This is a genomic window from Bradyrhizobium canariense, assembly GCF_018130465.1.
Taxonomy (GTDB): Bacteria; Pseudomonadota; Alphaproteobacteria; order Rhizobiales; family Xanthobacteraceae; genus Bradyrhizobium; species Bradyrhizobium canariense_C.
Map to the genome: position 1 here is coordinate 169533 of NZ_JAFCKJ010000012.1, position 43978 is coordinate 213510.

At 64.5% G+C, this 43978-nt stretch carries 44 protein-coding genes, 1 tRNA gene, 1 other RNA gene and 2 pseudogenes (1 of these 48 running past the window's edge); 25 read left to right on the plus strand and 23 right to left on the minus strand.

Features of this window, described 5'->3' with window-relative positions; genetic code table 11:
* From JQ591_RS27230 to JQ591_RS27260, 7 genes are all read right to left on the minus strand, one after another.
* Positions 1–1353 carry the start of a DNA methyltransferase gene (locus JQ591_RS27230; protein ID WP_211399089.1) on the minus strand. The gene continues 1374 nt to the left of window position 1, outside the view, so only the first 1353 of its 2727 coding nucleotides appear in the window; its start codon is at positions 1351–1353; its stop codon lies off the left edge, out of view.
* A gap of 63 nt (positions 1354–1416) precedes the next feature.
* Entirely contained in the window at positions 1417–2460 is a 1044-nt protein-coding gene (locus tag JQ591_RS27235) for a tyrosine-type recombinase/integrase (RefSeq protein ID WP_211399090.1), read from the minus strand.
* Positions 2457–2942 (minus strand): helix-turn-helix domain-containing protein, encoded by a 486-nt coding sequence (locus tag JQ591_RS27240; RefSeq protein ID WP_211399091.1) that lies wholly within the window; start codon positions 2940–2942, stop codon positions 2457–2459. The genes JQ591_RS27235 and JQ591_RS27240 overlap by 4 nt, the downstream gene beginning before the upstream one ends.
* A 3-nt stretch (positions 2943–2945) precedes the next feature.
* The gene (locus JQ591_RS27245; protein WP_211399092.1) at positions 2946–3191 is read right to left on the minus strand and encodes a helix-turn-helix transcriptional regulator; all 246 of its coding nucleotides are present in this window, start codon (positions 3189–3191) and stop codon (positions 2946–2948) included.
* Between the two features lie 100 nt (positions 3192–3291).
* Positions 3292–4092 (minus strand): hypothetical protein, encoded by an 801-nt coding sequence (locus JQ591_RS27250; protein ID WP_211399093.1) that lies wholly within the window; start codon positions 4090–4092, stop codon positions 3292–3294.
* Positions 4093–4296: 204 nt separating this feature from the next.
* Positions 4297–4373, minus strand: a tRNA-Arg gene (locus tag JQ591_RS27255).
* A gap of 166 nt (positions 4374–4539) precedes the next feature.
* A complete protein-coding gene (locus tag JQ591_RS27260) occupies positions 4540–6039 on the minus strand; it encodes an ATP-binding protein (RefSeq protein WP_211399094.1) in 1500 nt (499 codons plus the stop codon).
* Positions 6040–6421: 382 nt separating this feature from the next.
* Between JQ591_RS27260 and rpmH the strand changes: the two genes are divergently transcribed.
* The 11 genes and pseudogenes from rpmH (at position 6422) to dapE (ending at position 16248) form a co-directional block, all read left to right on the plus strand.
* Positions 6422–6556, plus strand: a complete 135-nt coding sequence (rpmH, locus tag JQ591_RS27265; protein WP_008542748.1) for a 50S ribosomal protein L34 — start codon at positions 6422–6424, stop codon at positions 6554–6556.
* A gap of 27 nt (positions 6557–6583) precedes the next feature.
* Positions 6584–7030 (plus strand): ribonuclease P protein component, encoded by a 447-nt coding sequence (gene rnpA, locus JQ591_RS27270; RefSeq protein WP_211399095.1) that lies wholly within the window; start codon positions 6584–6586, stop codon positions 7028–7030.
* Positions 7031–7043: 13 nt separating this feature from the next.
* The gene (gene yidC, locus JQ591_RS27275; RefSeq protein WP_211399132.1) at positions 7044–8888 is read left to right on the plus strand and encodes a membrane protein insertase YidC; all 1845 of its coding nucleotides are present in this window, start codon (positions 7044–7046) and stop codon (positions 8886–8888) included.
* A 113-nt stretch (positions 8889–9001) separates the two neighbouring features.
* Entirely contained in the window at positions 9002–9655 is a 654-nt protein-coding gene (gene yihA / locus JQ591_RS27280; RefSeq protein WP_211399096.1) for a ribosome biogenesis GTP-binding protein YihA/YsxC, read from the plus strand.
* Complete coding sequence (locus JQ591_RS27285) at positions 9655–10014, plus strand: DUF423 domain-containing protein (RefSeq protein WP_211399097.1); 360 nt, start codon at positions 9655–9657, stop codon at positions 10012–10014. The genes yihA and JQ591_RS27285 overlap by 1 nt, the downstream gene beginning before the upstream one ends.
* A gap of 262 nt (positions 10015–10276) precedes the next feature.
* Positions 10277–11164, plus strand: coding sequence for an acetylglutamate kinase (gene argB, locus JQ591_RS27290; protein ID WP_211399098.1), 888 nt, complete (start codon positions 10277–10279; stop codon positions 11162–11164).
* An 86-nt stretch (positions 11165–11250) separates the two neighbouring features.
* Positions 11251–12237, plus strand: coding sequence for a DUF1036 domain-containing protein (locus JQ591_RS27295; protein ID WP_211399133.1), 987 nt, complete (start codon positions 11251–11253; stop codon positions 12235–12237).
* A 206-nt stretch (positions 12238–12443) separates the two neighbouring features.
* A pseudogene (locus tag JQ591_RS27300) lies at positions 12444–13169 on the plus strand (pyrimidine 5'-nucleotidase).
* 182 nt (positions 13170–13351) lie between these two features.
* A complete protein-coding gene (dapD, locus tag JQ591_RS27305; RefSeq protein ID WP_211399099.1) occupies positions 13352–14197 on the plus strand; it encodes a 2,3,4,5-tetrahydropyridine-2,6-dicarboxylate N-succinyltransferase in 846 nt (281 codons plus the stop codon).
* 222 nt (positions 14198–14419) lie between these two features.
* Positions 14420–15073 (plus strand): DUF805 domain-containing protein, encoded by a 654-nt coding sequence (locus tag JQ591_RS27310; protein ID WP_211399100.1) that lies wholly within the window; start codon positions 14420–14422, stop codon positions 15071–15073.
* A complete protein-coding gene (gene dapE, locus JQ591_RS27315; protein WP_211399101.1) occupies positions 15070–16248 on the plus strand; it encodes a succinyl-diaminopimelate desuccinylase in 1179 nt (392 codons plus the stop codon). The genes JQ591_RS27310 and dapE overlap by 4 nt, the downstream gene beginning before the upstream one ends.
* A gap of 138 nt (positions 16249–16386) precedes the next feature.
* On the opposite strand, the gene JQ591_RS27320 is transcribed toward dapE, so the two are convergent.
* The 4 genes from JQ591_RS27320 to def all read right to left on the minus strand — a co-directional run bounded on the left by JQ591_RS27320 (position 16387) and on the right by def (position 19343).
* A complete protein-coding gene (locus JQ591_RS27320) occupies positions 16387–16722 on the minus strand; it encodes a GIY-YIG nuclease family protein (RefSeq protein ID WP_211399102.1) in 336 nt (111 codons plus the stop codon).
* A gap of 29 nt (positions 16723–16751) precedes the next feature.
* On the minus strand, positions 16752–17489 hold the full coding sequence (gene truA / locus JQ591_RS27325; protein WP_211399134.1) for a tRNA pseudouridine(38-40) synthase TruA: 738 nt from the start codon (positions 17487–17489) through the stop codon (positions 16752–16754).
* 120 nt (positions 17490–17609) lie between these two features.
* On the minus strand, positions 17610–18545 hold the full coding sequence (gene fmt, locus JQ591_RS27330; RefSeq protein ID WP_211399103.1) for a methionyl-tRNA formyltransferase: 936 nt from the start codon (positions 18543–18545) through the stop codon (positions 17610–17612).
* A 273-nt stretch (positions 18546–18818) separates the two neighbouring features.
* Positions 18819–19343 carry a peptide deformylase gene (gene def, locus JQ591_RS27335; protein ID WP_211399104.1) on the minus strand — a complete coding sequence of 175 codons (525 nt, stop codon included), beginning with the start codon at positions 19341–19343 and terminating at the stop codon, positions 18819–18821.
* Positions 19344–19514: 171 nt separating this feature from the next.
* Here def and JQ591_RS27340 point away from each other — a divergent pair, with 171 nt between their 5' ends.
* Together JQ591_RS27340 and JQ591_RS27345 are read left to right on the plus strand one after the other, a co-directional pair.
* Positions 19515–20714, plus strand: a complete 1200-nt coding sequence (locus tag JQ591_RS27340) for a DNA recombination protein RmuC (RefSeq protein ID WP_211399105.1) — start codon at positions 19515–19517, stop codon at positions 20712–20714.
* Positions 20715–20855: 141 nt separating this feature from the next.
* The gene (locus JQ591_RS27345) at positions 20856–22220 is read left to right on the plus strand and encodes an AmpG family muropeptide MFS transporter (RefSeq protein WP_211399106.1); all 1365 of its coding nucleotides are present in this window, start codon (positions 20856–20858) and stop codon (positions 22218–22220) included.
* 177 nt (positions 22221–22397) lie between these two features.
* On the opposite strand, the gene JQ591_RS27350 is transcribed toward JQ591_RS27345, so the two are convergent.
* The 5 genes from JQ591_RS27350 to ffs all read right to left on the minus strand — a co-directional run bounded on the left by JQ591_RS27350 (position 22398) and on the right by ffs (position 25908).
* A complete protein-coding gene (locus JQ591_RS27350) occupies positions 22398–22835 on the minus strand; it encodes a hypothetical protein (RefSeq protein WP_211399107.1) in 438 nt (145 codons plus the stop codon).
* A 26-nt stretch (positions 22836–22861) separates the two neighbouring features.
* Complete coding sequence (gene recR, locus JQ591_RS27355; RefSeq protein WP_007604678.1) at positions 22862–23464, minus strand: recombination mediator RecR; 603 nt, start codon at positions 23462–23464, stop codon at positions 22862–22864.
* A 1-nt stretch (position 23465) separates the two neighbouring features.
* A complete protein-coding gene (locus JQ591_RS27360; RefSeq protein ID WP_211399108.1) occupies positions 23466–23795 on the minus strand; it encodes a YbaB/EbfC family nucleoid-associated protein in 330 nt (109 codons plus the stop codon).
* Between the two features lie 104 nt (positions 23796–23899).
* Complete coding sequence (locus JQ591_RS27365; protein ID WP_211399109.1) at positions 23900–25717, minus strand: DNA polymerase III subunit gamma/tau; 1818 nt, start codon at positions 25715–25717, stop codon at positions 23900–23902.
* A gap of 94 nt (positions 25718–25811) precedes the next feature.
* Positions 25812–25908: signal recognition particle sRNA small type (gene ffs / locus JQ591_RS27370), an RNA gene on the minus strand.
* Between the two features lie 192 nt (positions 25909–26100).
* Between ffs and JQ591_RS27375 the strand changes: the two genes are divergently transcribed.
* The 9 genes from JQ591_RS27375 (at position 26101) to JQ591_RS27415 (ending at position 33590) form a co-directional block, all read left to right on the plus strand.
* Entirely contained in the window at positions 26101–26955 is an 855-nt protein-coding gene (locus tag JQ591_RS27375) for a transporter substrate-binding domain-containing protein (RefSeq protein WP_211399110.1), read from the plus strand.
* A 122-nt stretch (positions 26956–27077) separates the two neighbouring features.
* Positions 27078–27740: an amino acid ABC transporter permease gene (locus JQ591_RS27380; RefSeq protein ID WP_211399111.1), complete on the plus strand. Its 663-nt coding sequence runs from the start codon at positions 27078–27080 to the stop codon at positions 27738–27740.
* Entirely contained in the window at positions 27737–28531 is a 795-nt protein-coding gene (locus JQ591_RS27385; RefSeq protein WP_211399112.1) for an amino acid ABC transporter ATP-binding protein, read from the plus strand. The genes JQ591_RS27380 and JQ591_RS27385 overlap by 4 nt, the downstream gene beginning before the upstream one ends.
* Positions 28531–29286, plus strand: coding sequence for an SDR family NAD(P)-dependent oxidoreductase (locus JQ591_RS27390; RefSeq protein ID WP_211399113.1), 756 nt, complete (start codon positions 28531–28533; stop codon positions 29284–29286). The genes JQ591_RS27385 and JQ591_RS27390 overlap by 1 nt, the downstream gene beginning before the upstream one ends.
* Positions 29283–30410, plus strand: a complete 1128-nt coding sequence (locus JQ591_RS27395) for a muconate cycloisomerase family protein (RefSeq protein WP_211399114.1) — start codon at positions 29283–29285, stop codon at positions 30408–30410. Before JQ591_RS27390 ends, JQ591_RS27395 begins: the two co-directional genes overlap by 4 nt.
* Positions 30411–30681: 271 nt before the next feature.
* A complete protein-coding gene (locus JQ591_RS27400) occupies positions 30682–31101 on the plus strand; it encodes an HIT domain-containing protein (RefSeq protein WP_211399115.1) in 420 nt (139 codons plus the stop codon).
* Between the two features lie 11 nt (positions 31102–31112).
* Entirely contained in the window at positions 31113–32051 is a 939-nt protein-coding gene (gene nudC / locus JQ591_RS27405; RefSeq protein ID WP_211399116.1) for an NAD(+) diphosphatase, read from the plus strand.
* 8 nt (positions 32052–32059) lie between these two features.
* Complete coding sequence (locus tag JQ591_RS27410) at positions 32060–33013, plus strand: sugar kinase (RefSeq protein ID WP_211399117.1); 954 nt, start codon at positions 32060–32062, stop codon at positions 33011–33013.
* Positions 33014–33080: 67 nt separating this feature from the next.
* A complete protein-coding gene (locus tag JQ591_RS27415; protein ID WP_211399118.1) occupies positions 33081–33590 on the plus strand; it encodes an Lrp/AsnC family transcriptional regulator in 510 nt (169 codons plus the stop codon).
* Positions 33591–33655: 65 nt separating this feature from the next.
* Here JQ591_RS27415 and JQ591_RS27420 read toward each other — a convergent pair whose 3' ends face one another.
* Positions 33656–35005 (minus strand): sensor histidine kinase, encoded by a 1350-nt coding sequence (locus JQ591_RS27420; protein ID WP_211399119.1) that lies wholly within the window; start codon positions 35003–35005, stop codon positions 33656–33658.
* Entirely contained in the window at positions 35005–35727 is a 723-nt protein-coding gene (locus tag JQ591_RS27425; RefSeq protein WP_211399120.1) for a response regulator, read from the minus strand. Before JQ591_RS27425 ends, JQ591_RS27420 begins: the two co-directional genes overlap by 1 nt.
* A gap of 184 nt (positions 35728–35911) precedes the next feature.
* Here JQ591_RS27425 and JQ591_RS27430 point away from each other — a divergent pair, with 184 nt between their 5' ends.
* The 3 genes from JQ591_RS27430 (at position 35912) to JQ591_RS27440 (ending at position 37377) form a co-directional block, all read left to right on the plus strand.
* Positions 35912–36133, plus strand: coding sequence for a hypothetical protein (locus tag JQ591_RS27430; protein WP_211399121.1), 222 nt, complete (start codon positions 35912–35914; stop codon positions 36131–36133).
* Between the two features lie 71 nt (positions 36134–36204).
* Entirely contained in the window at positions 36205–36528 is a 324-nt protein-coding gene (locus JQ591_RS35455) for a cysteine rich repeat-containing protein (RefSeq protein ID WP_249137745.1), read from the plus strand.
* Positions 36529–36537: 9 nt separating this feature from the next.
* Positions 36538–37377: a sterol desaturase family protein gene (locus tag JQ591_RS27440; RefSeq protein ID WP_211399122.1), complete on the plus strand. Its 840-nt coding sequence runs from the start codon at positions 36538–36540 to the stop codon at positions 37375–37377.
* Positions 37378–37390: 13 nt separating this feature from the next.
* Here the strand turns inward: JQ591_RS27440 and JQ591_RS27445 are convergent, their stop codons facing one another.
* From JQ591_RS27445 to JQ591_RS35460, 5 genes and pseudogenes are all read right to left on the minus strand, one after another.
* Complete coding sequence (locus JQ591_RS27445) at positions 37391–38890, minus strand: phosphomannomutase/phosphoglucomutase (protein ID WP_211399123.1); 1500 nt, start codon at positions 38888–38890, stop codon at positions 37391–37393.
* Between the two features lie 193 nt (positions 38891–39083).
* On the minus strand, positions 39084–39593 hold the full coding sequence (locus JQ591_RS27450) for a TIGR02281 family clan AA aspartic protease (RefSeq protein ID WP_211399124.1): 510 nt from the start codon (positions 39591–39593) through the stop codon (positions 39084–39086).
* Between the two features lie 164 nt (positions 39594–39757).
* Positions 39758–42235 (minus strand): ATP-dependent helicase HrpB, encoded by a 2478-nt coding sequence (hrpB, locus tag JQ591_RS27455; RefSeq protein ID WP_211399125.1) that lies wholly within the window; start codon positions 42233–42235, stop codon positions 39758–39760.
* A 139-nt stretch (positions 42236–42374) separates the two neighbouring features.
* A complete protein-coding gene (locus tag JQ591_RS27460; RefSeq protein ID WP_211399126.1) occupies positions 42375–43691 on the minus strand; it encodes a UDP-glucose dehydrogenase family protein in 1317 nt (438 codons plus the stop codon).
* A 175-nt stretch (positions 43692–43866) separates the two neighbouring features.
* Positions 43867–43978, minus strand: a pseudogene (locus tag JQ591_RS35460) (GDP-L-fucose synthase); the annotation flags it as partial.

The following is a 43978-nucleotide window of genomic DNA, read 5'->3' on the forward strand; positions in this document are numbered from 1 at the left end:
GTATCTTAGTGTATTTCCAACAAGCATTAGGCGCTTCGCATCGGCAAGCCGCTGCATTCCTCCCGATTTCACCCCGGGTTTCCAATGCGTATTTGGCGGACAGCGAAAATCCCGGCCTTTCCAACTGAAAACCTCATCAGCAGGGTCGGAAGGAGAGCCTTGGGAATAGAGCGTGTCGTGCGAGAGAACACGCCAACCGTTCGGGATTGGCTCGGTCCCTTCCAATTCTTCAGCACTCATGCGACGCGGGTCGGCGGAGAAATCGGCTGGTTCAACCAGCACATATTGACCGGATGCGCCGCCACTGCCACCCTTCGGTGTCGTAGGATTGCTGAAACGAGCATTCGGCTTATCTTTCGCAAACCAAATCAGGAAGTCAGTCGATGATGAAAGCAGAGATGCACTCTGACCGCCGGTTGTGCGAAAAGCTATAAGTCCGCAAGAATTTTGTTCACCGAAAACCTCGACCATAACCTCGCGAACGTGGTGGAGATTGTCGTCAGAAATCTGCACGAAGATTGATCCCGACGGTGTAAGCAACTCTTTTGCGAGCATGAGCCGGTCACGTAGATACGTGAGATAAGAATGAAGACCCAGCTCCCACGTATCACGATAGGCCTTCACCATTTCCGGCTCGCGGATCATCTCGTCGTCTGATCCATGCTTGACGCTGTTTTTGCGAACGAAAGGCTGAAAGTTCGATCCGAATTTCACGCCGTAGGGTGGATCAAAATAGATCATCTGCACCTGACCGCCCATGCCCTCGTACTCAAGCAGGGAGTTCATGACCTGCATTGAATCACCGAGGATCAGCCGATTTGTCCACGGTCCCGTGTGCTCGTAAGCGTCAAGCTTGTCGGCAATGTCGAGGTTGGTATCACCAAAGAAGTCGAGGTTGGTGCCGAGAGCCTTATGTGATTTCAAGGTTTCCAAGATCGCCTGTGTGGAATGGCGCTCGTGAACGAACAACGGCAGCGTCGGTACGGTAACTTGCTGGCGCTCAGCCTTACCCGTCCAATTTAAGAACGGCTTCGTCAAGCTTTTGAGGCGAGCCGCGCATTGCGATAGCGACGCGAATCTCTCGCCGGTGCCTTGCCAAATCAACGGCTCTGCAAAGATTACAGCTTCACCCTTCTCGGACGCTTGTGAGAACTGCTCTAATAGCCATTCGGCAAACGCGCGGTCGGCGCTCTCGTCCCAAGATAGTTCGGGAGCAAGGCTGGAATCGTATCGGTATGACTTGGGTGGCTTCTTGTTAGAAAATTGTGCCTCAACGCCAACATCCGGTCGCTGCACGGATTTCTGCCCGTGCCTGTAAACCGATGTGCTGCCCGACCGATTGTCGACCGCCATTCCTCGCCCCCTCTAACGATAGCAATCCTACACACGAATCACCGTGAGTAGTACTAACTGATGCTATATTGAGACAGCCATGCCTGGGCTAGCAAATGAGCGTAGGATCTCTGATTGCCTGCTACCGCTCACATCGCCGTAGCTGGTAAAGGTGGTTAGGACATGATCGTGACCTAGATTCTGAGACCAAGCTTTGAATTGCTCGGGCGTCTGACAGAGTTTCTCACCCAGCAAGGCTAGCGTTTTTCGGAAGCTGTGGGGGTTGAAATAGGGCAGCCCTGCCGCCTGGAACGCCTCCTTGAATGTCCTGCGGATGGGCCCGGCATTACTCCAGTGCCTGCGTTCCAGGCCAACCGCACCGAACTGCAGATTGTCGCCAACAGCAACTTTGGTTGCCGGAAACAGCGGGTCGTTCAGTCCCCAGAGCTTTTCTGTCTTCAGGTACACCACCCAATTGACGACCACCTCGCGGATATCGTCACCGACTGGAAAGAAAGTGGTGACGAACGACTTTGAGAATTTTGAATTCACCTGACGGGCGTCGTGATCGATCTGGTCTAATTCGATATCAATGTGCTGAAGCTTGAATGACGCAATCGCTCCGTCTCGGGCTCCGGTCAAGATCGTGAAAGCTACAAGGGCCCGATCGCGCCGATCGATGTCGGTGGCATTGGGCATCGATCGGATCACATGCCGAATTTGCTCCAAGGTCGGCACTCGGAAGGGGCGGCTTGCCTTGGCGATCCGAGTTTCCTTAGTGGAGAGGTTGAAGTACTCGGCATCGGAATAAGATATGCGGGACTTGTAGCCGGGTTGCCCGGCGAGCCAAACGAAGAAGCGCTTCAAGGCGGTCAGGGTCGCGTACAGCGTGGCTTTGCTCAGGGGGTCCCCACTGCGATGGCCGCGCTGGTCAGCGAGACTGTACTTGAACCCTTTCGCCTGCTCGATATGAAACTTTTTGAAGTCCTTCCATTTGGTGTACTCTTCAAACCGAGCGATCGCCTTCGCTACCGCGTCAATCGTCTGCTCGCTGTGACCTAGCGCTTCGACAAGATACGCGAAGTACTGGCGCTTGATCCGTTCGTTTGCGGCGTTGTAGCTGGTCATTGTTGGTCGCCTTGGCCGGAGTCACAGTTCACGCTGGGCTCTGTTGTATCTACTATGCGCGGTCCCAGTTGGGTGAACGTGACGTCCAGGTCGCCGCGAACTGTTCCTATCTTCTGTGGATTCACTCGGCGGTAGATCATACGGCCGCAGTCGGGACAGATCCCCTGCAGAAAACCCGTAGTGTCGCTGGTCACGATACATTCTGCCATCTTCAGGGCAGGCACCTGCGGCGTGCGGCACGGTAGGCAGTAGATGCGGCCAGAACCGGACGGGCGCTTGGCCTGAGCGCGGCGCTCGGAAAGGAACTCTCGGATGGCGTCGCCGCGAGCCATGGTCGGGCGCTTACCGTCGATCGCCTTGAGTCCCTGCCGGAACCAAGCCCGCACTGTGTTCTTGTGAACCCTGAATAGACGCCCGATCTCTTCCACAGAATAGGTGCGGTGGATTTTAGCGGATTTGGGATTGGGGTGGCGCGTCCCCATGGCTCAGCGCGTATGCGCGATGGTTAGGGCCTTTAGGAAGCGTGCGTCGGCGTCGGAGGTGTCGCGTGCGGTGCGAGACTCTAGCCACTGCTCCAGGTCAGCCGGGCGGTACACCACCCGCCGCCCCAGCTTGCAATAAACCGGTCCGTTGCCGTTCAGCCGGAGCTTAGCAAGTGTACTTTCTGACAGGCCAACCATTCGCGCTGCATCTCGCGATGGTAGGACGGTGGAGGTTTTGTCGCTCTTCATAGTCGCCTCGTTGTGAAAGCGCAGGGCCCCCCCTGCATCACGAGGCAAATTGGTCTATCGCAGTTGGAAATTCACATTGGATTTTCCGGAAGTTGGAAAATCATACCGAATTTCCCTGAGCATCCGAGTTCTTACGGAGGACTCTGAGATGCTTTACAATAGCTTCAGTCCCCAGATAGGTCCCGTCTCTTTTTCGCAGCGCATCTAGCTTGAGTTGCGCGATCTGTTGAGCGGCTCTCGCGTCGTTGCGCCTCATCGACGGGTCAGCGCAGTACAATTTTTCCGCTGCAAGGCGAACGGCATTTCGAGATTTCTTCCCTTGCCTAACCCGAGCTGCAAGCGCCAGCGGGCGACCGCTCTCTCGCCCCTCGATGTGAGCATATCCTTCGATGACAGCATCCTCGTGCAGTCTCAGCCACTGCAGTTCGGTCGCTATGCATCCAAGAATAAAGGCCGACGCTACATCATGATCGAGGTCGTTGTGACGAGCGACAATCTCGTCCATCAGTCCCTTTTTCGAGAGCCGACTAGTAATCAGCCTTGCCTTGTCAATCAGGCCGACTCGGAAAGGGCTCATTCCTTCGGCTTCGAAGAATCCGCGGGAGTTAAGCTCCCCGATGGTTTCCCTCAGATTGGTGAGCTTGGTCTCCACATCCACCGCAAGAACCGAATGCAATTCGGCCACGTATTCTTCGAGGTTCTCACTATCGGCCGGGGAGATTTCGTAGACTGAAAATGAGGCTCCGTTGCAGCGCATGACCCTGTAACGGATTTCGTCGCAGCAAGGGCACGGACCGACGTACAAATCGTAGGTCGTGTCATCCAGCTTGATCGTTCTAACTAGCCTGGTCTCGCTCGGAGATACGACATCCGATTCTGCGAAAGAAGCGCCTGTCTCCATGGTTCAGCTCCCGGCTGCGACTCATGGATCTATTGTAGCGTCGCATCGCGCATGTCAGGCTGATTCATGCGGTTATCCGGAATTTCCCGGGCACGTCAAAACAGCGATTTTGTAGCTGGTGCTGCCCCGGTGCATCCCCAAAAGAGGCGAGTGTCAAGCCCCCAGAAATTGCGCAACAATTACTGTTGCGAGACAATGGGTTAGTGGCGCGCCCGGAACGATTCGAACGTCCGACCCTCAGATTCGTAGTCTGATGCTCTATCCAGCTGAGCTACGGGCGCGTTTTTCGCAAACAGCGATGCGGGCTGGCCCGCAAGCAGCCTCCGGACAACGCCGGAGGGGGTGCGAAAGAGCGCTCTGACTAACCGCTCTTGCCCCGATTGGCAAGGTCCGGGTTGGAGAGATTTTGCAGGGAAATGACGGTTTCCCGGGTCGGCCAGCGGCCGACTACGCCCGCGCCCGTTCGTTGCGGATGGAGAGCAGTTCCACGGGGCGGTCGGGGATGACGATCCGGAAGGTGGCGCCGATGGTGCCTTCGACCAGATGGATGTCGCCGCCATGGGCGCGGACCAGCTCGGCGGCGATCGCAAGGCCGAGGCCGCTGCCGCCGGGGCGGCCGGAGGTCTGGAACGCCTCGAACAGATGGTCCCGGGTCCTCTGGGGCACGCCGGGGCCGGTGTCGGAAACCTCCAGGATGGCGACCGCGCCCTCGCGTTTCCCCGTGATCCGGATCTGCTGCGCGCCGCCCTCGGCCGACGCATGGCTTTCCAGCGCCTGGGCGGCGTTGCGGACGAGGTTGAGCAGCACGCGGAACAGCTGGTCGGGATCGGCGTCGACCGCGAGGCCGCGCTCGATCGCAGCGACCCAGACGATCGCGGCATCGGAGGCAAGGCCCGCGGTCTCGCGCACCTCCAGCACCACCGGCTCGATCAGGATCATGCGCCGGTCGGGCGCGGCTTCCTGGGCGCGGCCATAGGACAATGTCGACTGGCAGAAGGCGATGGCGCGCTCGAGCGAGCGCACCAGCTTCGGCGCAAAGCGCTGCACCCGCGGATCCGGCACGCTGGCGAGCTGGTCCGACAAAAGCTGCGCCGAGGCCAGCAGATTGCGCAGATCGTGATTGATCTTGGAGACGGCGAGGCCGAGGGCGGCGAGCCGACTCTTCTGATGCAGCATCGACATCAGGTCGCGCTGCATGTCCGACAATTCGCGCTCGGCGACGCCAATCTCGTCGCTGCGCTGGCTCGGCACGATGATCCCCGCCGAACTCTCGGGATTTTCGTGGAAGCCGACCAGGCTCGCGGTGAGCCGGCGCATCGGGCGCACGAACAGATAATGCATGGCGAGATAGACGAGGCCCGCGGTCAGCACCGCGATGATCAGCGCGACCACCACGACGTTGCGGGAGAAGCGGTACATCGACTGCCGCAGCGGCAACTCGTCGGTGACGATCTCCATGAACTGGGCGTTGCCGACGCCCGGCCCGACGATCCGGATGGCCTGGTTGCCGGTCTCCAGCATCATCCGGAACGAGCCGGTGATCGCCTCCCACGCCGTCATGTCGCGCAGGTCGATATCGTGCTCGATGGCGGCCGGCAGATTGTCGCTGGCGAGCAGACGGCGCTGCTGACCCATCTTGATGGCGACGGCGCGGGCATTGATGCTTTTCAGGATCTGGCGCGACAGCGAATCGGGGACCATGCCGAGCGGCGCGGCATCGAGCACCAGCGCCGCCGTGTTGGCCGCCGCGACGCGGTCGTTGAGCCGGTTGACCCAGAAGTTGGCGATGGCGGGCACGTAGAGCAGGATGGCCGCGATCATCACCAGGGGAACGGTGAGCAGCAGCAGCTTGCCCGACAGCCCAAGCCCGCGCGTCCCCCGAGGCCGCGCCGCCGGCGGGTCCCGCTGATCCTGATCCTGGACCGGCTGGAGGTCTGTCGCTGCCACGAAATTCGCCCTCGCTGCCTTGCCGGGTTAAGAGAATTGGGCCGGGTTAAGGGGTTGGGGGTATGAAGATGCGGCCCGCCCCCAGCCCGGTCAAATTACGGATCGTCAATCTGCCAAGGTGGGATGTAAGCGCAGATCTGGCGAGTCGCCACCTCAAGGGTTAAAAACCCCGCACAAACAGCGATATTCGCCGGAATTGAGCCGTTGTGCGGCGTTGACGAAAAGAAGGCGCTCGCTTATAAGCCGCGCAACTGTCCGCGATGACCCGGTGTGACGCCGGGAGCGGCTCTCTTGGGGCCGAAAAAGGCCCATTTTGGGCAGCATCTTCCGGACTTTACCATCAATTCTACAGGCAAATTGCCCGGTCAGCGGAGAAAAACCCGTGAAGCGGACTTATCAACCCAGCAAACTGGTGCGCAAGCGCCGTCACGGTTTCCGTGCCCGTCTCGCCACGGCCGGCGGCCGCAAGGTGCTCGCCGCCCGCCGCGCCCGCGGCCGCAAGCGTCTGAGCGCCTGAGCCGGACCCCCTTTTTGGGATTTCATCATGGATCGGCTGAGGCAGCGAGCGGATTTCCTCGCCGTTGCCAATGGCGCGCGGGTGAATAGTCCCGCGTTCGTCCTGCAAAGCCTTGACCGCCAAAGCCTTGACCGCCAAAACCTTGGCCGAGACGACAGCGGCCCGATCCGGATCGGCTTTACCGTTACCAAAAAGAACGGCAACGCCCCCCAGCGCAATCGCATCCGGCGCCGGCTTCGCGAATTGGTGAAGCGGCTCGATCCGGTATCGATGCAGCCCCATCATGATTATGTGCTGGTCGGCCGAAGGGACGCGCTCTCGCGCGGCTTCGCCACCATGCTCGACGATCTGCGCATAGCGTTCGCGAAGCCCGCGCGGCATACGCACAAGGGACGCGGTCCGAAAACCGACGGCCAAAGAACCGACGGCTTAAAGCCCGGCCCCGCTCCTGCGACCAGCCGCAAACCGGATTGATGACGAGAGAATGATGACCGACAACCGCAACACCATCCTCGCCGTCATCCTGTCGGGGCTCGTGCTGATCGCCTGGCAATATTTCTACAACATGCCGGCGATGGAAAAGCAGCGCGCCCAGCAACAGGCGCAGGCCGAGATGCAGAAGACCACGCCGCAGCCGACGGCGTCCGCGACGCCAGGCGCTGCGCCGCAGCCCGGCAGCGCGGCCCAGCCGTCGACGCCGAGCGCGAACCAGCAAGCCCAGCCGGTCCAAAGCCGTGACAGCGCGATTGCGGCCAGCCCGCGCGTGAAGATCGACACGCCGCGGCTTGCCGGCAGCGTCGCGCTGAAGGGCGGCCGCATCGACGACCTCGCGCTGGTGCAATACCGCGAAACGGTCGACCCGAAGTCGCCGCCGATCATCCTCTATTCGCCCTCGGGCACCGCGGAGCCTTATTACGCCGAGTTCGGCTGGGTGCCTGCGACGGGCGTGACGGCGAAACTGCCGGACGCGCAGACCGTCTGGCAGCAAGACGGCAGCGGCAGCCTGACGCCGACGACGCCGGCGGTGCTGAAATGGGACAATGGCGAGGGCCTCACCTTCCGCCGCACCATCGCGGTCGACGACCACTATCTCTTCACCGTCAAGGACGAGGTGAGCAATGTCGGCAACGCGCCGGTCACGCTCTACCCGTTCGCGCTGATCTCGCGCCATGGCACGCCGCAGGTTTCCGGCTACTACATCCTGCATGAAGGCCTGATCGGCTATCTCGATGGCTTGCAGGAATACGCCTACAAGAAGATCGACGAATCCAAGACGGTGAACTTCAAGGCCACCAATGGCTGGCTCGGCATGACCGACAAGTACTGGGCCTCGGCGCTGCTGCCGGACACCAGTGCGCAGCTTCAGGCGCGCTTCTCGTCCAACCCCGTCGGCAACGTCCACACCTACCAGACCGATTATCTGCTCGATCCCGTCACCGTCGCGATCGGCGGCTCCGCCACCGCGAACGCGCGGCTGTTCGCCGGCGCCAAGGAAGCCGGCGTCGTCGGCGTGTTCCCGTTCGCCGGCCTCGGCGGCTACAACAAGGAACTCGGCCTCAACCATTTCGATCTCTTGATCGACTGGGGCTGGTTCTACTTCATCACCAAGCCGATGTTCCTCGGCCTCGACTTCTTCTACCGCTTCTTCGGCAATTTCGGCATCTCGATCCTGCTCGTGACCGTGATCGTGAAGCTCTTGTTCTTCCCGCTGGCGAACAAGTCCTACGCCTCGATGGCGAAGATGAAGTCGGTCCAGCCGCAGCTTCAGGCGCTGAAGGAGCGCTACCCCGACGACAAGGTGAAGCAGCAGCAGGAGATGATGGAGATCTACCGCAAGGAGAAGATCAATCCGGTCGCCGGCTGTCTTCCCGTGGTGATCCAGATCCCGGTGTTCTTCTCGCTCTACAAGGTGCTGTTCGTCACCATCGAGATGCGGCACGCGCCGTTCTTCGGCTGGATCAAGGACCTCTCGGCGCCGGATCCGACCAATCTGTTCACCCTGTTCGGGTTGATCCCGTTCGATCCGACCACGCTGCCGCTGTTCGGCCACTACCTCGCGCTCGGCATCTGGCCGATCATCATGGGCATCACGATGTGGTTCCAGATGAAGCTGAACCCGACGCCGCCGGATCCGACCCAGCAGATGATCTTCAACTGGATGCCGCTGATCTTCACCTTCATGCTGGCGGGCTTCCCGGCGGGCCTCGTGATCTACTGGGCCTGGAACAACACGCTCTCGGTGCTCCAGCAGAGCTTCATCATGCGCCGCAACGGCGTGAAGGTGGAGCTGTTCGACAATCTCAAGGCGACGTTCGCGAAGAAGGCGACGTAGCAGTCGTCGTTGCGAGGAGCGAAGCGACGAAGCAATCCAGAGTCCCTCAGCGGATGCATTTCTGGATTGCTTCGCTTCGCTCGCAATGACGCGGACAAACAGAAAGCCTTCGCATGACCGACGACAAAGATGCGAAGCTGATCGAGGCCGGGCGAAAGCTGTTCACGCGCGACTGGCAGTTCATCTGGGCCTCGCCCTCGATTGAAGCGCTGCCGCCGATGGCGGGGCTGGAGATCGCCTTTGCCGGCCGCTCCAATGTCGGCAAGTCCAGCCTGATCAACGCGCTGACCGGCCGCAACGCGCTCGCGCGCACCTCGCATACGCCGGGCCGCACCCAGGAGCTGATCTTCTTCGAGGTCCCCGGCAAGACCGAACTGCGGCTCGTCGACATGCCCGGCTACGGCTATGCCAAGGCGCCGAAGAGCCAGGTCGCGTCCTGGACCGAGCTGATCCACAAATTCCTGCTTGGACGCACCAGCCTCGCGCGCGTCTACGTGCTGATCGACGCTCGGCATGGCCTCAAGGAGGTCGACCACGAAGTCCTGAAGACGCTCGACCGCTCCGCGGTCAGCTACCAGATCGTGCTGACCAAGGCCGACCAGGTGAAGGCCGCCGAGCTTGCCGAACGGATTGCCGAGACCGGCGTTGCGCTTGCCAAGCATGGCGCGGCGTTTCCGGACGTGCTGACGACCTCGTCCCGCTCCGGGGCCGGCATGGCCGAGCTGCGCGCCGCGATGGCGAAGCTGCTGGAGGAGCGGACCAAGTGATGGCCCGCCTGTTGATCGGGCTTAGCGGCCTGATGGGCGCCGCCGGCATCGCGCTGGCCGCCGCCTCCGCGCACGGCGGCGATGCAAGCCGACTTGCCTCCGCAAGCGCCATGCTGCTGTTTCATGCAACTGCCATACTTGCAGTTGTTGCCCTGCTCGCGCACCGCCTTCTGCACGGCGGAATTGGCATCATCGCCGCGTTCGGCTTCGCAGCCGGCGCCGCGCTGTTCGCGGGCGACCTCACCTTGCGGCAATATGCCGGCCATTCGCTGTTTCCATATGCGGCGCCGACGGGTGGATCGGTGATGATTTTGAGCTGGCTGGCGGTGACGCTCGCGGCGGTGGTGACGCGAAAGTAGGGGCTCTTCTTCCTTCTCCCCTTGTGGGAGAAGGTGGCGTAGGCGGCCTACGGCCGCCGTTCTTAGAAACGCCGATGCTTTGCATCGGCTATGGCGCCGGATGAGGGGTCTGCCTCCGCGGATAGAGACCCCTCACCCGTCTCGCCGCTCTCGCGGCGATCCACCCTCTCCCACAAGGGGAGAGGGAAAGAACATCACTTTGCGCACCGCCCGCCAATCGGATAGAACGCGGCCCGAGTATCCCGCCAGCGAGATCCGCCTCATGACCGAAATCTCCCCGCTCGACCAGGCCCGCATCCTGTCCGAAGCGCTGCCGCACATGCAGCAGTATGACGAGGAAACCATCGTCATCAAATATGGCGGCCATGCCATGGGCGACGAGGAGACCGCGAAGAATTTTGCCCGCGACATCGTGCTGCTCGAGCAGACCGCGATCAATCCCGTCGTGGTGCATGGCGGCGGACCGCAGATCGCGACCATGCTCAAGCGCCTCGGCATCGTCTCGGAATTCGCGGCGGGCCTGCGCATCACCGACGCCGCCACCATCGAGATCGTCGAGATGGTGCTGGCCGGCTCGGTCAACAAGCAGATCGTCGGCTACATCAACGAGGCCGGCGGCAAGGCGGTGGGGCTATCAGGCAAGGACGCCAACATGGTGAAGGCGTCGAAGACGACGCGCACCATCAGGGACCCGGACTCGCACATCGAGAAGGCGGTCGATCTCGGCTTCGTCGGCGATCCCGAGAAGGTCGACCTCACGCTGCTCAACCAGCTGATCGGCTACGAGCTGATCCCGGTGCTCGCGCCGCTCGCGACCTCGAAAGAGGGCCAGACGCTGAACGTCAACGCCGACACTTTCGCAGGTGCCGTGGCCGGCGCGCTGAAGGCAAAGCGGCTGCTGCTGCTCACCGACGTGCCGGGCGTGCTCGACAAGTCCAAGAAGCTGATCCCGCAGCTCTCGGTCAAGGACGCACGAAAGCTGATCGCCGACGGCACCATTTCCGGCGGCATGATCCCCAAGGTCGAGACCTGCATCTACGCGCTCGAACAGGGCGTGGAGGGTGTCGTCATCATCGACGGCAAGATGCAGCACGCGGTGCTGCTCGAGCTCTTCACCAACCAGGGCACGGGAACGCTGATCCACAAGTGAGAGATGAGAAAACGAGAGACGCCGTCGTGGCCGGGCTTGTCCCGCCTGCGAGGCCGCAGCGCCGCTCGACCTTGACGCGCCTGCTGATGACGTTGCCAGCCGCGGCCGTCTCGTTCGTCTTCTCTTCCGCACCGGCGGTCGCCGACCTCAAGATCTGCAATCGCATGTCCTATGTCGTCGAGGCCGCGATCGGCATCGACGACAAGGCGGCGACCGCGACGCGCGGCTGGTTCAGGATCGACCCCGCTACCTGCCGCGTGGTGGTGCAGGGCACACTCGCCGCCGACCGCATCCTGCTCAACGCCCGGGCGCTCGGCGTCTACGGCGCATCCCCGATCCCGCAGAACGGCAGCGACACGCTGTGCGTGGCGCAGGACAATTTCGTCATCGCGGCCGCGCGGCAGTGCCGCAGCGGCCAGACCCAGGCCGCCTTCACCCAGATCACGCCGACGCAAGGATCGGACGGCAATTTCGTCGCCTACCTCGCCGAGGATTCCGAATACGATGACGAGCAGGCCCGCCTCGCCGGCATCCAGCGGCTTTTGGTGATCGCAGGCTACGACGCCGCGCCGATCGACGGCGTCGACGGGCCGAAGACGCAAGGCGCGCTGGCCGCTTTCCTGAAGAGCCGCGGATTGTCGTCCGACATCCTGTCGTCGCCGAACTTCTTCAAGACCATGGTCGATGCCGTGCAGACACCATCTGCGACCGGCCTCACCTGGTGCAACGACACCACGCACAAGGTGATGGCGGCGGTCGCCACCGACGACGGCAAGTCGGTGACGAGCCGCGGCTGGTATCGCATCGACCCCAAGACCTGCCTGCACCCCGATGTGAGCGGCCAGCCGAAGCAGATCTTCAGCTTCGCGGAAGCCATCGACGCCGACAACCGCGTCGTCAAGCTGAAGGACAAGCCGCTGAACTGGGGCGGCGACAAGCAGCTTTGCACGCGCGAGACCAAGTTCGAGACCAACGAGCAGACCGACTGCGGCGCGCGCGGTTTCGCGGCCACGGGCTTTGGCGCGGTGGACATGTCGAGCGGCGGCAAGACGCTGCGCTTTGCGGCGCCGTGATGGGTGGCGTGATCAGCCCTGGCGCCACAAACACTAATGTCGTCCCGGCGAAGGCCGGGACCCATAACCACAACAGGAAGTCGTCGCACGAAGCTGCAAACTCCGGATCTTCGCCAAACCACTCCCTGGGGGTATGGGTCCCGGCCTTCGCCGGGACGACCGCGGAGAGTGGCGCGACGCTTGCGTGTAGCAGATAGAGAGCTGACATGACCGCCCCCCGCGCCTTCGCCCATATCGACACCTGGGTGTTCGACCTCGACAACACGCTCTATCCGCACCACGTCAATCTGTAGCAGCAGGTCGATGCTCGGATCACCGAGTTCGTTTGCAACTGGCTGAACCTGGCACCGGTGGAAGCGCGCAAGATCCAGAAGGATTATTACCAGCGCTTCGGCACCACCATGCGCGGCATGATGACCCTGCATGGCGTACGCGCCGACGACTATCTCGCCTACGTCCACAAGATCGACCACTCCCCGCTGGAGCCGAACCCGGCGCTGGGCGCAGCGATCGCAAAACTGCCGGGACGAAAGCTGATCCTGACCAACGGCTCGGTCGACCATGTCGATGCGGTGCTGGCGCGGCTCGGCTTTGCTGCGCATTTCGACGGCGTGTTCGACATCATCGCCGCTGAATTCGAGCCGAAGCCGGCGCCGCAGACCTACCGGAAGTTTCTCGCCGACCACGCGGTCGATCCGACCCGCGCCGCGATGTTCGAGGACCTCGCCCGCAACCTCACCGTCCCGCACGAGCTCGGCATGACAACCGTGCTGGTGATACCGGATGGGACGAAGGAAGTGGTGCGCGAGGATTGGGAACTGGCCGGCCGGGATGCCGCTTATGTCGACCACGTCACGGACGATCTGGCGGGGTTTTTGGCGGGGCTTGACGCACTCTCTCCACGTCGTCCCGGCGAAGGCCGGGACCCATAGCCCGAGGACGCGGTTGTAGCGGGAAACTGCTAACTCCGAGTCTTCGCCAAACGACTTCCTGTGGTTATGGGTCCCGGCCTGCGCCGGGATGACAATGGAGTATACCTTGACTCCGTGCCGCCAAATCCCGAAAAAGCGACCCAATCCGCCACAAATCCTAGCCTTCCGAAGAGGAAATCCCGATGTCCCTGTCCGCCCTCGAATCCACCATCAACGGCGCCTTCGACGCGCGCGACGGCGTCTCGACCTCGACCAAGGGCGAGATCCGCGAGGCCGTGGATCAGGCGCTGGAGATTCTGGACAAGGGCGAGGCCCGCGTTGCCGAGCGCGGCACCGACGGCAAGTGGAAGGTCAATCAATGGCTGAAGAAGGCGGTGCTGCTCTCGTTCCGCCTCAACGACATGGGTGCCATTCCCGGCGGCCCCGGCAAGGCGACCTGGTGGGACAAGGTGCCCTCGAAGTTCGACGGCTGGGGCGAGAACCGCTTTCGCGACGCAGGTTTCCGCGCCGTCCCCGGCTCCATCGTGCGCCGTTCGGCCTTCATCGCCCGCAACGTCGTGCTGATGCCGTCCTTCGTCAATCTCGGCGCCTATGTCGATGAATCGACCATGATCGACACCTGGTCGACCGTCGGCTCCTGCGCGCAGATCGGCAAGCGCGTGCACATCTCCGGCGGCGTCGGCATCGGCGGCGTGCTCGAGCCGCTGCAGGCCGAGCCGGTGATCATCGAGGACGATTGCTTCATCGGCGCGCGCTCCGAGGTCGCCGAAGGCGTGATCGTGCGCAAGGGCGCGGTGCTGTCGATGGGCGTGTTCCTGGGTGCCTCGACCAAGATCGTCGACCGCGAGACCGGCGAGATCTTCATCGGCGAAGTGCCGGAGTATTCGGTCGTCGTTCCCGGCGCGCTGCCCGGCAAGCCCATGAAGAACGGCCAGATCGGCCCGAGCACCGCCTGCGCCGTCATCGTCAAGCGCGTCGACGAGCGCACGCGCTCCAAGACCAGCATCAACGAGCTGCTGCGGGACTGAGTTCGGTCAAGCTGCCTATCCATCGTCGTCCCTGCGAAGGCCGGGACCCATACCCCCAGGGAGTGGTTTGGCGAAGATTCGGAGTTAGCAGCTTCGCGACCAAATGTGTTTTGTGGTTATGGGTCCCGGCCTTCGCCGGGACGACACCGAGAGTCTGTCGAACCCACCCTCCCCCCATCGCGACCAACATCCGGACGGCCTCCACCGCCTGGAACTTTTGCCATGGACTGGACCTGGTATCTCTTCCGCTTCGACGGCCGCATCAACCGCGCCCTGCTGTGGCAGGCGCTGCTGATCGTCATGGTGCTGGCCTGCCTGCTCGGGATGATCGATCAGGCCATCAGGGTGCTGAACGGGGCCGCCACCTTCGCCTTCGACTACAGGCTCGATCTCGACTTCGGTATCGACGGCATCTTCAACGTGGTCGATCCCAGGGCCTATCGTCTGCTGGCAACCACCGACCGCGCGACCCTCGTCCTCAAGGTGCTCGGCACCTCGCTATTCCTCTGGATCTACCTCGCAACCGCGACCAAGCGGCTGCACGATCGCGACCGGAGCGGCTGGTGGCTCGTTCCGTTCTTCGTCGTGCCCGGCCTGTTCGACCAGTTCTCGGACCTGCTGCCCACCCAATCAAACTGGATTGTTGCCCTCGCCTGGGCCGTGCACATTCCGTGGTTTTGGGGCCTCGTCGAAATGTTCATTGTGCCCGGCACCTCGGGCAGCAACCGGTTCGGCGCCGATCCTTTGGCTGAACCCGCGGAAGGCTCCGCAGCTGCCTCGCCGCCGGCGAAAAGCTGGGACCAGCAGAGCGAGATCGAATTTGTCCCGCCCAGTGCTAGCCCACCCGGCGGCATGCATGTTAAGCGGGGCGCATGACCGATGCTCTCTCGATTGCCCGCGATCTCATCCGCTGCCCCTCGGTAACCCCGGCCGATGCCGGTGCGCTGGGCGTGCTCGAACAAGCCCTCAACGCGGCAGGCTTCACGTGCCACCGCGTCACCTTCAGCGAGCCCGGCACCGCCGACGTCGACAATCTCTATGCGCGGATCGGCACTGACGGGCCGCACATCACCTTTGCCGGCCACACCGACGTGGTGCCGGCGGGCGACGAGAGTGCCTGGAGCGTCGGCGCGTTCTCCGGCGAGGTGAAGGACGGCTTTCTGCACGGCCGCGGCGCGGTCGACATGAAGGGCGGCATCGCCTGCTCGGTCGCCGCGGTGCTGGAGCATCTCGCCGCGAACGACGGCAAGCCGCGCAGCGAGGGCCAAACATCGGGTTCGGGTTCGATTTCCTTTCTGATCACCGGCGACGAGGAAGACGTCTCCATCAACGGCACCATCAAGCTGTTGAAGTGGGCGGCCGAGCGCGGCGAGAAATTCGACCATTGCGTGCTCGGCGAGCCCTCGAATGTCGAGACGCTCGGCGACACCATCAAGGTCGGCCGCCGCGGCTCGCAATCCGGCACGCTGTTCGTCGACGGCGTGCAGGGCCACGTCGCCTATCCGCACCGCGCCGCCAATCCGGTGCCTGATATCTCGCGGCTGATCGTGGCGATCAGCGACGAGCCGCTCGACCATGGCAGCGCGGCGTTCCAGGCCTCCAACCTCGAATTCACCTCGGTCGACGTCGGCAACACCGCCAACAACGTCATCCCGGGACAAGCCCGCGCAAAATTCAACATCCGCTACAACGACAACCACACCCAGGCGAGCCTGCGCGAGTTGGTCGAGACGCGGCTGACAAAAGCCTGCGGCAACCGTATCCGCGCCCGCATCGTCTGGGAGCCGTCGAACTCGAACGTGTTCGTGACCAAGCCCGGCCCGTTCACCGAACTCGCGGTGTCCGCGATCGAGGAAGTGACGGGCCGCAAGCCGGAGCTGTCGACGTCGGGCGGCACCTCGGATGCGCGCTTCATCTCGAGCTATTGCCCGGTGATCGAGTTCGGCCTGGTCGGCCAGACCATGCACCAAGTCGACGAGCGCGTGCCGGTCAAGGACCTGGAGCAGCTGACGAAGGTGTATCGCGGGATTTTGGCAAGGTATTTTGCGTAAGGCTCCAGTGCCGCCAAGCCCTCCGCCGTCATGCCCGGGCTTGTCCCGGGCATCCACGTTCCTGGGAGCCGCTGAAGAAGGTCGTGGATGGCCGGGACAGGCCCGGCCATGACGTTGTGGCGAGAGTACGAGCACGTCTCACTGGGTGATCGTGTCGTAGAGATCCTTCCATTCGGGATTGTCCCTGAGGATCAACCTCACCTTCCACGTCCGCGACCAATGCTTGATGTTGTGCTCGCGCTGGATGGCGGTCTGGATGTCTTCGTAACGTTCGAAATAGACGAGCAGCTTAACGCCGTACTTCTTGGTGAAACCCGGTACCAACCCTTCGCGATGCTCGTGCACGCGTCGCACGAGGTCATTCGTCACACCGACGTATAAGATGCCGTTTGGCGCGCTCGCCAGGATATACACCCATCCACCGTGCATGGTCGGATGTTGCCGCACGTGGATGGCCGGGACAAGCCCGGCCATGACGTTGGGGCAAGAGGTTGCCCACCTCTCTAATAATCCACCTGCATCAGATACAGCCCGTCCGGCGGGGCGACGATGCCGCAGGCGGCGCGGTTGCGCGCGGCGAGCGCTGCGGAGAGATCGTCGGCGGTCCAGCGGCCTTCGCCGACCCACATCAGCGACCCCACCATCGAGCGCACCTGGCTGTGCAGGAACGAGCGCGCCGAGGTGAGAATCGTGATCTCGCGGCCGTCGCGCAGCACGTCGAGCTGGTCGAGCGTCTTCTCCGGCGACTTGGCCTGGCACTCGGTGTCGCGGAAGGTGGTGAAATCGTGCTTGCCGAGCAGGCGCTGTGCCGCCGCATGCATCGCATCGGCGTCGAGCCGGCGCGGCACACGCCAGGCGTGGCCGACATCAAGCGCGAGATTGGCGCGGGTGTTGACGATGCGGTAGCGGTAATGGCGCTTCACGGCCGAGAAGCGCGCCTCGAAGGCATCAGGCACGATCTCCGCCTCGAGCACCGCCACCGGGTGCGGGCGAAGATGTGCGTTGAGCCCGTCGCGAAAACGGCCCGGCGGAAATTGCTTGTCGATATCGACATGCGCGACCTGGCCGCGCGCATGCACGCCGGCATCGGTGCGGCCGGCGCCATGCACCCGCAAATCCGCGCCGGTCATCGCCTTCACCGCGGCTTCCAACGCGCCCTGCACCGAGGGCAGCGTCTCCTGCACCTGCCAGCCAAAGAACGGCGCGCCGTCATATTCGATGATGAGCTTGTAGCGGGGCATCTTGTCCAGTTTCGCTGTCATCGCCCGGCTCGACCGGGCGATCCAGTACTCCGCAGCCTATCCGTTCGACCGAGAAGCCTCGGCGTACTGGATACCCCGCCTTCGCGGGGTATGACAGCGTCAGGTGAATTTGGCGCCGGCCTTCAGCGGCACGCCGCGCAGGAAGTCCACGGCCTGCATCCGCGCCTTGCCTTCGCGCTGGAGCTCGATGATGCGGATTGCGCCCTCGCCGCAGGCGATGGTGAGGTGATCGTCGAGCACCACGCCGGGTGCGCCAGAACCTTTCGCAAGTTCGCAGCGCAGGATCTTTACGCGCGCGTTTTCCTCGACGCCTGCGAGTTCCGCCCAAGCGCCGGGAAACGGCGACAGGCCGTGGATATGGCGCAGCACCTCGCGCGCGGGCCTGGTCCAGTCGATCCGCGCTTCGGCCTTGTCGATCTTGGCGGCATAGGTGACGCCGTCCTCGCTCTGCTGCTTGAGCTGGAGCCCGCCGCGGGCGAGCGCGGCCATGGCGCGCACCATCAGATCAGCGCCAAGCCGGGACAGACGGTCGTGCAGATCGAGCGCTGTCATGGTGTCGGAGATTGCGAGCCGTTCCGCCATGGCGACGTCGCCGGTATCCAGCCCGACGTCCATCTTCATCACCATCACGCCGCTCTCGGCATCGCCGGCCATGATCGCGCGGTTGATGGGAGCAGCACCCCGCCAGCGCGGCAGCAGCGAGGCGTGGAGATTGTAGCAGCCGAGCTTTGGCGCATCGAGGATCGCCTGCGGCAGGATCATGCCATAGGCGACGACGACGGCGGCATCGGCGTCGAAGGCGCAAAACTCGTCGAGCGCTTCCGGCGTCTTCAGCGTCTTGGGTGTCAGCACGGGGATGCCGAGTTTTCGCGCGGCCTCTTCCACCGGGGTCGGCTGCAATTGCAGGCCGCGCCGGCCGCCGGGCTTCGGCGCGCGGGTATACACGGCCGCGATCTCGTGGCCATGCGCGACCAACTCGAGCAGCGTCGGCACGGAGAAATCGGGCGTGCCCATGAAGATCAGGCGGAGGGGCATGACAAGGACTCGGTATGTTCCCTCCCCCCTTGCGGGGGAGGCATAGGCCGCCTTCGGCGGCCGTGATCTTTAGATCCACGCCGAAGCGAAGCTTCGGCTATGGGAGAGGGGTGCCACACGACGTGCTCTTTCGGCTTGAGCGCGGGCGCTTTTTTGCTCGCGCTCGCAAAACGACGAACGCCTTTTCCTGGGCTACCCCTCTCCCCCGCCCTCCCCCGCAAGGGGGGAGGGAGCGCATGGGAGTTCGCGGCAGCACCAGCGCTCACAAATGACTCACTCCGCGCGCTTGGCGGCTTTCTCGAACTTCTTGATCACGCGGTCGCGCTTGAGCTTTGACAGATAGTCGACGAACAGCACGCCGTTGAGATGGTCGATCTCGTGCTGGATGCAGGTGGCGTAGAGGCCGTCGGCGTCCTCCTCGTGCACCTTGCCGTCGAGATCGGTGTAGCGCACCCGCACCTTCGCAGGCCGCTCGACCTCCTCGTAATATTCGGGGATCGACAGGCAGCCTTCCTCGTAGACCGACAGGTCCTCGGAGGAGGCGATGATTTCCGGATTGATGAAGACGCGCGGCTCGGGCTTGGTCTCGCCGTCCTGGTCGGGCTTGGCGAGGTCCATGGTGATCAGCCGCAACGGCTGCGCGACCTGGATCGCCGCGAGCCCGATCCCGGGCGCGTCGTACATGGTCTCGAACATGTCGTCGGCAAGCTTGCGGATCTCCGGCGTGACCTTCTCGATCGGCTTGGAGACCAGACGCAGCTGCTTGTCGGGCAGGATGATGATTTCTCTGAGGGCCATGGCCGCGATTTAATCCGCGCGCCCGATGCGGTCAATGCGGCCCGGAACCCCGTTAACCCTCCGCTAACCATAAAACTTCAGGTTTCGGTAACCATAAAAATTAACGGGGCATTTACCATAAATGTTCGCTATTCGTTCGTGTGCGAGGCCGAATCGGATAGAACGGCGGGCATGAACGAGATCATTTTCATGCTCGGCGACTGGCCGGTGCGCACCGTAGACGTGCTGATCGGCTTCGGCGCCCTCGTCCTCATCCTGCTGGTCATGATCGCGGTCGTCATCGCACGGTCCTCCCGGCGCGGCGCGGAACTCGCGATGGCCAACGCCATCCGCGCCGACGAGCTCGAGGAGCGCGTCAGCCAGATGCTGCACGCCCAGAGCGAGGCTTCGGGCCGGGTCGACGCCATGACCCAGACGCTCGCCGGCCGCCAGGCCGACATGGCGCGTGCGGTCAACGAGCGGCTGGATTCGGTGACCCACCGCGTCGGCCAGTCCATGGAGCACTCGACCCGCAACACCATGGAGAGCCTGCACGCGCTGCACGAGCGGCTCGGCATCATCGACAGCGCGCACAAGAACCTCACCGACCTCACCACGCAGGTGACGACCTTGCGCGACGTGCTCGCCAACAAGCAGTCGCGCGGCGCCTTCGGACAGGCGCGGATGGAGGCGATCGTCCAGGACGGTCTGCCGAAGGGCGCCTACGAGTTCCAGTTCACGCTCTCGACCGGCAAGCGGCCCGATTGCGTCGTGTTCCTGCCCGACCAGCGGCCGCTCTGCATCGACGCGAAATTTCCGCTGGAGGCGATGACCGCGCTGCATGACGCCCGCACCGACGAGGAGCGGAAAATCGCCACGCAGCGGCTGCGCGGCGACGTGATGAAGCATGTCAGCGACATCGCGGAAAAATATCTCGTCGCCGGCGAGACCCAGGAAATGGCGCTGATGTTCGTGCCGTCGGAATCGGTCTACGCCGAGATCCATGACGGCTTCGACGACATCATCCAGAAGGCCTATCGCGCCCGCGTCGTGCTGGTGTCGCCATCGCTTTTGATGCTGGCGATCCAGGTGATGCAGCAGATCATGAAGGACGCGCGCATGCGCGACGCCGCGGACCAGATCCGCACCGAGGTGATCAAGCTCGGCGACGACCTCGGCCGCCTGCGCGACCGCGTGCTGAAGCTCCAGAAACATTTTGCCGACGCCAACGAGGACGTGCGGCAGGTGCTGATCTCCGCCGACAAGATCGAGAAACGCGCCGGGCGGATCGAAGAGCTCGATTTCAGCAAGACCGATGCGCCCGAAGGCCCGCATCTCGTGGCGACCGGCACGCCGGAGCTGTTCCCAAGGAAGCTCCAGGCGGGGGAGTGACGCCGTTTCCGTCATGGCCGGGCTTGTCCCGGCCATCCACGACCTTTTCAGCGGCATCAAGAACGTGGATGCCCGGGACAAGCCCGGGCATGACGACGTTGTGGCAGAGGCATCAAGGCCAAAATCTGCTAACACCCGCCCATGACCGCACCCGACGCGACCTCCCCCGGCAGCCCCGACACGACCCCCACCTCCTGGCGTGACAGCCTTGCCGTTTACCTGCAGCCGCGGGTGCTGATCGTGCTGTTCCTCGGCTTCTCGTCCGGGCTGCCACTGGCGCTGTCGGGCTCGACACTGCTGGTGTGGATGCGGGAATCCGGCGTCGATCTCAAGACCATCGGGCTGTTTGCGCTGGTCGGCACGCCCTACACGCTGAAATTCCTGTGGGCGCCGCTGGTCGATGCGCTGCACGTGCCGCTGTTCACGCGCGCGTTCGGGCGGCGCCGCGGCTGGCTGCTGTTCTCGCAATTGCTGCTGATCGTCGCGATCCTGCTGCTGGCGCTGACCGATCCCGCGCGCTCGCCGTTCTACGTCGCGCTCGGCGCATTGCTGGTGGCGACGACCTCGTCGACGCAGGACATCGTGGTCGACGCCTTCCGCGTCGAGAGCCTGCCGGAGAGCGAGCAGGCCGCCGGCATGGCGTCCTATGTCGCGGCCTATCGCATCGGCATGCTGGTCTCGACCGCCGGCGCGCTGTTCATCGTCTCCGGCTTCGAGAGCACCGGCATCACCCGCACATCCGCCTGGATGTGGGGCTATGTGGTGATGGCGGGGATGGTGCTGATCGGGACGATCACAGCGCTGATCGCGACCGAGCCCGAGCAGTCGGCGCGGGCGGAAGCTGCGACGCAAACGGAAACCGCGTTCGCGCGCGTGCTGCGCGCGGCGATCGGCGCCTTCTCGGAATTTCTGACGCGGAAAGATGCGCTCGCCGCGCTTGCCTTCGTCGTGCTGTTCAAGTTCACCGACGCCTTCTCAGGCACGATGACCGCGCCGTTCGTGATCGACCTCGGCTTCTCCCGCAACGACTATGCAGCGATCGTGAAGGGCGTGGGTCTGGCTGCGACGCTGATCGGCGGCTTTGCCGGCGGTTTCGTCGCGCGGCGCTATTCGCTTGCGACCAGCCTCTGGATCGGCGGCGTGGTGCAGGCGCTCGCGAACCTCTCCTTCTCCTGGCTGGCCTTCGTCGGCACCAGCCAATGGGCGCTCGCCTTCGCCATCACCTGCGAGAACTTCACCAGCGCCATCGGCACGGTGATCTTCGTCGCCTATCTTTCGGCGCTCTGCCAGAACCCGCTGCACACGGCGACGCAATATGCGCTGCTCACCGCGCTTGCCGCAGTGGGGCGGACCTATCTCTCGTCAGGCGCCGGCTTCGTGGCTGATACGACCGGCTGGCCGCTGTTCTTCGCGATCTGCATGCTGGTGGCGATTCCCAGCCTGGTGCTGCTGGCCTGGCTGCAGAGGCGCGGGCACTTTGATGCGCTGGGGCCGGTGCGGGTGTAGAGGCTGCTCGCTGTCATGCCCCGCCACCGGGTCTCGCCTTCGGCGAGCCCGATGACAGGCCCCGGCGGGGCATCCAGTATTCCGAGATGGTTGTGATTGACCGAGAAGCTGCGGCGTACTGGATCGCCCGCCTACGCGGGCGATGACACCGGAATCCTGGAGAGAGGGAACCTCCCCCTACTGCTTCTTGATCAGGCTCCACTTCGTGATCACGGCCTCGCTCATCTGGCCGGGATCGCTGGCGCAGGCGACTTCGTCGACCTTGACCGAGATCTCCTTGCCGGCGAACGTCTTCAGCTGTGCGGCCTGCGCATCGCCGCTGGGAACGAGCTGGAAGGTTTCGGGCCCGGTCTCGAGATTGCACAGCCCGCTCGGCGCCGGCAGCCGGCGCGGCTCGGAGGTGATCTGGTAGGTCGCAACCCGCTTGCCGACGTTCTTGACGTCGCGCACTTTCATCGTGTTCAGCTCGCCCGACAGCACCTCGCCGGCATTGATCGGCTTGCCGGGCTTCGACGGCGGCGGAGCCCCGTCGTCCTGTTGCGCGGAGATGGCCGGTGTCCCCAGCGTCATCATCGTTGCGACCAAAGCCCATCGTGCGGCGAAAAGTTTCGTCATGTCGTCCGTTCCGTAAGTCTGGATGGCTAGAACAGGGTGCGCTGCCGCATCGCGGCCGATAGCGTACCTTCATCGAGATAATCAAGCTCGCCGCCGACCGGCACACCATGGGCGAGCCGGGTTACTTTTACGTTGGCGTCCTGAAGCAGGTCGGTGATGTAATGCGCCGTGGTCTGGCCGTCGACAGTGGCATTCAGCGCCAGGATGACCTCATGCACCTGCGCCTCGTGCGCGCGCGCCACCAGCGCCTCGATGGTGAGGTCCTGCGGGCCGACGCCGTCGAGCGGCGACAATGTCGCGCCCAGCACGTGATAGCGCCCTTGGGTCGCATTGGCCCGCTCCAGCGCCCAGAGATCGGCAACGTCGGCGACGACGACGATGATCGAAGGGTCGCGCCTCGGATCGGTGCAGACCGTGCAGGGACTTTGCGTGTCGATGTTGCCGCAGGTCTTGCAAACCTGGACCTTCTCGAGCGCGACCTGCATGGCCGAGGACAGCGGCATCATCAGCGCTTCGCGCTTCTTGATCAGATGCAGCGCGGCGCGCCGCGCCGAGCGCGGGCCGAGGCCCGGCAGCCGCGCGAGAAGCTGGACCAGCCGCTCGATTTCAGGACCCGCAACAGCGCCCATATTACTGGCCGAACAGCCCCGACATGCCCGGCGGCAGACCGAGCCCGCCCGTGAGCGCCTGCATCTTCTCCTGCATGGCGGCTTCCGCCTTGCGGCGGGCCTCGCCGAACGCGGTGACGAGCAGATCCTCGAGCACCTCGCGCTCTTCCGCCTTCATCAGCGAAGGATCGATCTTGACGCCCTTGACGTCCATCTTCGCGGTCATCCGCACGGCGACGAGACCGCCGCCGGAGATGCCCTCGACCTCGACGTTGCCGAGCTGGTCCTGCATCTCCTGCATCTTGGATTGCAGCTGCTGCGCCTGCTTCATCATGCCGAAAATATCGACCATCGGTGCTGTCCTTGGTTGGCGCGATGAATCATCATCGCGCCTTCGCTTGTTGTTTTGAGCATGATCCAATCGGAAAAGCGCTTCACGCTTTTCCGGATCACGCTCTAGAGATCGTCGCCGTCGGAACCGTCGGGCGGATCGTCACTGCCATAGTCGGCGTTAATATCGGATTCCGGCGCCTCGGGGGCAAGCCTGCGGACTTCGACGACCTTCGCACCCGGAAACCGCGACAGCACCTCGCGCACGCGCGGATCGGCCTCGGCGGTGCGCGCATGTTCCTGCTTGGCCGCCTGGTTCACCGAGCGCAGCGTCGGCTGGCCCTGTTCGTTGGAGACGATCACGGTCCAACGGCGCCCGGTCCAAAGCTCGAATTTTCGCGCGAGATCGGAAATCATGGTCTTGGAGGCGTTGGGCTCGAGCGCGACTTCCAGCCGGCCCTCCTCGAAACGAACGAGGCGCATGTCGCCTTCGAGCGCGCCCTTGGTCAGGAGGTCGCGCTTCTGCCCGGCGAGCGCGACGAGCTGGGTGAAGCTCGTGACGCGCAACACGGGCGCGGCAGCTTGCGGATCCGGCGCGGGCGTTGCCATCTGCGGACGGGCACCACCGCCGCCGAAGGAGGACGGTGACGATGTTGGCATGCGAATCGGAGCCGCGGACGCCATCGGCGCGGCGCCCGCGTTGCGCGCGGCACTGCCGCCGCTCACGACCGGCGAACCGCCGCCGTTCTGCTCCAGCATCTTGATCGCTTCGTCCGGCGTCGGCAGGTCGGCGACATAGGCAATGCGCACCAGCACCATCTCGGCGGCTGCCGCGGGCCGCGTCGCGGCCTGCACCTCGGTGATGCCCTTGAGCAGCATCTGCCACATCCGCGACAGCACGCGCATCGAGATCTTCGAGGCGAAATCCCGCGCGCGCACGCGCTCGGTCTCGCCATAGGCGACGTTGTCGGCGGTCGCCGGCACGATCTTCACGCGGGTGACGAAATTGACGAATTCGGCGAGATCCGAGAGCACCACGATCGGATCGGCGCCGACGTCGTACTGGTCGCGGAATTCCTTGAACGCGGACGCGATGTCGCCACGTGCCAGAGAAGCAAATAGATCGATGACACGGGTGCGGTCGGCGAGCCCCAGCATCTGCCTGACGGCATCGGCCTTCACGGTGCCTGCCGCATGCGCGATCGCCTGATCGAGCAGCGAGAGCGAATCGCGCACCGAGCCTTCCGCGGCGCGCGCGATGATGCCGAGCGCTTCAGGCTCGATCTCGACGTTTTCCTTGGCCGCGATGCTGGCGAGATGTTTCATCAGCACGTCGGCTTCGACGCGGCGCAGGTCAAATCGCTGGCAGCGCGACAGCACGGTCACGGGAACCTTGCGGATCTCGGTGGTCGCGAACACGAATTTGGCGTGCTCCGGCGGTTCCTCCAGCGTCTTCAGGAAGGCGTTGAACGCCGCTGTCGACAGCATGTGGACTTCGTCGATGATGTAGACCTTGTAGCGGGCGCTGGCCGGCGCGTAGCGGACGCTGTCATTGATCTGACGAACGTCGTCGACGCCGGTATGCGAGGCCGCGTCCATCTCCAGCACGTCCATGTGCCGGCTTTCCATGATCGCCTGGCAATGCACGCCGAGCGCCGGCATGTGGACGGTCGGGCCCTTCACCGAGCCATCCGGCATCTCGTAGTTGAGCGCACGGGCAAGGATGCGCGCAGTGGTGGTCTTGCCGACCCCGCGGACGCCGGTGAGGATCCAGGCCTGCGGAATGCGGCCGGTCTCGAACGCATTGGAGACGGTGCGGACCACGGCCTCCTGGCCGATCAGATCGTCGAAGCTGGAGGGACGGTATTTCCGCGCCAGCACCCGGTAGGGCGTGCTGGCCTGGCCGGCGCTGTCAGGGTTGGGAGGGGCGCCAGCGTCGGTCATCGGTCGATCCGCAATGAAGTGTCTTTCGGCCGGCTTTGCGGAAAGGAGCGCGCTGGCGGCTCGAGCCGCCGGCGCAATTCGCTCGGAAAAACAGGTAGGAGACTGACGAGCGACCCGATCCGGACCTCGTTAGGGCTGCTTCCTTCCGGACCTGACCCGGTTGGCGAGTGGCTCGTCCACCGCCAATCTCCCGGTCCCTATTTGGGGCCAAAAGGACCGGAAAGCAAGCGGGTATCGGCTCGAACGGGCTGGGCTGGTTCTGGCTTGCCCAGCATCCGGGCAATTCCCGGCCTGCCCAGCCGATAGGCTGTGCTTTCACTGCCGAAGGCACCTTGGTAAGAACGCTGCCGGAACTCCTTCCAACAGAAAAGCGATTGATCCCAATGGTTACACGTCGTGATGTTGCATCGATTGTCGGACTTGGCGCCATTGGTGCGGTGACCGCGGGGGCGCTGGCCACGCCGGCCGTCGCCCAGGCGGCCGATCCGAATGAATCGACCTTCGCCCGCATCCGCCGCACCAAGAAGATGCGGATCGGCGCGGTCGGCGGCGGCGCACCCTATTACATGAAGGATCTTTCGACCGGCCAGTGGAAGGGTTTTTACGTCGACATCGCCAAGGCGCTCGCCGACGACATGGAAGCCGAGCTCGAGATCACCGAGACCACCTGGGGCAATTCGGTGCTCGACCTCCAGTCCAACAAGATCGACATCTTCTTCGGCCTCAACCCGACCCCGAAGCGCGCGCTGGTGATCGATTTCTCGGTGCCGGTCTTCAACAACGCCTTCGGCATCCTCTGCAAGAAGGACTTCAAGCCGAAGAGCTGGGCCGAGCTGAACTCGCCCGACGTCAAGCTCTCAGTCGACCAGGGCTCCTCGCACGACCAGGTCGTTAGCCGACTGACCCCGAAGGCGCAGATCTCGCGGCTGAAGACCGCCGACGACGCCACCGCCGCGCTCCAGACCGGCCGCGTCGACGCGCAGTGCCTGATCACCATGCTGTCGCTGACGGTGCTGAAGAAGAATCCCTCGCTCGGCCAGTTCGTGCTGCCGACGCCGATCTTCGCCACCACGTCGAACGCCGGCTTCCGCCGCGAGACCGACAAGACCTGGCGCGACTACGTCAACACCTGGATCGACTTCAACAAGGGCCTCGGCTTCATCCGCAACGCGATCATCACCAACATGGAGCTGGTTGGCGTGACCGAGGCGGACATTCCGCCGGGCGTTTCGCTGTAAACTTCCACTGTCATTCCGGGGCGCCCGAAAGGGCGAACCCGGAATCTCGAGATTCCGGGTTCCATGCTTCGCATCGCCCCGGAATGACGGTGCAAACGGCACCCACGACGAGTTAAACACGCATGTATCAGTGGGACTTCGGCATCCTCTGGAGCTATCGCTGGCTCTTTCTCAACGGGCTCGGCGTCACCGTCGGCTTCACCGTGGTCATCGTGGTGCTCGGCCTCGTCTTCGGCCTGTTCGGCGCGTTCGGCACCCTGTCGCGCTTTCGAGCGGTGCGCCTGGTCGCGCTCACTTTCATCGAGGCGTTCCGCTGCACGCCGATCCTCGTGCAGCTGATCTGGTTCTATTACGCGCTGCCGATCCTGGCCGGGGTCGAGATGACGCCGATCACGGCCTCGGCGCTGGCGCTCTCGCTCTATGGCGGCTCGTTCTATTCGGAGATCATCCGCGGCGGCATCATCTCGATCGACCGCGGCCAGTCCGAAGCCGGCGCCGCGCTCGGCATGACCCCCAGCCAGAGCATGCGGCGCATCGTGCTGCCGCAGGCGATCAAGCGCATGATCCCGGCGCTGATGAACCAGTCGATCATCCAGTTCAAGAACACTTCGCTGGTCTCGGTGCTGGCGGTGCCCGACCTCGTGTATCAGAGCCAGGTCGCCGCCCATGACAGCTACCGTCCGCTGGAAACCTACACCGCCGTCGCGGTCGCCTATGCGGCGATCCTGATTCCCCTGACCATCATGGTCCGGCGCGGCGAGAAACGACTGGCGGTCGGCGAATGAGCGACACGTCAAAAATCGAGATCCGTGGCCTGCGCAAGAGCTTTGGCAGCAACGAGGTCTTGAAGAACATCAATCTCGACGTCGCCAAGGGCGGCGTCGTGGCGCTGATCGGCCCGTCCGGCTCGGGCAAGTCGACGCTGCTCCGCTGCATCAATCTCCTGGTGACGCCCGACGGCGGCAGCGTCCGCGTCGGCGACACCCGCTTTACGTTCGGAGAAGGCACAAAGCTGCCTGACGTAAAGACGCTGGCAAAATTCCGCACCACCACCGGCATGGTGTTCCAGCATTTTAATCTGTTCCCGCACATGACGACGCTCCAGAACGTGATGGAGGGGCCGGTCACGGTGCGGCGCATGGCCAGGGCTGACGCCGAGAAGCTGGCGCGGGCCCAACTCGCGAAGGTGGGCCTTGCCGAGAAGGCCGATCAATATCCGGCAACGCTCTCCGGCGGACAGAAGCAGCGCGTCGCGATTGCGCGGGCGCTCGCGATGGAGCCGGACGTGATGCTGTTCGACGAGGTCACCTCCGCGCTCGATCCCGAGCTTGTCGGCGAGGTCTTGAACGTCATGCAGCAGCTGGCGTCGGAGGGCATGACCATGGTGATCGTGACCCACGAGATCGCCTTCGCCCGCGAGGTTGCCGATCGCCTCATCTTCATGCGCGACGGCGTCGTGGTCGAGGAAGGCCCGGCGCGGCAGGTCATCGACAATCCGCAGGAGGCGGCGACGCGCGCCTTCCTCAGCCATTTTCACCGCACCGGCGCATTGCCGCCGGCCAACGCAGCACCGTGATGCCTGATATCGATCGTGTCTATCTCGTCACCGGTGCCGCCAGCGGCATCGGCCGCGCCACTGCAAAACTGCTCGCCGCACCCGGCACTGCGCTGCTGCTGCACACGCGCTCCAACGCAGCCGGCCTCGACGCCACGGCGGCGGAAGCCGAAGCGCAAGGCGCTATCGTCGCAAAATGCCTCGGCGATCTCGCCGAGGAGGCCGCGGTCACCGACGCCGTCGCCGCTACGCAACGCGCCTTTGGCCGGCTCGATGGATTGATCCTGGTCGGCGGCCATGCCCGGCGCGGCAGCGCGATCGGCACGCCGGCGGATCAGTTCCGCAAGGCGATGGACGAATCGCCGCTCGCGTTCACACGGCTGGTGGACGCCGCGCTCCCGCTGCTGCGTGCGGGGCGAGATTCGCGGATCGTGGCGGTGTCGTCCTTCGTGGCGCATGCGATCCGTCCGGAGTTCGCGCCCTTCGCCGCGACGGCAGCGAGCCGTTCCGCGCTCGAAGCGCTGGTACGGCTCACTGCAGTCGAGCTCGCCAAGGAGGGCATCACCGTCAACGCCGTCGCGCCGGGCCTCATCATCAAGGACAAGCCCAGCGAAAGCCGGCTTTCACCCGAGCAGATCGCCGCGACCGAGGCGCTGATCCCGATGGGCCGCCGCGGGCGGCCGGAGGAAGTGGCCGAGATCATCGCCTTCCTGGCGTCCCCAAAAGCATCCTACGTCACCGGCCAGGTCTGGCACGTCAATGGAGGCCTGACATGACCGAAGCAACCGTCGAACGCATCAGGCTGTTCCTGATCGAGAGCCCGATCAAGATGGCGCGCCTCCAGGGCGTCGGCAACGTCAAGGGCACGGTGAAGCGCGTGCTGCTCGAGCTCACCGCGAGCGACGGCGTGATCGGCTGGGGCGAGGCGGCGCCGTGGGAAGTGTTCACGGGAACGCCGGAAGCGGCCTTCTCCGCGCTCGACATCTATTTGCGCCCAATCCTGCTCGGCAAGTCGGTGCGCCGCATCCGCGTGCTGATGGCCGAGCTTGACCGCGCGCTCGTCGGACACGCCGAGGCCAAGGTCGCCATCGAAATGGCGCTGCTCGACATCGTCGGCAAGTCGTCGGGACTTTCGGTCGCCGACCTGCTCGGCGGGCGCGTGCGCGACACGATACCGCTGTCGTTCTCGATCGCCGATCCGGATTTCGCCGCCGATCTCGAACGCATGCGGAAGATGGTTCCGGACGGCAATTTCATCTACAAGGTCAAGACCGGCGTGAAGCCGCATCGCGAGGATCTCGATCATCTCGAGGCGATCCGCAAGGAGTTCGGCGACAAGGTCGATCTTCGCGTCGACTACAACCAGGCGCTGGCGCCGTTCGGCGCCATCAAGATCCTGCGCGATGTCGAGCGGTTCGCGCCGACCTTCATCGAGCAGCCGGTGCCGCGCAAGTTTCTCGACGTGATGGCGCAGCTCACCGCGGCGCTGGAAACGCCCGTGCTCGCCGACGAAAGCTGTTTCGACCGCCGCGACATGATGGAGGTGGTGCGCCGCGAGGCGGCAGATGCCGTCTCGATCAAGCTGATGAAGGCCGGCGGCCTGTTCGAGGCGCAGGCGATCATGGCGATCGCCGACATTGCCGGCCTGCCCGGCTATGGTGGCACGTTGTGGGAGGGCGGCATCGGGCTCGCCGCCGGAACGCAGCTGATCGCGGCGACGCCGGGGATCTCGCTCGGCTGCGAATTCTACATGCCGCATCATGTGCTGACCGAGGACGTGCTCGAGGAGCGTGTCGCCAATCGCGGCGGCCACGTCGTGGTGCCCGACGGCCCCGGCCTCGGCATCCGCGTCAGCGAGGCCTCCGTGCGTGCCAATGCGCGGGTGCTGGCGGAGGGGTAGCCTCATCGTCGTCCTGGCGAAGGCCAGGACCCATTACCACAAATCTCGGTTGTGTGGCACGGCTGGCGCCATCAACGTGCCACTTCCCACGTCCTGTGGTTATCGCGACGGGCGCAAGCGCTCGCCCAGGGGTCCTGGATCAGCGCTCCGCTTGTCCAGGACGACGATCGAGTATGCAGAAGCTGCGGGGCCCTAACCTTCCCCTCGCCAACTCCGTATCGTATGGTCCGGCCAAACGCGCCCGACCCCATCGGGCAATCTGGAAACGCATATGTCTGATCCCGCCTGGTCACTGCACTCCCGCCTGAAAGAGGACACCATCGACATCGGCGATTTGCCGCTGTCCAAGGTATTGGTCATCAAGGACGCGCATTATCCCTGGCTGCTGCTGGTGCCGCGGCGCGTGGATGCGGTCGAGATCATCGATCTCGACGAGGTGCAGCAGGCGCAATTGATGACCGAGATCTCCCGCGTCTCGCGCGCGCTGAAGGAGATCACCAAATGCGACAAGCTCAACATCGCAGCACTCGGCAACCTCGTGCCGCAGCTTCACGTCCACATCATCGCGCGCCGCACCGGTGACGCCGCCTGGCCGCGGCCGGTCTGGGGCGTGATGCAGCCCTTGGCGCACGACGCCACAGAGGTGCAGAGTTTCATCGGCGCGCTTCGCCGCAAGATCTGGTTGGGTTGAAAGAACAAGAAATGTCAGCATTCGACTCGTTTCCACTGGGACAACCGGCCTTCGTCACCAACATCCTCGACCGCGCCGCGCATCTGCGCCGCGACGAGGAAAAGCTGTTCGCGATGGAGCAGAAGCCGTCCTCGCGCGCCTATGTCGTCTACCGCGACTCGCTGCTGGTGAAGCGCGAGGGCGAAAAAGCGCGCGCGATGCTGGGAATCGACGAGGCGCTGAAGTGCGGCGCCAATCCCGGCACGATCTTCCTGGGTCTGCGCGACGGCGCCGCGATGTTCGGCATGGGCCTGTCGCAGGCTGCGGCCGAGAAGCTGATCGGCCGCGACGATTACACCGTCACCGAGCTGCGCGGCATGGCGATGCAGGGCGCAGTGCCGCCGCAGGAGCTGTCGGCGATCGCAATGGCGAAGTCGATGGTGGGTTGGCATCAGCGCCACGGCTATTGCGCCAATTGCGGCACGCGTACCGCGATGAAGGAAGGCGGCTGGAAGCGGGAGTGCCCGAGTTGCAAGGCCGAGCATTTCCCGCGCACTGACCCTGTCGTGATCATGCACGTCGCCTCCGGCGACAAATGCCTGCTCGGCCGCCAGAAGCAGTTTCCGCCCGGCATGTATTCGTGCCTCGCCGGCTTCGTCGAGGCCGCCGAGACCATCGAGGACGCGGTGCGCCGCGAGATCCTCGAAGAGTCCGGAATCCGCTGCACCGACGTGCAGTATTACATGACCCAGCCCTGGCCCTATCCGTCGTCGTTGATGATCGGCTGCAGCGCGCGGGCCGTGAGCGAGGACATCGTCGTCGATCATTCCGAGCTGGAGGATGCGCGCTGGTTCACGCGCGAGGAGGCCGCCCTGATGCTGGCGCGGACGCATCCCGACGGGCTCGCCGGTCCGCACCCGTTCGCCATCGCCCATCACCTGCTCGGCCGCTGGGTGCACGACAAGAGCTGAGACCGCCGATGGCGCTATCTGTGATCGCGCCGCGCATCCTGTGCATCGGCATTCCCGTTCGCGACCTGACCTTTCGTGTCGAGGCTGTGCCCGCGCGCGGCAGCAAGGCGAATGCCAGCCATCTCGCGGAGATCTGCGGCGGCAACGCGCTCAATGCCGCGATCGCCATCGCGCGGCTTGGTGGCCGCGTCTCCTTCGCGGGCCCCATGGGCGATGCCAGAGAGACGTCGAGCGGCTTCATCCTCGAACGGATGGCCGCTGAAGCTATCGAGACCCCACACATCGTCCGCATGCCGGGGCTCGCGACGCCCGTCTCGGCGATCATGATCGAGCCGTCGGGCGAACGAACGCTCACCATCTATCGCGATCCCGCGTTGTCGACCGTGGAACTGCCGGACGCCGACGCACTGCTCGCCGATTGCCGGGCGGTTCTCGTCGAAAGCCGCTGCGCCGCGTTCGCGACCTCGCTCTGCACCGAGGCACGCCGGCGCGGCATTGCCGTCATCGTCGGCGTCGATCGCGCGATGTCGTTGCAGGACGGCCTGCTCACGGCCGCCTCGCACCTGCTGTTCGCCAGCGAACAGGTGCAGGAGACCGCCGGCATCGCCGACGACGGCGAGGCCCTGAAGCGCTTGGCCGCGCTCACGCCCGCCTTCCTCGCCGCCACCCGCGGCCCGCGCGGCACGATCTGGCTGAACGAGGCGGGGGAGTTGGAGGAGACGCCGGCGGCCCCGATTCAGGCGGTCGATACACTCGGCGCCGGCGACGTCTTCCATGGCGCCTTCACGCTTCGCCTCGCCGAAGGCAGCGACGTGCGGCAGGCGCTGCAATTCGCCGCGGCCGCTGCGGCGCTGAAATGCACCCGCCACGGCGGCGGCCTGGCGGCCCCGCAACGTATTGAAGTTGAAGAGTTTTTGAGCATGGCGCCGGCGGCGACGCTTGACCGGGCGCCAAGATTATAGACTTGCTATAGAAAGATTTTCTCTATATCAGGGAAAACGACCCTTGGAATGGAACAAAGTTCTTCAAATGACCGATCTCGCTGTCCAGCTCCCCGAGACCAGCCGCCGCCTCGACGCAATCGACCGCAAGATTCTGATGGTGCTCCAGGACGATGCCTCCCTCTCCGTCGCCGAGATCGGCGACCGCGTCGGCCTGTCCTCGACCCCCTGCTGGAAGCGTATCCAGCGCCTGGAGGCGGACGGCGTGATCACCAAACGGGTGGCGCTGGTCGACCAGAACAAGATCGGGCTCGGCATCTCGGTGTTCGTGTCAGTCGAGAGCGCCGACCATTCCGACGCCTGGCTCAAGAAGTTCGCCGAAGCCGTCAGCGCCATGCCCGAGGTGATGGAGTTCTATCGCATGGCCGGCGACGTCGATTACATGCTGCGCGTCGTCGTCGCGGACATGCAGGCCTATGACGTGTTCTACAAGAAGCTGATCAGCGCCGTGCCGCTGAAGAACGTCACCTCGCGCTTCGCGATGGAGAAGATCAAGTCGGTCACCGCGCTGCCGATCCCGGCAGTGGTGGCCGCCTGACGCCAGAGTCTTGTTTGACGCGTTTTCTTCACGCGAACCGGCACCCACTTCGCTCGAAAACGCTTTTAAGACGGTTGAAACACCGGCAACGTGACGTTGACACGCGTGCCCCCGCCCGGGACTGCGCCGATCTCGATGGTCCCGCCGTGGGCCTCGGCCAGGCTGCGAACCACGGCCAGACCAAGCCCGGCCCCGCCGGTCGCGCGATTGCGTGACTTCTCCAGCCGGTGGAACGGCTCCAGTACGGTCTGCCGCTGATCTGCGGGAATGCCCGGTCCCTCGTCATCGATCGACACGACGAAGACGCCGTCCTTCAAGGCCGTCCGCACATGCGCCGCATGACCATAAGCAAGCGCATTGTCGATGACGTTGGCGAGGATACGCCGCAGCGCCAGCCGGTCGCCGAGCACGACAGCATCGCGGGCGCGCTCGTCCGTCACCAGATCGACCGGCTTGCCCTGAGCGCGCCGGTCGTGCACCTCGACGGCGATCAGCGCGGCCAGCTCGACCATTTCCTGCGACAACCCACCGGCGCCCGCCCGCGTCGACAGCAGCGCGTCGTCGAGCAGCCGGATCATGTCGTCGATATCGGCAACCGCCCGCTGCCGCTCGGCATTGTCGGGGATGTGCTCGACGCGCAACCGCAGCCGTGTCGCGAAGGTTCTGACGTCATGGGCGATGCCGCCAACCAGCGTCATGCGTGCGCGCAGCATCTCGGCGAGCCGCCCCTGCAAGCGGTTGAACGCGGCAATGACGGCGCGGATCTCCGGCGCACTGCGCCGCGCGTCCGGCAGAGGCGGTGGATCGGTCGACAGGTCGACGCGATCGACCGCGGCAGCGAGCTGCGCCAATGGCCGCGTCTCGCGCTGCATGATCAGGAGCGCGAGCAGCGCCACGATCGAGCCGAACACGCCCGCGCCGAAGCCGACGGGCAGACCGAGCGGCGTCACCGGAAGTCGCGTATAGGCATCGATGATCAGCAACTCGCCGCCGCGCAAGCCGATGCGGAATTCGATCGCATTGGCCATCAGCCGCGCGATGCGGGGAAACAGGCGTGCGATACGATGATCGGGCGGCGACACAATCTCGACCGGGCGCCCCGCGAGGCCGGCCGCGTAGGTCTCGCGTAATTGTTGCTGCTGCTCCGGCGTCTCGCCGGTGACCGGCGCGCCCGACGGCACGATCCGCACCATGAACTGCGGCGAGGATACAGCATCGAGCACGGCCTGCCGCGACCCGGCGGCCGTCCGCTCGACCAGTGTCGCCAGCGCATCGAGACGCGCCGGCGACGGCCGCGTCAGCTCATTCTCGTGCACCGTGGTGCGGTAGAAGATCGCGACGACCACGGTGAGCACCACCGTGAAGCCGATCAGCCCGATCAGCGCCAGCCGGGCCGCGAGCGTCACGCGCAGCATCACGACACCTGCTTGACAGCAGCGGTGAACAGATAGCCGCCGTTGCGCACCGTTGTGATCAGGCCGGAGCCGGGGCTTGCGCCGTCGAGCTTCTTGCGCAACCGCGATATCAGCATATCCACTGTGCGATCGAACGGCTCCGCCGAGCGGCCACGGGTCCAGTCGAGGATCTGGTCGCGCGTCAGCACCCGGCGCGGGCGCTGCACGAAGCAGCCAAGCAGGTCGAACTCCGCACTGGTCAATTGCAGCGCCACGATCTCGCTCTCGACAGTCTCGACACTGCGCGAATCGAGGTCGATGACAAAACGGTCGAACGAAAAGCGTCGGACCAGCGGCTTGGCCGGCGCCCCGTTGGCACGGCGGAGGATGGCGCGCACCCGCGCCAGCAGCTCACGCGGCCCGAACGGCTTTGTCAGATAGTCGTCGGCGCCCATCTCGAGGCCGACCACGCGATCGATCTCGTCGCTCTTGGCCGTCAACATCAGGATCGGAAGGGAGTCGTCGGCGCGCAGCCGGCGGCAGATCGAAAGCCCGTCCTCGCCCGGCAGCATCAGATCGAGGATGATGAGATCGGGCCGCACGCGCTGGAGCATCGCGTCCATCGCCTTGCCGTCGCCGACGCAGGCGACCTCGAACCCCTCGCGCCGCATGAAGTCGGCGACGAGGCGGCTGATCTCGGGATCGTCCTCCACTATGAGAATCGTGGCCGGATGTGCATTCATCGACGCATTTTTGGACGACGGCACGCGCCGCGCAAGGGCGCGAGGGCCGTTGTTACACACTGTTACCTGCGCCCGACAAAGCCATACTAATCGTTTCGTCCCGGCAATGCCGCGCAGATGCCACCGCCCCAGTCTCCTCCGCATGGCTCCCGCTCACGGCAGCCCCCACAAGGAGACGACGACCATGAACAAGTTCTTCCTCACCTCCCTTGTCATCGGAGCCCTGTCGGTTGCCGCCGCGGCCGACGCCAACGCCTGGACGCGGACGGCGACCGGCTCCGGTCCGCGCGGCACCTCCAGCGTCACCGCGACCGGTAGCTGCGCCAACGGAAGCTGCTCGCGCAACGTGACCCGCACCGGCCCGGCCGGCAACACCTACACCCGCACCGGCACGATCTCGCGCTGAGGAGCGGGCAAGGCCGTCGCTGCGTCTGCCCCACGCTGCGGCGGCCAATCAGATCAGAAAGGATCAGCACCATGCCATCGACTTTCCGTCTCCTCTCAATCCCGCAGGCCGCAATCATCGTCGCCCTCGGCGTCGCCGCCTCGACATCTGCGTTCGCCCAGAGCCAGTTGCAAACGCAGATCACGCCGCAAATGCGCAGCGAAGCGAGGGCCGTCATGCAAGCCTGCCGCGCCGACTATGACCGCCTTTGCAGCGACGTCGCGCCGGGCGGCGGACGCATCCTCGCCTGCCTGCAATCCCACGTCGGCCAGCTCACCGCGTCCTGCGCACAAACGGTGCCCCGCGCACAGGCGTTGAGGGACAGCGCCGTCAGCGCAGGCATCGCGCCGAAATAGGAGGGAGCCGTGGGCTACGCGTCACTCCTGCTCGATCCGACGCTCAGGCGCGTGATCCTGGCAACGGCGATCGGCCTGATGCTGCTGGAATACGGCATCGGCCGGCTTGCACACCGCGAGACCCACGACTGGCGCGAAAGCGTGGCATCGTTCGGTGTTGCTCTGGGACAGAACGTGCTGCGCGCGATCGAAGCCGGAGTTCTCGCGGTACCGTTCGCCTTCCTCTACGAGCACCGCCTGTTCGACTTCGCGCAAACCGGCCCGTTAGCGCTCGCCGACCTTTTCTTCGGAAGCGAGTTTCTCTACTATTGGCAGCATCGCGCCTCGCATCGTATTCGCTGGATGTGGGCAACCCATGCGGTGCATCATTCGACGACGCGGCTGAACCTGACGGCGGCGATCCGGCTCGGATGGACCGGCAACATCTCGGGTAACTTTCTGTTCTTCCTGCCCTTGGCGCTGATCGGCTTTCATCCGCTCGCGATCGTCGCGATGCTCGCGGTCAACCTGTTCTACCAGTTCTTCATCCACAGCGAGTTCGCACCAAAGCTCGGCGTGCTCGAATGGGTGCTGAACACGCCGACCCATCATCGCGTCCATCATGCCTGCAACGAGCCGTGCCTTGACAAGAACTACGGGGGCATCCTGATCGTGTTCGATCGCCTGTTCGGGACCTTTGCCGGGCGGCCGTCGGACCAACCGCTCCGCTTCGGCCTCGTCGGGGGCACGCCGTCCTTCAATCCGATCCGGATCGCACTCGGCGAATGGATCGCGATGCTGGACGACGCCCGCAAGGCGCGCGGCACGAGCGCGAAGCTGCGGGCGCTGTTCGGGCCGCCATGCGGCTGAGAGCCGCCGCTGCTCAGATGGTCTGATTGTACTCGCCGACTTCGGGATGCGTGCGCAGCACGCTGTTCACCATCTCGAACATGTCGTGCATGCGCTGCTCGGAGACCGGGCTCTCGACCACGACAACGAGCTCGGGCTTGTTGGAGGAGGCACGCACCAGGCCCCAGCTGCCGTCCTCGACCGTGACGCGCACGCCGTTGACGGTGACGAGGTCGCGGATCGACTGGCCGCCGATCTTGGCGCCCTTTGCCTGCAAGGCCTCGAAGTGCTTCACCACTTTGTCGATCACGCCGTATTTGACCTCGTCGGCGCAATGCGGCGACATCGTCGGCGACGACCAGGTCTTCGGCAGCGCGTTCTTTAAGTCCGCCATCGACTTGCCGGGCGCGCGGTCGAGCATGTCGCAGATCGCGAGCGCCGACACCAGGCCGTCGTCATAGCCGCGGCCATACGGCTTGTTGAAGAAGAAATGGCCGGACTTCTCGAAGCCCGCGAGCGCACCCGTCTCGTGGGTGCGGCGCTTCATGTAGGAATGGCCGGTCTTCCAATAGGTGGTCTTGGCGCCCTGCTTCTGGAGCACCGGATCGGTGATGAAGAGGCCGGTCGACTTCACGTCGACGATGAACTGCGCGTCCTTGTGGATCGCGGACATGTCGCGCGCCAGCATCACGCCGACCTTGTCGGCAAAGATCTCCTCGCCGGTGTTGTCGACGACGCCGCAGCGATCGCCGTCACCGTCGAAGCCGAGGCCGACATCGGCCTTGTGCTGCAGCACCGCGTCGCGGATCGCGTGCAGCATCTCCATGTCTTCGGGGTTCGGATTGTATTTCGGGAAGGTGTGGTCGAGCTCGGTGTCGAGCGGGATCACCTCGCAGCCGATCGCCTCCAGCACCTGCGGCGCGAACGCGCCGGCGGTGCCGTTGCCGCAGGCAGCGACGACCTTGAGCTTGCGCTTGAGCTTCGGGCGGCTGGTGAGATCGGCGATGTAGCGCGCCGGATAATTCTCGTGGAATTGATAGGAGCCGCCGGCCTTGTTCTTGAACTCGGCGCCCAGCACGATCTCCTTCAGCCGCGTCATCTCGTCGGGCCCGAAGGTCAGCGGACGGTTGGCGCCCATCTTCACGCCGGTCCAGCCATTGTCGTTGTGCGAGGCCGTGACCATGGCGCAGCAGGGCACGTCGAGGTCGAACTGCGCGAAATAGGCCATCGGCGTCACCGCGAGCCCGATGTCGTGCACCTTGCAGCCTGCTGCCATCAGGCCGGAGATCAGCGCATATTTGATCGAGGCCGAATAGCCGCGGAAATCATGACCGGTGACGATCTCTTGCTTGACGCCGAGCTCCGCGATCAGCGCGCCCAGCCCCATGCCGAGCGCCTGGATTCCCATCAGGTTGATTTCTTTTTGGAACAGCCAGCGCGCGTCGTATTCGCGAAAGCCGGTCGCCTTCACCATCGGCTCGGATTCGAAGGCATAGGTGTTGGGCAGCAACACGGATTTCGGCTTTGGGAACATTGAGACGGTCTCGTGAAAAAGAGCCAGGATTTGGTGCAGCCTTAGCGAATGCCGGGCCGCAGCGGAAGGCAGGAATGGCAGCTTATGGATGATAATTGCGGCAGTTTGGTAACGGGGAAAATCTGACCGCAAGAGCGGTCGAAACAGAGACGATTTTTGAAATATAGGGTCGTCGGAGCCTTTGGGAGACCCTTTACTGCTCCAGCACCATCTGGCCGTTGGCGTATTCGAAGCGCTTGAGGCGGGACAGGAAGGAGAGACCGAGCAGGTTCTCGGACAGCGCCTCGTCGGGCAGCACCATGGCATCGACGTCGCGCACGATAAGCCCGCCGACATCGAGCATGGCGATGCGGGTGCGCGCGGCCTTGATGGTGCCGTTGGCGGTGGAGACGGTGGCGTTGTACTCGCTGCGCGAGGGACGCAGGCCGAAGCGCGCGGCCGAGGTCTCGTTCAGCGCGACCACGGAGGCGCCAGTGTCGACCATGAAGCCGATGCGCTGGCCGTCGATACGGCCCTCGGCCTGGAAATGGCCGCGTCCGTCGCGGGGAATGCTGAAGCTGCGGCCTCCGGCCGGCGCGGTGGACGCGACTGCTACCGTACGCGGCACCGACGTTGCCGAGGCGGAGCTCATCCTGTCCGCCATCTGCGCCATGAAGGTGCCGAGGCCGATCATGATCGCCGCGAAGATCATTATGTTACGCATCACACCACTTCCGAGCCGGAAAGCTCGATTTCACCACGCGACAGGCCTGTCCGCGAGCGGAGCCGCAGCCGGACCAGTGCCATTTTGACGAAAAGGATGAGCGGACGGTTAATGCCATGACTTGAACCTCTCCCCGTAAGAACGGGGAGAGGGAGAAAGGCGTCTCAGGTCCCGCGCGGCTTGACCCGCCGGGTCGGCAGTGCATTCGCCGGATCTTCCGGCCAGGGATGCCGCGGGTAGCGGCCGCGCAGGTCGGAGCGCACGGCACTGTAGCTGCCGCGCCAGAAACCGGGGAGATCGCGCGTCACCTGCACCGGGCGCTGCGCCGGCGACAGCAGCTCCAGAACCAGCGGCACCTTGCCGGCGGCGATCGAGGGATGGGTGTTGAGGCCGAACAATTCCTGGAGCCGCACCGCGATGGTCGGCCCCTGCTCGGCTTCATAGTCGATCGCGAGCACGCTGCCGGTCGGGGCCTCGAAATGTGTTGGCGCCTCGCGGTCGAGCCGCGCGCGCATCTCCCACGGCAACAATGCCATCAACGCGTCGGAGAGATCGCCTGCGGAGATATCCTTCAGCGCGATCTTGTCGTAGAGCGCCGGCACCAGCCAATCGTCGCGCCGCGCGATCAACCCGTCGTCCGACAGGTCGGGCCAGCTGTCGCCCTCGGCCTTGCGCAAGAACATCACGCGATCGCGCCATTGTCTTGCTGCCTTCGACCAGGGCATCCGGTCGAGGCCGGCGGCGATCAGCCCGTCTGCGAAGATGCGCGCGGTGTCCTCCGAGGGCGACACGGCAAGTGTCGCCTCGGAGAGAGTGATCGCGTGCATCGCGCGCTTGCGCCGCGCCCGCAACGCCATCGCGCCGCGATCGAACGAGATCTCGTCGACGGATTCGATGTGCTCGGCGAAATGCTGCTCGATGTCGTCCTGGGTGATTTGCGCTGCGAGCAGGATGCGTCCGCTCGCCGCCGTGCCCGTCATCTCGCCGATCGCGATATAGGGCGCGCGAGCGAGCGACGAGGTCTGATCCACGGCGGCGCCTCGACCATTGGCGAGCACGAAGCTGCCATTGCCGCGGTTGCGCGCGACGCGATCCGGGAAGGCGTAAGCCAGCATCAGGCCGGTCGAGAGGTCACCTTCTCCGGTCGTCGCCTTCTCCGACGCCGCCACCTGCGAGGCCCAGCGCCGGGCGAGATCGCGCGCGCTTGCGGCACGCGGGGAACGGTCGCGGCGGAACTGGTCGCGCCGGTGCTCGAGATCGACGCTGTCGCCGCCAAGCCCGCGCTCGGTAATGATGGCGGCGATCTCGGCGGCGGCTTCGCCCTCGCCCACGCGATGCGAATCCACGATCATGCGCGCCAGCCGCGGCGGCAGCGCCAGCGCACGCAGGCTCTTGCCCTCCGCGGTGATGCGGCCATCGCCATCGAGCGCATTGAGCTCGGAGAGCAGGCTTTTTGCTTCCTTCCAGGCCGGCTGCGGCGGCGGGTCGAGAAACGACAGCGCTGAGGGATCGGCGATGCCCCATTGGGCGAGATCGAGCACCAGCGAGGACAGATCGGCGCTGAGGATCTCGGGCTGGGTGTAGGGCGCGAGCGAGGCTGTCTGAGGTTCGTCCCAGAGCCGGTAGCAGACACCGGGTTCGGTGCGGCCGGCGCGGCCGCGGCGCTGGTCCGCCGCCGCGCGCGAGACGCGCACGGTCTCGAGCCGGGTCAGACCGATGTCGGGCTCGTAGCGCGGCACGCGGGCAAGACCGGAATCGACCACGATGCGGACGCCCTCGATGGTGAGCGATGTCTCCGCGATCGAGGTCGCCAGCACCACCTTGCGCGTGCCCTTGGGCGCCGGCGAGATGGCACGGTCCTGCACGGCGGCGTCGAGCGCGCCGAACAGCGGCACGATCTCGATGCTGGCATCCTGCACGCGTTCGCCGAGGAAATTCTGGGTGCGGCGGATTTCGGCCGCGCCCGGCAGGAACGCGAGCACGGAGCCGCTATCGGCGCGCAGCGCGGATGCGATCGCGTCCGCCATCTGCCGCTCCACCGGCGCGTCCGCCTTGCGGCCGACATAGCGCGTCTCGACCGGAAAGGCGCGTCCCTCGCTTTCGACGACGGGCGCTTCGCCGAGCAGCTTTGCCACGCGGGCGCCATCGAGCGTTGCAGACATCACGAGGATTCGCAAATCCTCGCGCAGGCCCTGCTGCGCGTCGCGCGCCAGCGCGAGACCCATGTCGGCGTCGAGCGAGCGCTCGTGGAATTCGTCGAACAGGATTGCGGCGATGCCCGACAGCTCGGGATCGTCGAGGATCTGGCGGGTGAAGATGCCCTCCGTCACCACCTCGATGCGGGTCGCGCGCGAGATCTTCGAGCCGAAGCGGACGCGATAGCCGACGGTCTCGCCGGGACGCTCGCCGAGCGATTTGGCCATGCGGTCGGCGCTGGCGCGCGCCGCGATGCGCCGCGGCTCCAGCAGGATGATCTTCTTGCCTTTAACCCAGGGGGCATCGAGCAGCGCCAGCGGCACGCGCGTGGTCTTGCCGGCGCCCGGAGGGGCCACCAGCACGGCGGCATTATGCGCCTCCAGCGTGCGCGAGAGGTCCTCGAGCACGGCATCGATCGGGAGGGGCGTGTCGAAGCTGCGGGGCAAAATCTCGCTTCCGTCATCACCCGCCTTACGCGCGATTGCGCGCCGGGGCGGGTGATCCAGTAAACTCGGATCCCGGGTATTACGAAGATCGCGGAATACTGGATACCCCGCCTTCGCGGGGTATGACAATCATATGCTATCAGCCCTGCACTGATGGCCGGCCGACGCTCTCGTAGGTGAAGCCGGCCGCAGCCATGTCCTCGGGGCGGTAGATGTTGCGGAGGTCGACGACGACGGGCTGCGCCATGGTCGCCTTCAGCCGGTCGAGGTCGAGCGCACGGAACTGCACCCATTCGGTGACGATGACGATCGCATCGGCGCCTTCCGCGCAGGAATAGGCGTCCTCGCAATAAATGATGTTCGGCAGCTCACTCTTGGCCTGCTCCATGCCGACGGGATCGAAGGCCTTCACCTTCGCGCCCATGTCGATCAGGCCCGTGACCAGCGGGATCGACGGCGCGTCGCGCATGTCGTCGGTGTCGGGCTTGAAGGTGAGGCCGAGCACGGCGATGGTCTTGCCGCGCAACGAGCCGCCGAGCGCCTGGCTGACCTTGCGGGCCATCGCCCGCTTGCGGTTCTCGTTGACCGCCAGCACGGATTCGACGATGCGCAAGGACACGTCGTAGTCCTGCGCGATCTTGATCAGCGCCTTGGTGTCCTTCGGGAAGCACGAGCCGCCGAAGCCTGGACCGGCATGCAGGAATTTGGTGCCGATGCGGTTGTCCAGGCCAATGCCGCGCGCGACCTCCTGCACGTTGGCGCCGACCTTCTCGGAAAGGTCCGCGATCTCGTTGATGAAGGTGATCTTGGTCGCGAGGAAGGCGTTGGCGGCGTATTTGATCATCTCGGCGGTGCGGCGTTCCGTGAACATCAGCGGCGCCTGGTTCAACGACAGCGGCCGATAGATGTCGCCCATCACCTTGCGGCCGCGCTCGTCGGAGGTGCCGACGACGACGCGATCGGGGAATTTGAAATCGCGGATCGCCGCGCCCTCGCGCAGGAATTCGGGGTTCGAGGCGACGACGACGTCGGCCTTGGGGTTGGTCTCGCGGATGATGCGCTCGACCTCGTCGCCGGTGCCGACCGGAACGGTCGACTTGGTCACGACGACGGTGAAACCGGACAGCGACTGCGCGATCTCTTTCGCAGCGGCGTAGACGTAGGACAGATCGGCGTGGCCGTCGCCGCGGCGCGACGGCGTGCCGACCGCGATGAACACGGCATCGGCATCGGCGACCGGCTTGGACAGATCGGTGGTGAACTCCAGCCGCTTGGCCTTGACGTTGGTCGCAACCAGTTCGTCGAGCCCGGGCTCGTAGATCGGGATCTCGCCGCGATGAAGAGCAGCGATCTTCTTCTCGTCCTTGTCGACGCAGGTGACGTCGTGACCGAAATCCGCAAAGCAGGCTCCGGACACCAGTCCCACATAGCCCGTTCCGATCATCGCGATTCGCATGAAAAACTCTTTCCGTTGAAGACGGATGTTCCATTGAACACCCTAGACATTTCTCTATCCGGCCGCACGCCCAACATTAGGGCAGGTTGCTTCGCGAACCGAATAAACCTTAGCCGCCGCGCGTGACAGGCGTTGCGGACAACTCCTGAAACACGCGACATGCATTTGTTGCATTCTACGTATGCGACAGATACGCCGCGTATGCACGCTTCAAGCCATCGTGAAGCGGCGTCGTCGCGCGCCAGCCGAGTTTTGCGAGGCGGCTGACGTCGAGCAGCTTGCGCGGC

Excerpts from the sequence above, each read along its gene's own strand:
- JQ591_RS27235 (WP_211399090.1), bottom strand. The coding sequence starts at position 2,460 with ATGACCAGCTACAACGCCGCAAACGAACGGATCAAGCGCCAGTACTTC.
- JQ591_RS27240 (WP_211399091.1), bottom strand. The coding sequence starts at position 2,942 with ATGGGGACGCGCCACCCCAATCCCAAATCCGCTAAAATCCACCGCACC.
- JQ591_RS27245 (WP_211399092.1), bottom strand. The coding sequence starts at position 3,191 with ATGAAGAGCGACAAAACCTCCACCGTCCTACCATCGCGAGATGCAGCG.
- JQ591_RS27250 (WP_211399093.1), bottom strand. The coding sequence starts at position 4,092 with ATGGAGACAGGCGCTTCTTTCGCAGAATCGGATGTCGTATCTCCGAGC.
- rnpA (WP_211399095.1), top strand. The coding sequence starts at position 6,584 with ATGGATCGGCTGAGGCAGCGAGCGGATTTCCTCGCCGTTGCCAATGGC.
- yidC (WP_211399132.1), top strand. The coding sequence starts at position 7,044 with ATGACCGACAACCGCAACACCATCCTCGCCGTCATCCTGTCGGGGCTC.
- yihA (WP_211399096.1), top strand. The coding sequence starts at position 9,002 with ATGACCGACGACAAAGATGCGAAGCTGATCGAGGCCGGGCGAAAGCTG.
- JQ591_RS27285 (WP_211399097.1), top strand. The coding sequence starts at position 9,655 with ATGGCCCGCCTGTTGATCGGGCTTAGCGGCCTGATGGGCGCCGCCGGC.
- argB (WP_211399098.1), top strand. The coding sequence starts at position 10,277 with ATGACCGAAATCTCCCCGCTCGACCAGGCCCGCATCCTGTCCGAAGCG.
- JQ591_RS27295 (WP_211399133.1), top strand. The coding sequence starts at position 11,251 with ATGACGTTGCCAGCCGCGGCCGTCTCGTTCGTCTTCTCTTCCGCACCG.
- dapD (WP_211399099.1), top strand. The coding sequence starts at position 13,352 with ATGTCCCTGTCCGCCCTCGAATCCACCATCAACGGCGCCTTCGACGCG.
- JQ591_RS27310 (WP_211399100.1), top strand. The coding sequence starts at position 14,420 with ATGGACTGGACCTGGTATCTCTTCCGCTTCGACGGCCGCATCAACCGC.
- dapE (WP_211399101.1), top strand. The coding sequence starts at position 15,070 with ATGACCGATGCTCTCTCGATTGCCCGCGATCTCATCCGCTGCCCCTCG.
- JQ591_RS27320 (WP_211399102.1), bottom strand. The coding sequence starts at position 16,722 with ATGGCCGGGCTTGTCCCGGCCATCCACGTGCGGCAACATCCGACCATG.
- truA (WP_211399134.1), bottom strand. The coding sequence starts at position 17,489 with ATGCCCCGCTACAAGCTCATCATCGAATATGACGGCGCGCCGTTCTTT.
- fmt (WP_211399103.1), bottom strand. The coding sequence starts at position 18,545 with ATGCCCCTCCGCCTGATCTTCATGGGCACGCCCGATTTCTCCGTGCCG.
- def (WP_211399104.1), bottom strand. The coding sequence starts at position 19,343 with ATGGCCCTCAGAGAAATCATCATCCTGCCCGACAAGCAGCTGCGTCTG.
- JQ591_RS27340 (WP_211399105.1), top strand. The coding sequence starts at position 19,515 with ATGAACGAGATCATTTTCATGCTCGGCGACTGGCCGGTGCGCACCGTA.
- JQ591_RS27345 (WP_211399106.1), top strand. The coding sequence starts at position 20,856 with ATGACCGCACCCGACGCGACCTCCCCCGGCAGCCCCGACACGACCCCC.
- JQ591_RS27350 (WP_211399107.1), bottom strand. The coding sequence starts at position 22,835 with ATGACGAAACTTTTCGCCGCACGATGGGCTTTGGTCGCAACGATGATG.
- recR (WP_007604678.1), bottom strand. The coding sequence starts at position 23,464 with ATGGGCGCTGTTGCGGGTCCTGAAATCGAGCGGCTGGTCCAGCTTCTC.
- JQ591_RS27360 (WP_211399108.1), bottom strand. The coding sequence starts at position 23,795 with ATGGTCGATATTTTCGGCATGATGAAGCAGGCGCAGCAGCTGCAATCC.
- JQ591_RS27365 (WP_211399109.1), bottom strand. The coding sequence starts at position 25,717 with ATGACCGACGCTGGCGCCCCTCCCAACCCTGACAGCGCCGGCCAGGCC.
- JQ591_RS27375 (WP_211399110.1), top strand. The coding sequence starts at position 26,101 with ATGGTTACACGTCGTGATGTTGCATCGATTGTCGGACTTGGCGCCATT.
- JQ591_RS27380 (WP_211399111.1), top strand. The coding sequence starts at position 27,078 with ATGTATCAGTGGGACTTCGGCATCCTCTGGAGCTATCGCTGGCTCTTT.
- JQ591_RS27385 (WP_211399112.1), top strand. The coding sequence starts at position 27,737 with ATGAGCGACACGTCAAAAATCGAGATCCGTGGCCTGCGCAAGAGCTTT.
- JQ591_RS27390 (WP_211399113.1), top strand. The coding sequence starts at position 28,531 with ATGCCTGATATCGATCGTGTCTATCTCGTCACCGGTGCCGCCAGCGGC.
- JQ591_RS27395 (WP_211399114.1), top strand. The coding sequence starts at position 29,283 with ATGACCGAAGCAACCGTCGAACGCATCAGGCTGTTCCTGATCGAGAGC.
- JQ591_RS27400 (WP_211399115.1), top strand. The coding sequence starts at position 30,682 with ATGTCTGATCCCGCCTGGTCACTGCACTCCCGCCTGAAAGAGGACACC.
- nudC (WP_211399116.1), top strand. The coding sequence starts at position 31,113 with ATGTCAGCATTCGACTCGTTTCCACTGGGACAACCGGCCTTCGTCACC.
- JQ591_RS27410 (WP_211399117.1), top strand. The coding sequence starts at position 32,060 with ATGGCGCTATCTGTGATCGCGCCGCGCATCCTGTGCATCGGCATTCCC.
- JQ591_RS27415 (WP_211399118.1), top strand. The coding sequence starts at position 33,081 with ATGACCGATCTCGCTGTCCAGCTCCCCGAGACCAGCCGCCGCCTCGAC.
- JQ591_RS27420 (WP_211399119.1), bottom strand. The coding sequence starts at position 35,005 with ATGCTGCGCGTGACGCTCGCGGCCCGGCTGGCGCTGATCGGGCTGATC.
- JQ591_RS27425 (WP_211399120.1), bottom strand. The coding sequence starts at position 35,727 with ATGAATGCACATCCGGCCACGATTCTCATAGTGGAGGACGATCCCGAG.
- JQ591_RS27430 (WP_211399121.1), top strand. The coding sequence starts at position 35,912 with ATGAACAAGTTCTTCCTCACCTCCCTTGTCATCGGAGCCCTGTCGGTT.
- JQ591_RS35455 (WP_249137745.1), top strand. The coding sequence starts at position 36,205 with ATGCCATCGACTTTCCGTCTCCTCTCAATCCCGCAGGCCGCAATCATC.
- JQ591_RS27445 (WP_211399123.1), bottom strand. The coding sequence starts at position 38,890 with ATGTTCCCAAAGCCGAAATCCGTGTTGCTGCCCAACACCTATGCCTTC.
- JQ591_RS27450 (WP_211399124.1), bottom strand. The coding sequence starts at position 39,593 with ATGCGTAACATAATGATCTTCGCGGCGATCATGATCGGCCTCGGCACC.
- JQ591_RS27460 (WP_211399126.1), bottom strand. The coding sequence starts at position 43,691 with ATGCGAATCGCGATGATCGGAACGGGCTATGTGGGACTGGTGTCCGGA.